This window comes from Gordonia westfalica (genome assembly GCF_900105725.1).
Classification (GTDB): Bacteria; Actinomycetota; Actinomycetes; order Mycobacteriales; family Mycobacteriaceae; genus Gordonia; species Gordonia westfalica.
Window position 1 is genome coordinate 171,781 of record NZ_FNLM01000036.1, and the last position, 57,671, is coordinate 229,451.

The 57,671-nt window shown below is 64.3% G+C and carries 51 protein-coding genes and 3 pseudogenes (2 of these 54 only partly in view); 34 read left to right on the top strand and 20 right to left on the bottom strand.

All coding sequences use genetic code 11. The features are described 5' to 3' along the window. From BLU62_RS27120 to BLU62_RS27180, 13 genes are all read left to right on the top strand, one after another. Nucleotides 1-256, top strand: partial view of an SDR family NAD(P)-dependent oxidoreductase gene (locus BLU62_RS27120; protein ID WP_074853459.1) — the final stretch only. 503 nt of this gene lie to the left of the window's left edge; 256 of the gene's 759 nt are visible here — the last part of the coding sequence; the start codon falls outside the window, past its left edge; it ends in the stop codon at nt 254-256. Continuing rightward, nucleotides 234-767: an FAS1-like dehydratase domain-containing protein gene (locus BLU62_RS27125; protein WP_084811948.1), complete on the top strand. Its 534-nt coding sequence runs from the start codon at nt 234-236 to the stop codon at nt 765-767. Before BLU62_RS27120 ends, BLU62_RS27125 begins: the two co-directional genes overlap by 23 nt. Beyond that, on the top strand, nt 768-1,190 hold the full coding sequence (locus BLU62_RS27130) for a MaoC family dehydratase (RefSeq protein ID WP_074853461.1): 423 nt from the start codon (nt 768-770) through the stop codon (nt 1,188-1,190). Nucleotides 1,191-1,268: 78 nt separating this feature from the next. Then, entirely contained in the window at nt 1,269-2,027 is a 759-nt protein-coding gene (locus BLU62_RS27135; protein ID WP_074853463.1) for an SDR family NAD(P)-dependent oxidoreductase, read from the top strand. Then, the gene (locus tag BLU62_RS27140) at nt 2,024-2,755 is read left to right on the top strand and encodes an SDR family NAD(P)-dependent oxidoreductase (RefSeq protein WP_074853465.1); all 732 of its coding nucleotides are present in this window, start codon (nt 2,024-2,026) and stop codon (nt 2,753-2,755) included. Before BLU62_RS27135 ends, BLU62_RS27140 begins: the two co-directional genes overlap by 4 nt. A 67-nt stretch (nt 2,756-2,822) precedes the next feature. Beyond that, complete coding sequence (locus BLU62_RS27145; protein WP_074853467.1) at nt 2,823-3,989, top strand: acyl-CoA dehydrogenase family protein; 1,167 nt, start codon at nt 2,823-2,825, stop codon at nt 3,987-3,989. A 201-nt stretch (nt 3,990-4,190) separates the two neighbouring features. Beyond that, on the top strand, nt 4,191-5,534 hold the full coding sequence (locus BLU62_RS27150) for an MFS transporter (RefSeq protein WP_074854275.1): 1,344 nt from the start codon (nt 4,191-4,193) through the stop codon (nt 5,532-5,534). A gap of 204 nt (nt 5,535-5,738) precedes the next feature. Then, entirely contained in the window at nt 5,739-6,338 is a 600-nt protein-coding gene (locus BLU62_RS27155; protein ID WP_074853469.1) for a TetR/AcrR family transcriptional regulator, read from the top strand. Nucleotides 6,339-7,086: 748 nt separating this feature from the next. Next, the gene (locus BLU62_RS27160; protein WP_244278446.1) at nt 7,087-8,298 is read left to right on the top strand and encodes a helix-turn-helix domain-containing protein; all 1,212 of its coding nucleotides are present in this window, start codon (nt 7,087-7,089) and stop codon (nt 8,296-8,298) included. Nucleotides 8,299-8,420: 122 nt separating this feature from the next. Continuing rightward, nucleotides 8,421-9,245: an enoyl-CoA hydratase/isomerase family protein gene (locus BLU62_RS27165; RefSeq protein ID WP_084811950.1), complete on the top strand. Its 825-nt coding sequence runs from the start codon at nt 8,421-8,423 to the stop codon at nt 9,243-9,245. 14 nt (nt 9,246-9,259) lie between these two features. Beyond that, complete coding sequence (locus tag BLU62_RS27170) at nt 9,260-10,381, top strand: acyl-CoA dehydrogenase family protein (RefSeq protein ID WP_244278417.1); 1,122 nt, start codon at nt 9,260-9,262, stop codon at nt 10,379-10,381. A gap of 73 nt (nt 10,382-10,454) precedes the next feature. Continuing rightward, entirely contained in the window at nt 10,455-10,970 is a 516-nt protein-coding gene (locus tag BLU62_RS27175; RefSeq protein WP_074853471.1) for a flavin reductase family protein, read from the top strand. A gap of 20 nt (nt 10,971-10,990) precedes the next feature. Then, complete coding sequence (locus BLU62_RS27180) at nt 10,991-12,091, top strand: 3,4-dihydroxy-2-butanone-4-phosphate synthase (protein ID WP_159441586.1); 1,101 nt, start codon at nt 10,991-10,993, stop codon at nt 12,089-12,091. A gap of 79 nt (nt 12,092-12,170) precedes the next feature. On the opposite strand, the gene BLU62_RS27185 is transcribed toward BLU62_RS27180, so the two are convergent. Next, the gene (locus tag BLU62_RS27185) at nt 12,171-13,679 is read right to left on the bottom strand and encodes an IS1634 family transposase (protein ID WP_074853474.1); all 1,509 of its coding nucleotides are present in this window, start codon (nt 13,677-13,679) and stop codon (nt 12,171-12,173) included. A 166-nt stretch (nt 13,680-13,845) separates the two neighbouring features. Beyond that, the gene (locus BLU62_RS27190; protein WP_074853476.1) at nt 13,846-14,178 is read right to left on the bottom strand and encodes a putative quinol monooxygenase; all 333 of its coding nucleotides are present in this window, start codon (nt 14,176-14,178) and stop codon (nt 13,846-13,848) included. 246 nt (nt 14,179-14,424) lie between these two features. Here BLU62_RS27190 and BLU62_RS27195 point away from each other — a divergent pair, with 246 nt between their 5' ends. The 3 genes from BLU62_RS27195 (at nt 14,425) to BLU62_RS27205 (ending at nt 17,264) form a co-directional block, all read left to right on the top strand. Next, nucleotides 14,425-15,945: a class I adenylate-forming enzyme family protein gene (locus tag BLU62_RS27195; protein WP_074853477.1), complete on the top strand. Its 1,521-nt coding sequence runs from the start codon at nt 14,425-14,427 to the stop codon at nt 15,943-15,945. 94 nt (nt 15,946-16,039) lie between these two features. Next, nucleotides 16,040-16,771 (top strand): SDR family NAD(P)-dependent oxidoreductase, encoded by a 732-nt coding sequence (locus BLU62_RS27200; RefSeq protein ID WP_074853479.1) that lies wholly within the window; start codon nt 16,040-16,042, stop codon nt 16,769-16,771. 37 nt (nt 16,772-16,808) lie between these two features. Beyond that, nucleotides 16,809-17,264 (top strand): MaoC family dehydratase, encoded by a 456-nt coding sequence (locus BLU62_RS27205; protein ID WP_074853481.1) that lies wholly within the window; start codon nt 16,809-16,811, stop codon nt 17,262-17,264. 164 nt (nt 17,265-17,428) lie between these two features. Here the strand turns inward: BLU62_RS27205 and BLU62_RS27210 are convergent, their stop codons facing one another. Both BLU62_RS27210 and BLU62_RS27215 read right to left on the bottom strand, forming a co-directional pair. Beyond that, complete coding sequence (locus BLU62_RS27210; protein ID WP_074853483.1) at nt 17,429-18,331, bottom strand: alpha/beta hydrolase; 903 nt, start codon at nt 18,329-18,331, stop codon at nt 17,429-17,431. Nucleotides 18,332-18,356: 25 nt separating this feature from the next. Beyond that, on the bottom strand, nt 18,357-19,424 hold the full coding sequence (locus tag BLU62_RS27215) for an LLM class flavin-dependent oxidoreductase (protein ID WP_074854278.1): 1,068 nt from the start codon (nt 19,422-19,424) through the stop codon (nt 18,357-18,359). A 301-nt stretch (nt 19,425-19,725) separates the two neighbouring features. Here BLU62_RS27215 and BLU62_RS27220 point away from each other — a divergent pair, with 301 nt between their 5' ends. Together BLU62_RS27220 and BLU62_RS33265 are read left to right on the top strand one after the other, a co-directional pair. Then, nucleotides 19,726-20,574, top strand: a complete 849-nt coding sequence (locus tag BLU62_RS27220; RefSeq protein ID WP_074853484.1) for a mycofactocin-coupled SDR family oxidoreductase — start codon at nt 19,726-19,728, stop codon at nt 20,572-20,574. 79 nt (nt 20,575-20,653) lie between these two features. Beyond that, entirely contained in the window at nt 20,654-20,863 is a 210-nt protein-coding gene (locus tag BLU62_RS33265; protein ID WP_074853486.1) for a dodecin, read from the top strand. Between the two features lie 82 nt (nt 20,864-20,945). Here BLU62_RS33265 and BLU62_RS27230 read toward each other — a convergent pair whose 3' ends face one another. After that, nucleotides 20,946-21,998, bottom strand: a complete 1,053-nt coding sequence (locus BLU62_RS27230; protein WP_074853488.1) for an NAD(P)-dependent alcohol dehydrogenase — start codon at nt 21,996-21,998, stop codon at nt 20,946-20,948. A 254-nt stretch (nt 21,999-22,252) separates the two neighbouring features. On the opposite strand from BLU62_RS27230, the gene BLU62_RS27235 reads away from it, so the two are divergent. The 3 genes from BLU62_RS27235 to BLU62_RS27245 all read left to right on the top strand — a co-directional run bounded on the left by BLU62_RS27235 (nt 22,253) and on the right by BLU62_RS27245 (nt 25,500). Further along, a complete protein-coding gene (locus BLU62_RS27235) occupies nt 22,253-23,203 on the top strand; it encodes an AAA family ATPase (protein WP_074853490.1) in 951 nt (316 codons plus the stop codon). 24 nt (nt 23,204-23,227) lie between these two features. After that, nucleotides 23,228-24,202, top strand: a complete 975-nt coding sequence (locus tag BLU62_RS27240) for a vWA domain-containing protein (protein ID WP_074853491.1) — start codon at nt 23,228-23,230, stop codon at nt 24,200-24,202. Nucleotides 24,203-24,303: 101 nt separating this feature from the next. Then, nucleotides 24,304-25,500: an epoxide hydrolase family protein gene (locus BLU62_RS27245; RefSeq protein WP_084811953.1), complete on the top strand. Its 1,197-nt coding sequence runs from the start codon at nt 24,304-24,306 to the stop codon at nt 25,498-25,500. A gap of 80 nt (nt 25,501-25,580) precedes the next feature. Here the strand turns inward: BLU62_RS27245 and BLU62_RS27250 are convergent, their stop codons facing one another. Next, a complete protein-coding gene (locus BLU62_RS27250) occupies nt 25,581-26,609 on the bottom strand; it encodes an ABC transporter ATP-binding protein (protein ID WP_074853493.1) in 1,029 nt (342 codons plus the stop codon). A 395-nt stretch (nt 26,610-27,004) separates the two neighbouring features. Here BLU62_RS27250 and BLU62_RS27255 point away from each other — a divergent pair, with 395 nt between their 5' ends. Beyond that, the gene (locus BLU62_RS27255; protein WP_074853495.1) at nt 27,005-28,240 is read left to right on the top strand and encodes an FAD-dependent oxidoreductase; all 1,236 of its coding nucleotides are present in this window, start codon (nt 27,005-27,007) and stop codon (nt 28,238-28,240) included. Nucleotides 28,241-28,261: 21 nt separating this feature from the next. On the opposite strand, the gene BLU62_RS27260 is transcribed toward BLU62_RS27255, so the two are convergent. Beyond that, nucleotides 28,262-29,341, bottom strand: a complete 1,080-nt coding sequence (locus BLU62_RS27260; protein WP_074853497.1) for a helix-turn-helix transcriptional regulator — start codon at nt 29,339-29,341, stop codon at nt 28,262-28,264. Continuing rightward, a complete protein-coding gene (locus BLU62_RS27265; protein WP_244278418.1) occupies nt 29,338-30,477 on the bottom strand; it encodes a helix-turn-helix transcriptional regulator in 1,140 nt (379 codons plus the stop codon). Before BLU62_RS27265 ends, BLU62_RS27260 begins: the two co-directional genes overlap by 4 nt. A 353-nt stretch (nt 30,478-30,830) precedes the next feature. Between BLU62_RS27265 and BLU62_RS27270 the strand changes: the two genes are divergently transcribed. Together BLU62_RS27270 and BLU62_RS27275 are read left to right on the top strand one after the other, a co-directional pair. Continuing rightward, nucleotides 30,831-32,282: an aldehyde dehydrogenase gene (locus BLU62_RS27270; protein WP_074853500.1), complete on the top strand. Its 1,452-nt coding sequence runs from the start codon at nt 30,831-30,833 to the stop codon at nt 32,280-32,282. 232 nt (nt 32,283-32,514) lie between these two features. Beyond that, the gene (locus BLU62_RS27275; RefSeq protein ID WP_074853501.1) at nt 32,515-33,843 is read left to right on the top strand and encodes a cytochrome P450; all 1,329 of its coding nucleotides are present in this window, start codon (nt 32,515-32,517) and stop codon (nt 33,841-33,843) included. Between the two features lie 523 nt (nt 33,844-34,366). Here BLU62_RS27275 and BLU62_RS27280 read toward each other — a convergent pair. The 10 genes and pseudogenes from BLU62_RS27280 to BLU62_RS27325 form a co-directional block, all read right to left on the bottom strand. Continuing rightward, a complete protein-coding gene (locus BLU62_RS27280) occupies nt 34,367-34,930 on the bottom strand; it encodes a hypothetical protein (protein WP_074853503.1) in 564 nt (187 codons plus the stop codon). Then, a complete protein-coding gene (locus BLU62_RS27285; protein WP_074853505.1) occupies nt 34,927-35,658 on the bottom strand; it encodes a hypothetical protein in 732 nt (243 codons plus the stop codon). Before BLU62_RS27285 ends, BLU62_RS27280 begins: the two co-directional genes overlap by 4 nt. After that, nucleotides 35,634-37,046, bottom strand: coding sequence for an MCE family protein (locus BLU62_RS27290; RefSeq protein ID WP_074853507.1), 1,413 nt, complete (start codon nt 37,044-37,046; stop codon nt 35,634-35,636). Before BLU62_RS27290 ends, BLU62_RS27285 begins: the two co-directional genes overlap by 25 nt. Before the next feature lie 247 nt (nt 37,047-37,293). Next, nucleotides 37,294-38,088: pseudogene (locus BLU62_RS27295) on the bottom strand (MCE family protein); the annotation flags it as partial. Between the two features lie 47 nt (nt 38,089-38,135). Beyond that, nucleotides 38,136-39,278, bottom strand: a complete 1,143-nt coding sequence (locus tag BLU62_RS27300) for an MCE family protein (RefSeq protein ID WP_074853509.1) — start codon at nt 39,276-39,278, stop codon at nt 38,136-38,138. Beyond that, nucleotides 39,275-40,282, bottom strand: coding sequence for an MCE family protein (locus tag BLU62_RS27305; RefSeq protein WP_084811980.1), 1,008 nt, complete (start codon nt 40,280-40,282; stop codon nt 39,275-39,277). Before BLU62_RS27305 ends, BLU62_RS27300 begins: the two co-directional genes overlap by 4 nt. Continuing rightward, nucleotides 40,279-41,292: an MCE family protein gene (locus BLU62_RS27310; RefSeq protein ID WP_074853511.1), complete on the bottom strand. Its 1,014-nt coding sequence runs from the start codon at nt 41,290-41,292 to the stop codon at nt 40,279-40,281. The genes BLU62_RS27305 and BLU62_RS27310 overlap by 4 nt, the downstream gene beginning before the upstream one ends. After that, complete coding sequence (locus BLU62_RS27315) at nt 41,289-42,455, bottom strand: MCE family protein (protein WP_074853513.1); 1,167 nt, start codon at nt 42,453-42,455, stop codon at nt 41,289-41,291. Before BLU62_RS27315 ends, BLU62_RS27310 begins: the two co-directional genes overlap by 4 nt. After that, nucleotides 42,455-43,234, bottom strand: coding sequence for an MlaE family ABC transporter permease (locus BLU62_RS27320; protein WP_074854281.1), 780 nt, complete (start codon nt 43,232-43,234; stop codon nt 42,455-42,457). The genes BLU62_RS27315 and BLU62_RS27320 overlap by 1 nt, the downstream gene beginning before the upstream one ends. 112 nt (nt 43,235-43,346) lie before the next feature. Next, entirely contained in the window at nt 43,347-44,108 is a 762-nt protein-coding gene (locus tag BLU62_RS27325) for an MlaE family ABC transporter permease (RefSeq protein WP_055474516.1), read from the bottom strand. Between the two features lie 437 nt (nt 44,109-44,545). On the opposite strand from BLU62_RS27325, the gene BLU62_RS27330 reads away from it, so the two are divergent. The 10 genes and pseudogenes from BLU62_RS27330 (at nt 44,546) to BLU62_RS27380 (ending at nt 55,647) form a co-directional block, all read left to right on the top strand. After that, on the top strand, nt 44,546-45,664 hold the full coding sequence (locus tag BLU62_RS27330) for an NDMA-dependent alcohol dehydrogenase (protein WP_074853515.1): 1,119 nt from the start codon (nt 44,546-44,548) through the stop codon (nt 45,662-45,664). Nucleotides 45,665-45,834: 170 nt separating this feature from the next. Continuing rightward, complete coding sequence (locus tag BLU62_RS27335) at nt 45,835-46,101, top strand: hypothetical protein (protein WP_074853516.1); 267 nt, start codon at nt 45,835-45,837, stop codon at nt 46,099-46,101. A gap of 380 nt (nt 46,102-46,481) precedes the next feature. After that, nucleotides 46,482-46,799 carry a 2Fe-2S iron-sulfur cluster-binding family protein gene (locus BLU62_RS27340; protein WP_074853518.1) on the top strand — a complete coding sequence of 106 codons (318 nt, stop codon included), beginning with the start codon at nt 46,482-46,484 and terminating at the stop codon, nt 46,797-46,799. Nucleotides 46,800-47,299: 500 nt separating this feature from the next. Then, nucleotides 47,300-47,725, top strand: a complete 426-nt coding sequence (locus tag BLU62_RS34580; protein WP_342028659.1) for a PaaI family thioesterase — start codon at nt 47,300-47,302, stop codon at nt 47,723-47,725. Beyond that, nucleotides 47,722-48,698, top strand: a pseudogene (locus BLU62_RS27350) (quinone oxidoreductase family protein). Before BLU62_RS34580 ends, BLU62_RS27350 begins: the two are co-directional and overlap by 4 nt. A gap of 268 nt (nt 48,699-48,966) precedes the next feature. Continuing rightward, the gene (locus tag BLU62_RS27355) at nt 48,967-50,121 is read left to right on the top strand and encodes an acyl-CoA dehydrogenase family protein (RefSeq protein WP_074853520.1); all 1,155 of its coding nucleotides are present in this window, start codon (nt 48,967-48,969) and stop codon (nt 50,119-50,121) included. Next, nucleotides 50,118-50,906, top strand: coding sequence for an SDR family NAD(P)-dependent oxidoreductase (locus BLU62_RS27360; protein ID WP_074853522.1), 789 nt, complete (start codon nt 50,118-50,120; stop codon nt 50,904-50,906). The genes BLU62_RS27355 and BLU62_RS27360 overlap by 4 nt, the downstream gene beginning before the upstream one ends. A 176-nt stretch (nt 50,907-51,082) precedes the next feature. Continuing rightward, nucleotides 51,083-52,735: an AMP-binding protein gene (locus BLU62_RS27365; RefSeq protein ID WP_074853524.1), complete on the top strand. Its 1,653-nt coding sequence runs from the start codon at nt 51,083-51,085 to the stop codon at nt 52,733-52,735. A 771-nt stretch (nt 52,736-53,506) separates the two neighbouring features. Further along, the gene (locus tag BLU62_RS27375) at nt 53,507-54,649 is read left to right on the top strand and encodes an LLM class flavin-dependent oxidoreductase (protein ID WP_074853526.1); all 1,143 of its coding nucleotides are present in this window, start codon (nt 53,507-53,509) and stop codon (nt 54,647-54,649) included. A gap of 153 nt (nt 54,650-54,802) precedes the next feature. Beyond that, a pseudogene (locus BLU62_RS27380) lies at nt 54,803-55,647 on the top strand (mycofactocin-coupled SDR family oxidoreductase). Nucleotides 55,648-55,797: 150 nt separating this feature from the next. Here the strand turns inward: BLU62_RS27380 and BLU62_RS27385 are convergent. Next, on the bottom strand, nt 55,798-56,631 hold the full coding sequence (locus BLU62_RS27385) for a mycofactocin-coupled SDR family oxidoreductase (RefSeq protein ID WP_074853528.1): 834 nt from the start codon (nt 56,629-56,631) through the stop codon (nt 55,798-55,800). Between the two features lie 160 nt (nt 56,632-56,791). After that, nucleotides 56,792-57,671 carry the 3' end of a sigma-54-dependent Fis family transcriptional regulator gene (locus BLU62_RS27390; RefSeq protein ID WP_074853531.1) on the bottom strand. 896 nt of this gene lie beyond the right edge of the window, so only the last 880 of its 1,776 coding nucleotides appear in the window; its start codon lies beyond the right edge, outside the window; the stop codon is at nt 56,792-56,794.

Consider the following 57,671-nt stretch of genomic DNA (forward strand, 5'->3'; position numbering starts at 1 on the left):
CCGGACACTTGCGGTCGAACTCGCACGACACCAGGTGCGTTGCAACATCCTCATCCCGGGATGGACCAAGACGGCGATGAACGAACACCTGCAGGCAGACGAAAGGTTCGTTCGCGCGACCAGCGGGCGCACACCGGTCCGGCGATGGGCCGAACCCGAAGAATTTCACGACATCGCGGCATTCCTGGCCGATCCCACCCTGACCTTCCACACCGGAAACGAGGTGATCGTCGATGGCGGTTACACCATCTACTGACGACGCGCGGGCGGCCGTTGCCGAGCTGAATCGGTCAGCCGCGTCGTCGACACCTGTCGAACTGCCCGACATCGCGAAACTCAAGCAGTCACTCGACGGCCGCGAACTCCCCGGCTCCACCATCACCATCGAGCCCTACCAGAGTGTGCTGGCCGATTACGCGCTGGAAGCCGGTACCGACGACTCGGGTGACGCTCACCCGCTGTGGGGGCTCGTTCTGTCGTTGCGGGGCATGGGCATCACCGTCGACGAACTCTGCGCCCTGGCCGCCCAGCGCCCCCAGGATGTGTTGCTGTTCGGCAACTGCGAGGTGGTCCAGCACCGGCCACTGCGCGTCGGGGCGACCATCGAGGTCACCGCAACTATCGAACCTGTCAGTCGTAAAGAGACCAGGCACGGTGGTCACCTGGACTTCGTGACTGTCCGGACGGCGTTCCACGACCGGGACGGCTCGTCCGCGGGACCCGTCGGCGAGGTCGTCAACGGCTTCATTTTCAAGCGAGGAAAGTAGATGGCACTCAGCACTGCGCCCCGCGTCGGCGACGATATCCCCACCTTCCAGGTGGATTCGGTGAACGCAGACAAGATCCGGATCATGGCCCTGATCTTCCAAGACCCCAATCCCATCCATTTCGACCTCGATGCGGTGCGCGAAGCAGGACTGGGTGACAAGTTCGTCAACCAGGGAGGTGTCACGATGGCCTACATCATCAACATGCTGACCGCGTGGACCGGGTCGCGGGCCTCGATCCGATCCCTCGCCACCCGATTCACCGCGAACGTCTTTGCCGGCGACGCAGTCGAGGCCGGCGGCAGAGTGACCGACGTGCGTCACCTCGACGGTCAGACCCTCGTCGACTGCGACGTCTGGGTCCGGCAAGTCAGCGCCGACGCCTCGCCCGTCGTCGCCGGAACAGCAACCGTCGCAATCTGACTCAGCATCGCCCCCATCGAGCACGACGCCGGAACGTCGATCAGGTGACGATCCGGCCACCCATCAAGGAGAATCACAGTGAAGATCAGCGGAACCTCCGCCCTGGTGACAGGCGGAGCTTCGGGACTGGGGCTCGCCACCGCCGAAAAGCTCAGCGCAGCTGGAGCGCAGGTCGTCATCGTCGACCTGCCCTCCTCGCCCGGCGCGGAGGTGGCCAACCGATCGGAAGCCATCACCTTCGTGCCCGCCGATGTGCGTGACAGTGAACAGATCTTGGCAGCCATCGAGACCGCGACGGCGCTGGCTCCACTGCGCATCGCCGTCAACTGTGCGGGTATCGGAGATCCCGCGAAGACACTCGGCCGTCGTGGGCCCCTTGCGCTCGACCGCTTCGAGCGCGTCATCTCGATCAACCTGCTCGGCACCTTCAACGTGATCCGACTCGCCGCCGAGGCGATGGCAGCAACCGAACCCGTCGACGGGGAGCGCGGCGTCGTCGTCAACACGGCGTCGGTGGCCGCTTTCGACGGCCAGGTCGGCCAAGCCTCCTACTCCGCATCCAAGGCCGCGATCGCAGGCATGACGCTGCCGGTGGCGAGGGATCTGGCCGACTCGTTGATCCGCGTCGTGACCATTGCTCCGGGAATGTTCGCCACTCCGATCCTGCAGGGACTGACCGACGACGCCCGTGCATCGCTGGAGGAGCAGATCCCGCATCCCTCCCGGCTGGGTCAGCCGACCGAGTACGCCGACCTCGTCGCCCATATCGTGGACAACCCCATGCTCAACGGCGAGACCATCCGACTCGACGGCGCCCTGCGGATGGCACCGCGATGACGCGCACGGCACTGGTGACCGGCGCATCACGGGGAATCGGTCTCGAGATCGCCCGCCGACTGGCAGCCGACGGATGGAACCTCACCATCAGCGCACGAACCGAGACCACTCTCTCCGAGGCTGCCGATACGCTGCGGGCAGGATCGCACGGGGAGATCTGCGAGGTGGTGGCGGACATGGCATCCGAAGAGGACGTCACTTCGCTGGCCGCCGCGCACCGAGAACGCTTCGGTCGTCTCGACGCACTGGTCCTCAACGCCGGCATGGGGTCCATAGGCTCGATCGAGGAGTTTCCAGTCCGGCGATTCGACAAACTGATCGCCGTCAACGTTCGATCGGCCTACCTGCTCATCCAGCAACTGTTGCCTACTCTCAGGGCGACCGCGGGCGCCACCGACTCGGCTCGCGTCATCGCCGTGTCGTCGTTGACAGGCACAGCCTCGGAACCGTTGAACTCCGCCTACGGCGCGAGCAAGGCTGCTCTGACCTCGCTGTGCGAGACGCTCAACACCGAGGAATCACTCGGCGGGGTCAGCGCGACGGCCCTGTGCCCTGGCTATGTGGCGACCGACATGACCGCACCGCTGACCGGTGACGTGCCGGCGAACACGATGATCGATCCAGGAGAGATCGCCGAAATCGCAGTGGGACTGACACGGCTGGGTCGCAGTGCGGTCATTCCCAACATTCCCATCTCGCGGCCGGGACCGCTTGTCTGGCGAGTCTGATCGAGCCCACCTGTAGGTGTCCCGGACCAGGGCGCCTACAGCGATTCCTACAACCGAAAGGTCGAGCATGCTGCTGGATTTGGACGATTCTCGGCGCGATTTCCGTGACTACGTGCGCAACTGGGTGGACAAGAACTTCCCTCCCGAGCGCGCGCTCGAGCTGGAGAAGCAGGAATATCAGTATCCATTCGAACTCTGGGATGCAATGGCCGAAGCGGGTTTTCATGCCATGGGTATCGACGAGACCTATGGTGGGCAGGGCGGCGACGCCGTCGACACCGCTGTCCTGGCCCGCGAGTTGGCGCGAAGCCTCGGTGGCCTGTCCTGGGTGTGGGGAATCCCGTCGTTCGCCGGCGCGAAAGCGCTGAGTCACGGCGGTACCGAGGAACAGAAGACAGAACTTCTCCCCGAACTGGCCGCCGGTCGCATCCGATTCTCGATCGCAGTCACCGAACCGGGCGGGGGCACCGATCTGCTCGGTGCGATGCGCACACGGGCGACCAAGGTGCCCGGTGGGTGGAAGGTCTCGGGACAGAAGATGTGGTCCACCGGGGCGAAGCAGGCCACGTACTTGCTGTTGCTGGCGCGCAGCGGCGACCCCGAAGGGCCCGGGAAACGTCCCCCGACAACGCTCCTTCTCGTGCCCACCGACTCGCCTGGAATCGAGATGCGGTACATCCCGAAGATGGGCATGCGTGCCATGGGATCGTGCGAGGTCTTCCTCGACGACGTGTTCGTCCCCGACTCGCAACTGCTGGGCGTCGAGAACCAGGGCTTCAAGGTCCTCGTCGCCTCCCTGAACAATGAGCGGGTGATGAGTGGTGCACTGGCGCTGGGCATGCTGGACGGCATCCTCGAGGAGTCGGTCGAATATGCATCGACCCGCACCGCTTTCGGGAAGGTGATCGGCGGACACCAGATCATCCAGCACTACATCGCCGACACTGCGCTGGCCCAGAAGCAGTGTGAACTGCTCACATTCGATGCCGCATGGAGGGAGGCCTCTGGAGTGAACTGTCACAAGGAGGCGAACATCGTCAAGGTCGTGACCTCCGAACTCGCCGTCGCCTCCGCGGATCGCGGCATCCAGGTCCTCGGCGGGATGGGCATCTCGTCGGAGACACACGCGCAGCGGTTCTGGCGGGACCTGCGTCAGTTCCGGATCGCGCCCATCAGCAACGAGATGGTGCGAAACAACCTCGCCGAAAGCTACGGCCTGCCGCGTTCGTACTGACGCGAACGTATCGACCTCCGGCCCGCATGGCAGCGTGATTCCGTGCGGGCCTCCTCTGACGCGACTGGGCAGTCGGGCCGATACTACTGCGGCGCATTATGGGACAACCAAAAGTGCTGCAGGACACATAAATTGCTCGGGTAAAGGAAACAGGTCGCGCGCCACAGGCTGTGGTGGGCAGCCGGCTACGGAGGAGTGATCATGACCCCGACCCGCGAGAACGTGGCGGATTCCCGACAACCGAGAAGCTTGCGAGCTGTCATCGTCGCAGCGCTCGGCGCGAGTACGCTCGAATGGTACGACTTCTACATCTATGGCACGGCCGCGGCGCTGGTCTTCAACAAGGTGTTCTTTCCCTCGGTCAATCCCGCTCTGGGCACCTTGGCGGCGTTCGCCACGTTCGGCGTCGGGTTCTTGTTCCGCCCGCTGGGGGGAATCATCTTCGGCCATTTCGGAGATACCCTCGGGCGGAAGAAGCTACTGGTCATCGCCATGATGATCATGGGGATCTCCACCTTCTTGATCGGCGTGCTGCCCACCTACTCGACGGTCGGCATTCTCGCACCGATCCTGCTGGTGGTTCTGCGCGCCGCGCAGGGCTTGGCGGTCGGCGGGCAGTACGGCGGAGCAATGCTCCTGGTCACCGAGAACGCGCCTGCGGAGAGGCGCGGATACTACGGCAGCTTCTCCCACATCGGGCCGTCGCTTGCAGTCATTCTGTCCAACGTCGTCTTCCTCGTGGTCGTCGCTGCGGTCAGCCCGGATGCGCTCGTCGAATGGGCTTGGCGCATACCGTTTCTCCTGTCGGTGGTCGTCGTCGCGGCCGGGATCTACATGCAGCTCAAGATCGAGGACACCGCGGAGTTCCGCGAACTGCAGGCGCGGCGTGCCGCCGAACAAGGCGAGGGGCAGGGGCAGGTCGCGCGCCGGTCGCCGATCATTGAAGCACTGCGGACGCACCCGAAGGAGATCTTGCAGGCCGGCGGGATGATTCTCATCGTCCAGGTGTACTACTACGTTCTCATCGTCTTCACCATCTCGTACGCAACCTCTCACGACATCAGCCGCACCACAGCCCTTGTCGCGGTGCTGCTGTCGAGTGTTGCCACCGTGGTGTCGATCCCGATCTTCGCGGCCATCTCGGACAGCGCGGGACGAAAGCCGGTGCTGATCTGGTCTGCGGTCGCGACCACGCTGACGGCATTCCCCTTCGTCCTGTTGTTGGGCACGGGCAGCGTCTGGCTCCTGGTGGTCGCCGTTGTCGTACCCGGCATCACGCTCGGTGCACTCTACGGCCCGATGGCCGCGTTCTACTACGAGATGTTCAGCGCGGAGGTGCGCTATTCCGGCGCATCGATCGGATATCAGTTGGGAGCAGTTCTGGGCGGCGGCTTCTCACCGCTCATCGCAACCAGTCTCCTCGAGGCGACCGGGTCGCTTCTGTCGGTGGGGGCGTTCATCACCGTCGCAGGACTACTCAGCATCTGGGCGATCGCGTCGGTGTCAACGTCGTCCAAGAGTGTGACACTGACAGATACCCACTGATCCAACAGGACCACGCTCGGTCCACTCTCGTCGAGGGGCGCACCCAGCGGGTGCCCCCTCGCGCTTTGAGATTCGAGTCGAGCTGGGCGTCTCATCACGATTCACGCGCAGGGGCCGGCGCGCATGGGAATCTCCTCATCACCGGTGCGCCCAACCCCGCAGCAGCGGAGCCCGGGTCGCTGACAGACGTACTACTGTCACCACATGACCACCACCAGTTCGACAGGTCGCACCCGGCTCACCTCCGGGGACCGCCGTGAGCAGATCCTGGAGGTAGCGCAGCGCCTCTTCGCCGAACGCGCATACGAGGACGTGTCGACTGCCGAGCTCGCCAACGCTGCAGGGACCACGCGGACCAACCTCCACCATCACTTCGGAACGAAACGAGCGCTGTACCTCGAGGTCGTTCGCCGGTTCGCCCGTCTGCCGGCGCCCCCAGCTGTCGCGACCAACACGATCGACGTGCCGGCAGCGGTCGCTCAGACCTTCGATCGGTGGCTTGATCTGGTCGAACACAACAAAGAGACCTACCTGAGCATGATCGGGGCGAGCTCTATGCGCCGCGACCCCGAAGTCGAGGCAGTCCTGCGCACCGGCATGAGGGTGTGGGAGGAACGTCTCCTTGAAGTCCTGCAGGCCCCCAGCACCGAGGTCAACCGCGCGCAAGTCCGCGCATTCCAAGCCCTGCTGAGCACAGCGACAGATGAATGGCTACGTAGGGGAACGCTCACCCGCAACGACGTTCACGCCCTCCTGAGCAGCAGCCTCCTGTCGCTTCCGACGCAGCGACACACACCTTCTTGACAGATTGTCAGTAGTGGGTCACTCTGGGCAGCACCTTGGCGTGGCAGATGCCCTGGCCACGCCCTTCGCCCGAAGTGCTGCTGATAGGGAGGTTTGAGCTGTGAGTACGGCTATGACGTCGCGACGGGATGACCAGTCCCATCTCCGTCCAGCGCCCACTGTTCGCTCACGTCCCCACGACGACACCTCGTCCCTACGGCGTGTCCGAGACAAGTTCTTCTCGACCGGATCCGCGGACCCACTCGACATCCGAGCGGCAGGGCTCGACGTTGCGCTGCTCGACTCCTGGCGCAGATCTCTCCGCTACGGTCTCGATGCACACCCTCAACACGAGGCGCGGTCAGGCAAGGTCGATGTTCAGAGTCCTCTGGTCAAGGTTGCCGACGCGGTCATCACCTCACGCGAGGCCGTTCTCGAACAGTCGATGTGCGGGCTGTCCCTGACCGACGCCGAGGGGCTGGTTCTCCGCCAATGGGTGCGAGATCCTGCACTGGGACGATGGTTCGAGCACCACGGCATCGTGCCCTCGGTGGCCGTCGATGAGACAGCGATCGGGACCTCGAGTGGGATCTGTCTGCTCACGGAGAAGCCGACCATGGTCCGAGGCCTCGAGCACTTCTACGAGGAGTACTCCGAGGTCACCTCTGCCGGTGTCCCCATCATCCATCCGGTCACCCGTCGAATCGTCGGATCACTGAACCTGACCAGCCGGTACCGCGACACCAGCCCGGTACTGCTGTCCTGGGTGATGGAGCTGGTCTCCGACATCCAGCACGCTTTCCAGGAGACCGCCACTCGTCGCGAGCGGACGCTACTCAACGCCTACCTGACAGAGAACCGCGACGCCCGGCATCCGTTGGTAGCCCTCAACGACCAGACGATCATCACAAATGCGACCGCCGCCCGCTTGATCTCCTCGGTCGACCAGGCGCTGCTGTGGGAGCACGCGTCACGTGCCATTCACGACGGCAGCTATGAGTCTCGGCAGCTGGTTCTCACCGACGGCACCGTTGTCTCCGTCCAATGTCGTGAGGTTGTGGACACCGCGGAGTCGGCGGGCGCCGTGATACGGATCCGACCGGTCGTAGAGTCGCGTTCTCGGGAGCGCGCAAGCAGCTCGGCGCCTGCCCTGCCGGGTCTGGTCGGGGATGGTGCGCGCTGGCGCGATCTGTGCCGCCAAGCGGCACTTGTTGGCAGTTCCGTACCCGCGCTCATCGTCGGAGAGCGCGGCACCGGAAAGATGTCGGTGGCACACGCGCTGGCGGGCGAGGCGGCCACCGTCATCGACGCTGCTGACGCAAACGTTGACGGCTGCAACGCTTTTCTCCGCCAACTGTCTGACCTTCTGAGCCACAGCGAGCCGTCCACAGTGATCATCCGCAGATGCGACGAACTGGACGAACCCACTGCAACAGCAGTGGCCAATCTCCTTCGGTCGCGGCGTGACGGACCGGTTCGGGTTCTCGCCACGACGACCAGGCAGGTCGAACACGGTCAGGTCGACTCGCTGTACGCTGAGTTCCCATCGGTGTTGCGGGTACCACCGCTGCGAGAGCGTATCGAAGACCTGCCCGCGTTGTTGGATTCTCTCTCGCGCGCGATCGAGACACGACTGGGACGCACGACTCACGTTCGGTGGATGCCCGATGCAGTCCAAGCGCTCTCGCGCCTGGAGTGGCGAGGCAATGTAGCGTCGCTCGAAACGATCGTGCTGCGGGTCCTGCAAAGCACCACCAATGGCTACGTCAACGCCGCCGACCTGCCCGCGGACGTGATCGCCAGCGCCTCCCGTCGCAGGTTGGCAGGTCTCGAACACGTAGAGGCGAACGCGATCACGGCCGCGCTACGCGAGGCCGGCGGCAACAAGAACAAAGCGGCAGACAGCCTGGGGATCGCCCGATCGACGTTGTACCGAAAAATCCGCACTCTGGGAATCGACCTCACCACCTCCGCGTTCTGACCCTCCGGACGTCTCGACGCCCGGCCCGCCGGGATGAGCGCAGCGTTCCAACTGTGCCACGATGGGACACCCACGCACCTTGTTCTCGCGGTACTTTCGTCGAACAAGGAGGTGGTGACCCAATGCCGACCGGAACTGCCAAATCGACTACAGCGCAGAATGAATCGTCGCTCACGGATGATGGCGAGATCACCTACGACGTCGCGGAAGCGATCGCCACCGTCACATTGAACCGCCCATCGGCTCACAACGCGCTCACGGTCCCGATGCTGCGGCAGTTGGCCGAGGCGATCGACGACGCGCGCACCGACAGCCAGGTCCGGGCCATAGTCCTCACGGGAGCCGGTAGACGCGCATTCAGCGCCGGAGGCGACCTCGGACAGCTCATTCCCCGGCTGACCGCCGGCGAATTGGAGATCTTGGTTCCGGATCCGGCAAAGAGATTCTTCTCCGACGTCTTCACACCCATCATCGCGGCCGTGAACGGCCTGTGCCTTGCCGGGGGCTTGGAGATGCTGCTCGGTACCGACATTCGTATTGCGTCAGATCGAGCGATATTCGGGCTGCCCGAGGTGCGCTGGGGCCTCGTTCCCGGCGGCGGAACACATGTCCGCCTCCCGCAGCAGGTACCGTGGGCGATCGCGATGCAACTGCTCCTCACCGGAGACCACATCGACGCAGCGCAAGCAGTTCGCGCAGGTCTGGTCAACGAAGTCGTCCCGGCGGGCACAGAGCTGGAGCGGTCTGTCGAAGTCGCCGGCGGTATCGCTCGAAACGCCCCCGTCGCAGTCCGAACCGCCAAAGAGATTGCGGTGCGAGCTCTCGGCAACGAGTCGCGCTTCGCACTGGAGGCATCACTGAACGAGCGGGTTCTGCGTAGCGCGGATGCGGTCGAAGGACCCCGCGCGTTCATCGAAAAACGCACCCCCCGTTTCACAGGACAATAAGAGGAGATCAGCCGATGTCCGTCGATACCGCCCCCACAGTGAACCCGGACAGCCGGGAGCTCGTCGCCTCGATCTTCGAAGCAGTCGACGGTATAGCAGCCGTCTTCCCCCGGTCGCTTTTTCTGCAGCGCGCTCGCGAAGGCGGACACGCCCGAGAACTCTGGGACGCGTTGGTCGCCGCGGACCTGCTGGCCATCGGCATCCCGGAAGAGCTCGGTGGAGCCGGCGGAGGTCTCACCGGCACCACTGCGGTCATGGAAGCTCTGGCACGTCAGGGGATTCCGCCCCTGCAGTACAGCCTCACGACGTTCTCCCGTGAGGCGATTCTGCGCCACGGTTCCGAACAACAGATCAGAGATCATGTCATCGCGACGATCACCGGTAAACGCAAGATCTGCCTCGGGGTGACCGAGCCCGAAGCGGGCACGAACTCCTTCGCCGCACGGACGTATGCCCGAAAGAGCCCCGACGGCACGTATCGCATCACAGGTCAGAAAGTGTTCATCTCCGGTGCGGACGAATCAGACCACATCCTCCTGCTGGCGCGAACCGCGCCGGCAGGGGAACCTCTGAGCCGGCGGAGCGGATTCGGCCTCTTCATCGTGGACATGTCGCTGCCGGGAATCGACTTGCGCCGCCTCGACATCGAGTGGCACGCACCGGAGAACCAGTACGAGGTGTTCTTCGACGACGTAGAAGTGCCCGCCGATGCATTGATCGGTACCGACGGGCTGGGGTTCGATCACATCCTGTCGTGTCTCAACCAGGAGCGAGTGACCGTGGCTGCTTGGGCGCTCGGGCTCGGAGAGTACGCGCTGGGCAAGGCAGTTGACTACGCAAAGGTGCGGGCACCGTTCGGGACGCCCATCGGATCGCACCAGGCAGTTGCTCATCCGCTGGCGCTGGCCCGAGCCGAGATGGAAGCCGCGCGACAGGTGATGTACTCCGCAGCAGCGTCGTACGACAACGGAATCGACGCGGGAGACCAGGCGAACATGGCCAAACTACTCGGCAGCCGCGCGGCCCTGTCCGCGGTCGACAGCGCGATCCAGACCCATGGCGGATCGGCCTTTGTCTACGAGAGTGATGTCGTCACGATCTGGCCCATGGTCCGGGTGCTGCAGATCGCCCCCTGAACAACGAATCGATCCTGAACTACATCAGCGAACGCGTCCTCGGACTACCGCGTAGCTGAGATCGGAGCAAGACGTGATTGACGTGGATCTGAACGAGGACAAAGCGACCCTCCTGCGACGCGCATTCGGTTGTTTTCCGACCGGTGTCGCGGCTGTGTGCGCCGTAGCCGAGACCGGCCCCGTCGGCATGGCGGTGAGCTCGTTCACCTCGGTGTCGCTCGAACCCCCGCTGTTGTCGGTCTGCATGCAGAACTCGTCGACGACCTGGCCGACCCTACGTCGGCAGGCCCGCCTGGGACTCAGCGTGCTCGCCGAAGGCCAAGCGGGTGCAGGCAAACGTCTCTCGTTGAAGAACGGCGATCGCTTCGCCGACACCGCGTGGCAGACTACTGACGACGGCGCCCTCTTTGTTCTCGGGTCCTCGGCATGGTTCGACTGCTCTGTTCACGCCGAGATACCCGCGGGCGATCACACCGTTGTCCTGTTACGGATTCACAGCCTGCAAATGCAGACCGAACTCGCGCCGCTCATCTTTCACGGTAGTCGCTTCCGCCGGTTGCATGACATGGAGTTGGTGGTCGAGTCATGAAGCCCCACTTCGATTCTCCGATGACCCCTCACCGTCGACTGCGTGTACGCAGAGCCGTCGAAGCACTGGCAGCCGGCGACTCCATAGTGGTCATCGACGACCGGGACGCGGCGCGCACACACGGGTATCTGGTCGTCGCAGCAGAGCGTGCAAGCGCAGAGAACGTCGCGTTCATGGTTCGCCACACCTCTGGGTTCTTGTGCGTCGCACTCCCGGGAGGTGAGTGTGACCGTCTCGATCTGCCTCCGATGCAAGGAGTCGATGATTCAGTACCGACCGAACTCTCTGCCTGTGTGACCGTCGACGCCATCGACGGTGTGACGACCGGCATCTCCGCCAATGATCGTGCCCGGACCGCGAGGCTGCTTGCCGACGGTGACAGCACACCGACGGACTTCACCCGACCGGGCCACGTCGTTCCGGTACGGTGCGCCAGTGGCGGATTCGTCGAACGGGACAGCGTCACGGAAGCCGTGGCACATCTCGTGGGGACCGCCGGACACCGGAGAGCTGCGCTGTTCGCGACGCTCGTAGGCGATGGGGTTCGCGGGTCGGACCTCCCTCACCGCGCTGAGCTGGAGGCCTTTGCCACCGCCCATAGCCTTCGATCGGTGTCCATCAGTGACGTCCGTGACCTGTACTTCAGCACCGGAACGCTAGTCGAGCGGACGACGAGTGCGCATCTGGCCTCGAATCTGATCGCGAACTACCGCCAGACTGGTTCGTCGGCAACGTATCTCGCGGTTGTGACCGGGTCGGTTGCATCGGCTCCGGGCGTGTTGGTACATGTGCACCGTGACGGGACCGACAGTCATTCCAGCTCGCCGAGTGACGCGCAAGAGCGGCTGGCGCTTGCCGAATCGGCGATCGCGGCTGCGGGCTGCGGTGTCATCATCTATGGCCGAGCCATCGATGACACGACCGGCAGCGCGTCGGCCGCTCCGGCGATCGTTGCGGCCATCGCGCAGGACGTCGGGCTGACATCAGTGCGTCTTGTGGACCGAGACAACGAAATCGAGCGTGCATTGCGATCGCGCGGCATCCCCGTCGAGTTCTCGGAACTGTCCAGTCCGAATGGTTCGAGTGGCCGATGGGAAGAGCACCTCGACATAGGTGCTTGAGCAGCGCAGGAATCTTCATGCGGAGAGTCCCCGCCTGATTCGTCAGGCGGGGACTCAGCGAACTGAAACCTGACTTTTATCAATTAGTGCGCAGGTTGCTGATGGCTTGGAGTGCTTCGTTGAGGTCGTCGGGGATGGGGTCGGCGGCGGTGATGGTCTGTTCGCCGGCTTGGATGGTGACGGTGCGGTAGCGCCGGGCGGTGGTGACGAATTTCTTGATCGACCAGCCGGTGCGGGCCTCGATGACCCGGGTGACGGCGAGGGCGGCGAACACGACGGTGAGGTGGGCGCGGATCGAGTCCTCGGTGCGATGGTAGATCGGCCGCGCTGCAAGGTCTGATTTGGACATGCGGAAACTTTTCTCGATCCGCCACAGCTCGTGGTAGGTGCTGATCACGAAATCGCTTGTCGGAGCGTCGATATTGGTGGCGTACGCTTTCCATCCGGCCAGTGTCCGGGCTTTGGTTTCCAAGCTGCGGTTCACGCTCGATTTCTTGTCTTTGAGGGTGACGAATCGGTTGCGTTTGATCGGGATCTTGCCCTCGACGGCCTTCTCGGCCTTGGCGATCTGCTCGTTGATACCGCGCACCGATCGGCGTGCCCGATCCGCCTTGTACTGGTAGTAGACGACTTGGTGGCGGCGATGGCGTGTCTTGCTGTTCGCCGGCCACGGCTGGGTCAGGACCAGGCCGTCGGGGATCTCACGGCCGGGATTATCGTTGTGCCACTTACTGATCACGTACGGGATGGTGGGGATCTTCTCGCCGAGGATGAACGAGAGCCCGGCAGCCTCGATCGCTGCTTTGTTGTCCGCGGAGATCATGCCGGCATCAGCGACGACGGTGACGTTGGTGAGGTGATGGGCAGTCATGAACGCGCGCAATGTCGGCATCAGCGTGAGGGTTTCGGCTTTGTTGCCCTCGAAGGCCTCCACCATCAGCGGAAACCCCGACGCGTCGGTCAACAAGCCAACGGTGATATGCGGTTCCAAGCGGCGTTCCTTGGAGAATCCGGGCTCCCGGAATCCGTCGGCCTTGTCGGTCTCGAAGTAAAGCGTCGTCACGTCGTACAGCACGAGCGTCGCCGATCCCAGCCCTGCGTAGGCGGCGCACGCGGCGGCGAGTTTCTGCCGCCAGAGTGGATCAGCGAATTTCGGGAGCCGCCGATTGAGCGTCGGATACGACATCGGCGCCAACCCCGCTTCCTCGAGGACGCGCAGCGAGTCCAGTTTGCTGGTCGGTTCCAGGATGCGGGCGATCACCAACTCCTCGAACACCTGGTCATCGCCGGTGGCACGGGCGAATCCGAGTTCGCGGTACACCCCCGAGAGCGCATCGCACAGGTGCGCCATCTTCGAGGCGGTGATCAGCAGCGGCCCACCGGGAACCGTGGTCGTGCCGATCCCCAGATCCAACTCGACCTGATCCCCAGCGATCCGCTGGGCGGCAACAGCTTTCAGCGCCGCGACAGCAGCAGCATCATGGGCTGAACCCAAATGCTCGATATCGCGCGACCCGCGCCTTGAGGAATGCACGATCTGGACCGCCGTCGCTCCCGACGCGGTCTTCACGGTCCGCACATACGCCACACCTTGTAGCCTACGAACCCCGGATTAGTGCGCAAATCCACGCCCGCCACGACCCATCACCGCAGGTCACGGCATCGCCGTGAGCCAATGTCCGATTCGGTGATAAAAGTCAGGTCCCCGCCTGATTCGTCAGGCGGGGACTCAGCGAACTGAAACGCCTAGGTGATCAAAGCTCGCCCAATTTCGAGTCGCCGGCGGGTAGCGGCTGCAGAATGGTCACATCCAGCGGCTCGGCGAGAATGTCACCGACGGCGGCGCTCAGCGCAGCGAACGCCTCCCCACCGCCGTGTGTCTGAAGGTTGTCGGCCGACGCCCACTTTTCGATGATGACGAAGCCTTCGCGGCCACGGACACTCCGGTGCGCCGCATACAGCTCGCAACCACGATCGTTGGCATGCGTTGCCGAAACCGCTTCACGGATGGCCGCTTCGACTTCGTCGTTCTTATCGGGCTTCGGGACAAACACGGCGACAACCACCACAGGTTGGGAATCGGACACGGCAGGCTCCTTCTGGCATTCGTTGATGGACCAGTCGAGCGTAGGAACGGGGCGAGGCGTCGGCGTGTTTCAAAACGCTTCACGACATCGCGCCGGGCGAGCGTCGAGGAACGTGAACCCGAACCCCCGAACTCGTCACGTCGTCCCGATATGCGACATCCACGCGAAGCCGGCCAGACCTAGTCTCACGGAAAGTCGACACGACGAACGTCGGTGCGGGTCGAGATCCGAGGAAGGTTTCGCAAAATGAACATCGTTAATGTCATCAGGCGGTCCGCGCGACGCAACCCCGGCAAGGTCGCGATCAACCATGGCGATGTCCAGGTGACGTACGGACAGTTGGTCGATCGATCCGCTCGCTTTGCCACATATCTCGTCGAACAGGGTGTTCGGCCAGGTGACCGAGTGGGCGTGTTGATGCACAACCAGCCGGAATGGATCATCGCGATGATGGGCGTCTGGCAAGCAGGCGCAACGTTGGTGCCGTACAACTACCTGTTCCATCCGTCCGCACTTCGACATGCGACGCAGGACGCGGAAGTGCAGCTAGTGGTCACTCCCGCGGGCGACGTGGAGCGACTCGCCGACGCTCTGCGTGGCCTGCCGATTGCCGGGCGGATCGTCTCGGTCGGTGAACATCACGACGCAATGATCAGTTGGGACCAGGCGTTGCAGTCACCACCGGCGCACACCGTGGTCCCGCGTTTCGACACCGATGACGCGGTGCTGATGTACACCAGTGGGTCGACCGGACAACCCAAAGGCGTGCGGCAGCCGCACCGCAGTATCGGTGCGGTATGCGAAGCTGAGTGCGAGGTGTGGTCCATCGACGAGAACGATCATGCGCTGGTGTGCACCCCGTTGTTCCATGTGGGCGGGCTGCAACTGATAACGCTCCCGTTGTTGTTCGCCGGCGGCACGGTCACACTCCGACGGTGGAACACTCGCGAGTGGCTGGCCGACGCCGTCCGGCACCAGCCGACGGTGGTCGCGCTGGTCCCGGCAATGATGATCGACATTCTCAACGAGCTGCGTGGAGAGACCCATCCACTGCCGTCGGTGCGAGTGTGCGCGGTGGGCGGCTCGGCACTGCCGCTGAGCCGCCTACGACAGCTCACCGAAGCCACGGGAATCGTAGCGGCGAACATCTACGGTCAGACCGAACAGATGGGCCTGTCGATCACGGAGCCGCTGGACCAAGATCGCCGCGAAGGCAGCCTCGGAAAACCGCTCGAACAGATCGTCGAGGTCCGGATTGTGTCCACCGACGACGACGACCTCGGTCGCGACGTCGAAATCGGGGAGACAGGTGAGTTGTGGGTTCGCGGCGACGCCGTGACCCCGGGATACTGGCGCCTCGACGAGGTCAACGACGCAAAGTTCGTCGACGGATGGTTCCGCACCAGCGACCTCGTTCGGGCAGACCGTGACGGCTACCTGTACTACGTCGACCGGGCGGACGACATGATCATCAGCGGAGGGGAGAACGTCTACCCCCAGATGGTCGAGGGGCATCTGGCAGCGTGCCCGCTCATCGCCGAGGTCGCAGTCATCGGCACGTCGCATGAGCGTCTGTCCCAACAGGTCACAGCCATCGTGGTGCCCACGAAACCCGGCGTCACGGCCGAAGACATCGCAGCCTACTGCGAATCGAATCCCAACCTGCGTGGACTTCAGCGACCCCGACGCATCGAGGTCGTCGACACCATTCCGCGGACAGCGACAAACAAGGTCGACCGGCCCTCTCTCAAGCGTTCATTCCGCTGACCAATCGCAACCGCAGTGCCCGCCGCGCAGAGCCGGGATGGTCCTCTCCGTCCCAGCGCGACACAGGCCTGCACGTACCGAGGGGAACCCCCACATGAACCTGGACCTGACGGGCAAAGTCGCGCTGATCACCGGTGGCGGATCAGGAATCGGAGCGGCCTGCGCACACCAGCTGGCGCAGCTCGGGGCACACGTCGTCGTCGCTGATATCCGACAACCCGACCCTGTCACGTTGGGTGTTGCGGATGCCCTGAGCCTCGGCGTGGACGTCACCGACCCTGAGCAGGTCGACTCGATGGTCACCCGGGTCCTCGATCGCCATGGCGCCCTCGACGTCGCCATCAACTGCGCCGGTGTAGGGATGCCGGTGAAGGCGCCTGTGGCGGAGACCGAGTACACGGAATGGCGCCGGCTGCTGTCGGTGAATCTCGACGGCACGTTCCTCTGTATGCGTTCCGAACTGGGCGTGATGAAGTCCGGGGCGAGCATCGTCAACGTGGCCTCGGTGACGGGCCTGGTGAGCGTCCAGGGTGCGAGTCCCTACGCCTCGTCGAAACACGGCCTGATCGGACTCACGAAAACCGCTGCGCTGGACTACGCCGCCGCGGGCATCCGGGTGAACGCCGTGGCGCCAGGTTTCATCGACACACCGCTACTGCGCGGACCCGATGCTGAGACCCGGAGTCGCCTGTCTGCCGCTCACCCTCTCGGACGGCTCGGCACCGCGGAGGAGGTCGCATCTGCGATCTGCTTCCTCGCGGCCCCCGCCGCCTCGTTCATCACCGGCTCTGTGCTGGTGGTCGACGGCGGATACCTCGCGCGCTGAACGACGCACGCACCACACCTCACAGGAGACCAACGTTATGAGTGCAGCTGTCGACACGCCGGCAGATCTTGTCGATCTGGTCGGCAAACCGCTGGGAGAAACGCCGTGGCGCGAAGTGTCGCAACCACAGGTGAACACTTTCGGCACAGTGACCGGTGACGAGCAGTGGATACACGTCGACGTCGAGCGCGCCAAAGCCGGCCCATTCGGCGGCCCCATCGCCCACGGCTATCTGACGCTTTCCTTGGTCGGCCCACTTTTCGCCGAACTGCTTGTCGTGCGCCGAGCGCGAATGGTCGTCAACTACGGACTCGACCGCGTCCGGTTTCCCGCACCGGTGCCGGTCGGGGGTCGAGTGCGCCTGTCCGCCACGGTTGCAGAAGTGACCGAGGTCAGCGGTGGCCTGCAATTGATCGCCGACGCCGTCATCGAGGTCCAGGGCTCGCCGAAGCCCGCGTGTGTCGCGCGGCCGGTCTACCGCTACTTCGTCTGAGTTCCCGGCCTGCTTCCTGGTCTGTGCACATGGCCGTCGAGTCTCGGCGGCGATCGTCGGTGCCGGACCCGGGCCTCGTGTTACGACGATCATGAACGCGTGAACGAGAGGCGCCGGCCTCCCCCAGGGAGTCCGGCGCCTCTCGGTTCGGTGGGAGTACCGTGTCAGACCTGACTAGGTGTCCCGGAATGCTGCTGGAGGAACCGGCCGATACGTTCGGTCGCTTCCCGGGCCTGTGGCAGGAAGTTGAACACCGGCCAGATATGCACCATGTCCTCGCCGATCTCCACATCGACTTCACCGCCGGCAGCTCGCACCTTCTCGGCCAGACGAATGGCGTCGTCATGTAGCCCCTCGTCGGTGCCGACCAGTACGCGCAGTGGAGGCAGTCCGCTGAGGTCGGCATACAACGGCGACGCCAGAGGTGTGGACTTGGGCTCCTGGCCCCCCAGGTACGCACCACCCATTGCTCCCACCAGAGCTGATGCCGGCAACGGGTCCAGGTGAGCACGCGTGGTGAGTGAATCTCCCTCTCCGGCAAGGTCGACGAGGGGTGAACAGACGACCGCGGCCTCCGGGCTGGTGTCGCTGCCGTCCCGAAGCTTGACCAGCGCCCCCATGACGAGCCCACCACCCGCCGAGTCCCCGACCAGGGAGACACCGCGGACACCGTCCTGCCGGCGGGCCCACCGATAGGCGGTGACGACATCGTCGAGTGGAGCCGGGAACGGATGCTCGGGTGCCAGTCGGTAGTCGACGACCAGGGCCCGGGCCCCCGAGGCCGCGGAGAGCCGATAACCGAACTCGCGGTAGCCGTGGGCGTTGCCCATGCAGAAACCGCCACCGTGGACGACGACGACCACCTGGTCGTGTGCGGCCCCGGGCGCGCTGACCCAGATCGCCGGGACACCGTCGGCGTCGACGCTGTCGATCTCGGCGTCGGCGGGTACCTCGAAATTCGCCAAGACCTCGTCGTACAGTCTTCGGTAGTCGTCCATCGTGGCCTCGGGTTCGGACACGAGATGACCCAGAAGATCTCTGGCTCTTGTCAATTCAGGACTGGTCATTACTTTTCTCCTTCGAAAGCGGTGCTCAGAGCTTTTCCAGCTTCGGCTTGACCTCGCGGGTGAAGAGTTCGTACCCCTTCGCTGCGGTCTCACCCTTGATGCCGCCGTACTGGAACACGGAGATCACTTCGTAGTCGCCCACGAGTGCGCGCCGTTCCTCGTGTTTGGCGATCTGCTCCTCCGGTGTTCCCCAGATCTGTGCGTTCGCGTAGACGTCACACACTGCTTCGATACCCATCGCGTCGATGGCCTCCTTGGCGGCGGCGTAAGAGGCATAACCCTTGGTGTTCTCGAAATGGCGGCCACCGAACTCGTAGTGCTCGACGCAGGTGAGGTAGTAGTTGGTGCAGGCCTCGTAAGCGACGCGCCGGGCTTCTTCAGAGTCGTTGTGGCAGTAGGTCAGGTCGATCATCATGGGCGGCGGAGCGTCCTCGCCATGGGTGTCCTTGAAGGTCTTTCGGTAGTCGTCGATCATCGGCATGTGCATGGTCTCCATCGGCCCCTGGATGAACGCCATCATCGGGACACCGAGCTTGCCGGCCACGATTGCGGAGTCGGGGCTCATCGCGACCATCGTGGTGCGTCCCCTGAAAGTTCCCAACGGCTTGGGATGGACGGGCACTCGCTTCTGCTTGTAGAACTTCCCGTCGTTCTCCACGAAGCCCTCCTCGAGGCCTCGCATGACCATTTCGGCGGCCTCGTCGAATCGCTCACGGGATTCGTTCATGTCGAGGTTGAAGCCTTCGTACTCACGACGGGCGAGTCCGCGACCCATGCCGAACATGGCGCGGCCGTCAGAGAGATTGTCGAGTAGAGCAATCTTCTCGACGACGCGCATCGGATCATTCCACGGCAGGATCACCGCGGTGGTGTGCAGCTTGGCGTTCGTGGTCCGGCCGGCGAGGTAGGACAGGAACTGCGTGTTGTCCGGGCACATCGAGTAACCGGGATCGAAGTGGTGCTCGACGCAGCCGATGCTCTCGTAGCCGTCGGCATCGGCTCGGACGGACAGCTCGATCTGATCCTTGAAGATCTCGTAGTCCGTGGACGCATTGTTGTAGTTCTGGATGAGGTTGGTCATATGGACCTTCACGTTCACTCCTTGTCCTGATGCGGGTTGGTTCACCGCGTTACATGAAGACCGTTGGCGCCCCGCGGGTCACGGTGTGTGCGGCGCTTCGATGTGGCGTGGCTTGTGATCGCTGTCACCAGCCGCACTGGGAAGAGAGTCGCAGCTCGCAAGAGGGAGGGGTTGTCTCATCGCGCTACAGTTGGAGCCCCCCAGATGGACCGTAGCGTTTTGGGACAGTGTCAGTGATGGCAGTCACTCTAGCGTCACTCAGCGACATGGATCGCATCGCCGTGTCAGCGGCACTCGACGAGAAGAGGCTCACATGGGACGTCTGGACAACAAGGTGGCACTGGTCACTGGCGCGGCGCGCGGGCAAGGTCGCGCCCACGCTCTGCGGCTCGCGGAGGAGGGCGCTGACATCATCGCGGTGGACATATGTGCGCCGATATCGACCGCGCCCTACCCCCTGGGTGAGCCCGGCGACCTGGAGGAGACGGCAAAGCTGGTCGAGCAGTTGGATCGCCGAATTCTGTTCCGCCAGGGCGATACCCGGGACCTCGAGGGCCTGCAGAGCCTTGTCTCCGACGGAATCGCGGAGTTCGGCGGAATCGACATCGTCGTAGCCAACGCCGGCGTGGCGAGCTATGGACCGGCGTGGGAGATCACTGAAGAGCAGTGGCAGGACGTTCTCGACGTCAATCTGACCGGGGTGTGGAAAACCGCCAAAGCCGCCATACCGTCCATGATCGAACGGGGGCAGGGCGGATCGATCATCCTGACGAGCTCGGTGGCCGGTCTGATCGCATATGCAAATCTCGGGCACTACACCGCCGCCAAGCATGGAGTCACGGGCCTCATGCGGGTCCTGTCCGTGGAGCTCGCTCCGCACAACATCAGGGTGAACTCCGTGCATCCGACGACGGTGAACACCAAGATGATCAACAACGAGGCGATCTACAACCTGTTCTTCCCGGGTGCGACAGACATGACGCAGGAGCAGGCCGCCGAGGGATTCGTCCACATGAACGGACTGAAGATTCCCTGGCTGGAACCCGTCGACGTCAGCAATGCTGTTCTGTTCCTGGCGTCTGATGAGTCGCGGTACGTCACCGGCACGACCCAGGTCATCGACGCGGGCGGCACCGCGCCCTACAAGATCCCACACGGCTGACAAGCACAACGACGCACCACCGGAGATCCCGATTCGGTGCGGGTTTCTCATCAAGACACTCAGTCGAAAGGGCAATACATTGAGCGACAACGTTTATCGGGTGACAGAGATCGTCGGGACCTCGACAAACGGCATAGACGACGCCATCTCGGTGGCGATCCAGCGCGCGTGCACGACGATCGATCATCTCGACTGGTTCGAAGTGACCGAGACCCGTGGCCACATCGAGAACGGCACGGTGGCGCACTTCCAGGTCACCTTGAAGGTGGGATTCCGGATCACGGACTGACCTGGCTGGTCATCGGTCGCAGAAGTGAAAAGTGGATCGGGACGGGAAGTCGACACCGTCCCGATCCACCGTCTGTGTCGCCCTAGGTCTGTGCGGTTGTTTCTCGGGGCACCACGACCGCCCGGCCGAGGACTTCGCCCCTGGCCAGGCGCTCGTAGGCGGACGGCGCTTCGTCGAGCGTGTGAGTCTCGACGGTGACGCGCACCCGACCGGCGCGGGCGAGGGCGATGACCTCCCACAGCTCGGACCGACTTCCCCAGAACGTGCTGCGTACCGAAACCTCGAAGGCCTGACGTCGATACCCCACTGGAAGGGCGCCGTGGCCGACGCCGACTACCGCGATGTCCGCATAGGTGGCCGCCACTTCGCCCGCCAGGCGCACGGTCTGCTCCGAACCGACGAAATCGAAGACGGCGTCCGCGCCCGCGCCGGCGGTCACCCGACCGAGTTCGTCAGCAGCCGCGTCGCCGTTGACGACGCAGTGGTGCGCGCCGACCGCCCGCGCGAGTTCCAACTTGTCGGACGCGACGTCCACAGCAATCACGGTCGCCGCTGTCATCGCTCGCAGAATCTGAACCGCGACGTGGCCGAGTCCACCCGCGCCGATCACCACCGCATGCGTGCCCGCGCCCAGGTGATGCATCGACCGTTTGATGGCGTGAAAGGCGGTGAGCCCCGCGTCGGTCAACGCGACAGCCTGGACCGGATCGAGATCGCCCAGCGGAACGAGGTGGCGTTCGGCGTCGACGAGCAGGTACTCGGCCATGGCACCGTCAACAGCTATGCCCGGAGGTTGCACTCCCCGCGCGTCCGTGCAGTAATTCTCCTCTCCGCGTGAACAGCTGGCGCAGATGCCACATCCCCATGGGCCGTACACCAATACCGCTGTGCCCGGCGCGAAGTGGTCCGCCCCGGCGCCGGTGGAGACCACGATTCCGGCGGCTTCGTGGCCGAGGGTCAAAGGCAATGGTTTGTAACGATATTCGGACGGGGACGCCGACATGATGTGAAGATCCGAGTGACACACGCCGGCCGCGGTGACTGCGAGCAGAACCTGACCCGGACCCGGGGTGGGGCGGGGGACCTCGACCACCGTCGGCGCGTCCCCGAAAGCCCGGTACTGCAGTGCTTTCACGTCTTCTCCTCGGTTCGCGGCTCGTTGCGTGCCCGTCACGCCGGTTGGACCCACGCTACGAATCCGCCCGTTCGTTCCGGTGTCCCAAGTTGAGACAGCCCACCCGATTCCGCGGACGCTGTGCCGCGCTGGTGTGCCGACGGCGTCCCATACTGCGACAACGCGAGGTGACGCCGGTCACCTACGGTGTTGGTGCTCGCGGCTCACGAGTTGTGATCCTCGCGCATCCCGTCTGTCGAAGGAGCTGACACGCATTGAGTTTCGCAGTCTCGTCGAACGCCGACTCGGTCGGCGATGTTCGATCCCGAATCGAAGAACGGGTGCTCGGTCGCGAACGGGAGCTCAAGCTCGTACTCGCAGCGGTCGCCTCCGGGCGCGACCTGTTGCTCGAGGGTCCACCCGGCACATCGAAATCAACTCTCCTGCGGGCGATTACCGCGGAGTGGGGAATCCCGCTGGTCTTTGTGGAAGGAAATGCCGACCTGACACCGACCAGGCTCGTCGGGCATCACAATCCTGCTCGCGTCCTCGCTGAGGACTACAGCGCGGGCAACTTCGTCGAGGGGCCGCTCCTGGAAGCGATGCGGACAGGCGGATTCCTCTACATCGAGGAATTCAACCGAGCACCCGACGATACTCTCAACACGCTGTTGACAGCGATGGCAGAGAGGGTGATCACCGTGCCCCGGGTGGGCAGCGTAACCGCGCTTCCGACGTTCCGGGTGGTCGCGTCGATGAATCCCTATGACAACGTCGGCACCACGCGTCTGTCGACCTCGGTTCACGATCGCATGTGCCGCCTGGTGACGACGTATCAGGACTCGGCAGCCGAACGAGAGATCGTGTCGCGGCGTACCGGGGTCGTCTCGGCCCGTCTCCTCGCCGACGCGGTCGCCTTGACGCGAATGACCCGCGAGCGTGCCGACATCCAGCAGGGGAGCAGTGTGCGCGGAGCGATCGATCTCGCCGTTATCGCCGAACAACTCTGCGCCCTCGACCAGGTCGTCGTCCCGGCAGTCGAGGCCGTGGCTCCTCCCCGTGGTCTGCCCGAGACCTATACCGCGGTGATACTCGACGCGATGCTGCTGGCGCTGTCTGGTCGAATCCACCTCGACGACGCGACGTTCAACATCCCCGAGGCCGTATTGCGGGAGATCTGGCAGGACTACTTCCTACTTCTGCCGGCTGCGGCCGATCCCGGTTGAAGAGCCCTTCCCGCCACCGACGCGATGACGCGCAAGCGTCCACCCCTACACGCCGGCCCTGTCACCAAGAAGCTGAAGCCGCTTCGGCGAAAGCCGAAGCAGCTCGACGAGGAACCCCAGTTGCGCACCTTCGGCGGAAGTGGCAGTCGAGCAGTCTCGATGTCTGCGGGCCGCGGTGGGCCCGGTCGCCCTGCCACTCCCGTACCGGGTGGCTCGGCGCCCGGTCTGACCGACGAGAACGGTGACGTGGTGAGCCCGAACCGAGGCCGTTCGGTAGACGAGGGCGCGCGACAACGGGCACAGGCCATCGCGCGCAGACTCGCACGGGCCGACCCGACTCGGCGTCGTCGTGGCCGTCGCGCGTCCGGAGGAACGCTCACATCGCTGCGATACCGCGGGGCGTCGGACGAGATCGACCTCGATGCCACGTTGTCGGCAGTCGCCGGGAACCCCCTCCCCACTGACGACGACATCATCGTGCGCGAGCGGGTACGCCGGCGACGCTCGATAGTGCTCGTCGTCGACGTCTCGGGATCGGCGAAAGGTGAGCAGATCCGAACCGCAGCCGCCACCGTCGGCGCGATGGTGGGGCAGTTGAGCCGCGACGACGTCGCAGTCGTCGCGTTCTGGTCGGATGCCGCGCTCATCTCTACACGCACACAACGGAAATCGCCGAATCAGGTGTTGGACGAGATTCTCGAGCTGCCCACCCGGGGGCTGACCAATGTCGCCTTCGCGCTCGAAGTGGCCGAACAGCAACTGGCCGGCGTCCCGGTCGCGGACGCTCGCGTCGTGTTGCTCAGTGACTGCGTCCACAATGCCGGCCCGGACCCGCGAATCATTGCGTCCAGGCTGCCACGACTCGACGTCCTGCTGGACACATCGGGGGAGAACGACATGGTGCTCGGTCGAGAAATGGCAGGCCTCGGCCGAGGGCGGTGCCGGCCGGTGAATGGCCACCGTGACGTGGCCCCCGCCCTCGCCTCGATCTTCACCTGACTCTGGCCCTCGATGGAACCGTGTACCGATATGGGACGTCTGAGATGACCGCGCCGAGAGTTGAATCAGTATGTGGTGGAGTGGACCGAAGGGTGAGGCTCATGGATGACAGCGATCGTGTGCCGCCTGCCGAGTCCGCCACGGAGCGCACCCGGTTCGGTGGGCATCGTGCGCGCGACTCAGTGGCGTGGGATTGGAAACCGGTAGACGACATCGACATCGAGGATCTCAGAGAGCGAGTCGCGCGGTACCGACCCCCGGTCCTCTCCCGAGCTTCCGGATGGGGTCGGGGCGTACCCACGGACTACCTCGGCGCGCTGACGGAGCACTGGGCAGGCTCATTCGATTGGCGTGTCCCCGAAGTGCGTATTCGTTCGTACCCGTGGACCCGTGTACACATCGACGGCGAACCGGTCACCGCGATACACCAGCGCTCGATCGATCCCGACGCGCCGGTGGTGGTCTTGCTTCACGGATGGCCAGACTCCTTCCTTCGGTTCGAACGCGTGCTTCCGCTGCTCTCGGACGTCCACGTCGTCGTTCCTTGCCTCACTGGGTACCCGGGTGCGGTGACAGCGGGGATACAACCAGCCACTCCGAGGGTGATGGCCCGCCAGGTGGCCGGACTGATCGAAGCACTGGGGTATGAGCGGTACGTGGTCTCGGGTGGTGACGTCGGTAGCGTTGTGGCTACCCATATGGCGAGAGCACATGGTGATTCGGTTTCTGCTCTGCACCTGACCGACCTGCCGGCATTACGGGTTTCCCCGGATCTGCGAGGGGATCTCACCGAACGCGAGCAGCGGTACTATCGCGATGCTCGTCGGTGGCGCGCAACGGAAGGTGGCTACCGTCTCCTGCAGGCGACGAAGCCCCACACCCTCGCGCGGGCACTGTCGGACTCGCCGGTGGGCCTGGCCGCCTGGATGATCGAGAAGCTGATCGGTTGGTCAGATTCTCGAGGTGAGAACGGGTTTGCGTTCGACCGCGACGACCTGCTCACGTGGGTGAGTCTGTACTGGTACACCGGTGCGATAGGAACGTCGTTCGATCCGTACTCCGCCGCGCCCCTGGATGTCGGCTTCGTCGACACCCCCACCGCCGTCAGCATGTTCCGTCATGAAATTCTTCCGCCGGGCCCAGACCTCTTCCGGCGCTTCTACGATGTGCGATCCTGGACCGAGTACGACGTCGGTGGTCACTTCGCGGCCTGGGAGCGGCCGGCAGAGTTTGTCGTGGGACTACGCAACGCCTTGGTCCTCGCTGAGGGCGTCAGGCGTGGAACGACGGACACTTGATCTCGAGGAGTTCACCTGACCGGCGGCCACTGAAACACCGCCGGCGCCCGGTGGGCCCACCACGACGGGCTTCGATGCGATCACGCCATCACAACGGCTGCCGCGTCCCGGTGCGATCGGAGCCGGTCGTCCTGTTCCTGGCTGCGGCGGATCGCCTGCTGGGCGTTCTGGGGCAGGTCGGGCAACATCGCGTGCACGCGCTCACGGTGCCGGGCGATCGCCTTGCGTTCGGGCATACCGGGATTGGGCTGCACCTGCGGGATGATCTCGGTGAAGTCCTCCTTGGTACCACCACCGGAAATACCCGCCGCCGCCATCGCCGCCTCCTGGGCGACAAGGGCCTCGTCCTTCTCCTCGGACATACCGATCGGACCGAACCGATCACCGGAGAGGAACTGCTTGACCACCGGCTGCTCCGAGGTCAACAACTGCTCCCGCGGACCGAACATCACCAACTCCTTGCGGAACAACATGCCGATGTTGTCCGGAATCGTCCGCGCGATGTTGATGTTGTGCGTCACGATCAGGATCGTCGCATCGATCTGGGCATTGATGTCGATCAACAACTGCGAGATATAGGCGGTACGCACCGGATCCAGACCCGAGTCCGGCTCGTCACACAGAATGATCTGCGGATCCAAAATCAGCGCACGCGCCAGACCGGCACGCTTGCGCATACCACCGGAGATCTCACCCGGGAGTTTGTCCTCGGCACCGGTCAGACCGACGAGGTCGATCTTCTCCATCACGATGTCGCGGACCTCGTTCTCCTTCTTCTTCGTGTGCTCACGAAGCGGGAACGCGATGTTGTCGAACAAACTCATCGACCCGAACAACGCACCATCCTGGAACAACACACCGAACAGCTTGCGGATCTCGTAGAGCTCCTTGGCCGAACACTGCGTGATGTCGGTGCCATCGATGATCACCGACCCCTGCTCCGGATGCAGCAGACCGATCAAGGTCTTCAAGAACACCGACTTACCGGTACCCGACGGCCCCAGCAGCGCCGACACCTCACCCGCCGGCAGGGTCAGAGAGACATCACGCCAAATGTTCTGCGAACCAAACGACTTCGTCAGATTCTCAACACTGACCTCGACACCCATGATTGAACCTCCGTCGATCGGGAGTACGGTAGCCGCAGCGCGATGAGCGTACAAAGACGCCGGCGCGCAACAATGCGTCCGGACGAAAGTAGCAGCTGCTGGGGCGGCCCGGAAGAGGCGTCACTCGGCGCCCAGGCATCCCGGTGATCGGCGAATATGCTGTTCACACTCCATATCTGCAGTTTCTCGCAGCAAATGCGTGTCGCTATCTGCCTCCGGCTCGGGGGCCAGAATCACCCGCCGTGGTGACGCGCGGAGACCTCGGTCGGACGAGACTCATCACGGGATCTCGATCTCCACGGAGTGGTCGCCACACGCGGCGCCGCCGGCGCTGGGGATCGAGATCGTGTCGGCCTGTACCAGCGAACGGAGTGTCCGTGATGCAGAATTCACCAATGGCGTCGGAGCGCCCGCTCGTCGTCGTCGGAGCCGGGCACGGAGGTGCCAATCTGGTTGCGCTGCTCAGGCAGGACGGGTTCGCAGGCGAGATCGTGATGTTCGGGGATGAGGAGCACACGCCCTACCACCGGCCGCCGCTGTCCAAGAAGTTCATGGACGACGACTCACTGCAGCAACACCTGCGTCCGCCGGACTTCTACCGGGAGAACGCAATCGCCCTTCGGCTCGGTTCAGTCGTGTCGTCGATCGACCCTGCGGGGAGAACGGTCACCACCTCAGCCGGCGAACGCGTCGCTTACGAGTATCTCGTGCTCGCCACCGGTTCGCGCCCTCGTTCGTTGACGATACCCGGGACCGATGGGTCGGGAGTCCTGTCGCTGCGTACCCTTGACGACGCGGGTCACCTGCGTCGAGCCATAGAGCGTGGTGGCCGGTTGGTCATCGTTGGCGGCGGGTACATCGGCCTTGAGGTCGCCGCACACGCACGCACCCACGGGATCGAGGTGACGATCCTCGAGCGAGAAGCCCGCGTGCTCGCTCGTGTTGCCAGCCCCGGCTTTTCCGATTTCCTGACCGGCCGCCACCGGGCTCAGGGCATCGACATCCGTACCGCGGTTGACGTCGTCGAGTTCGTGGAGAAGTCCGGCTCGGTTGTCGGGGTCGACCTGGCCGGCGGTGAGCGCATCGAGTGCGACTCGGTGCTCGTCGGGGTGGGGGCGGTTGCGAACGACGACATTGCCCGCGAAGCCGGAATCGCCTGCCAGGGAGGTATTCTGGTGGACGACCGCGGCCGCACGAACCGGCCCGGCATTTATGCGATCGGTGATGTCACCTGCCGACCACTCGGGGATGGGTTCTTTCGGTTCGAGAGCATTCCGAGTGCTCTGGAGCAGGCGAAGAACGTTGCCGCGCACATCGTCGGATCGCCCGCGCCGCGCCAGGAGGTCCCGTGGTTCTGGTCGGATCAGTTCGATTTGAAACTGAAGATCGCCGGCCACGTCCACCAGGGGATTCACGCAGTTCGGCGCGGTGACGAGGCCGACGGGAAGGTCGGGATCTTTCACCTCGATGCCGCCGACCGGGTGGCCGCCGCCGAGACGGCCAATGCCCCGGCACTTTTCATGGCAGCGAAGAAGTTCATCGCCAGCAGTGCAGTGCTGAACCCGCAGCGATTGGCCGATACCGGGTACGATCTGCGGGACTGTGTGGTTCACGGGAACAGGCGGGAGTGACCCCTGGAGACCCTGTGTCGTTCAACCCTTGTCGAGGTAGAGCGAAATCGCCTCGGATCGGTTGACGGCGCCGATCTTTCGCAACACCTTCTTCACGTGTGACTTGACCGTCTCGATCCCGATGAAGAGGCGGTCGGCGATCTCTGCATTGGACAACCCCTGCGCGATGAGGCGCATGACCTCGGTCTCCCGGCTCGTGAGGCAGTTCTCGATCTGGAGGTTGACGGCCGGGACGGCCAGCGGCGGTGGATGTACCTCCGACGGGACTTCGGCACCGATGTCGAAGTCGTCGGCGGTGACCCGGCTGGCGTCCTCGACGATGGTCTCGGCGGCTCGTCGAACCGCGGCATGGTGAGCGATGGCGATATCGGACCAGACATCGCGCGAGAATGCGGCACTCGCGGCACCCTGGTAAGCCCCCAGGCATCGTAGATCGTCGTCATCGATCGCAAGAGGTGCCGCCGGAACGACGTGGACGACGGCAGACACCGACGACGACATCAGGACCGGCGCGACCGCGTATGCCCTGGTGGCGAGCAGCTCTGCCATCCTCGGATCGGCGTCAGCACTCTCGACTCGCCGGGGCCCGCCGGCTGTCGTGATACACGTCTGTTCGGCTGAGTCCTCCGCGACCTCGACCCGCAGGTCCCCGGCGAACTCGATGGATTCGACTCCGTCGCCGGTGGCCGTCGCCTGGTGCGTTGGCCGGAGCGCGCCGTCGCACACCCCGGAGAACACCGCACGCCCGAACCCCGCGGTCGAGACCAGCTCCTCGCACAGCACCCGTGTCATCGTCCGATCGTCCACTCCGCTGAGCCGGCGGAGCGAGGACGGCAGCGCCTGCATCGTGGCGGTGCGTCGTTCGACGAAGAACTTGTGCAGCGTCAGTTGCAGCGACAGTGATCGCGAGATCAGGGTGGCATCGACAACGGCGGTTCGCGAATCCACCCGTACGGCAAACTCGGTCGTGTGCCGGGCGTCGCGCAGCACCGACTGCAGAGACATCGGCTCGGACGCCGGTGGCAGATCCAGCAATGCGCGGAGCTGCCGGTCGAGATCAGATAACGCGTGACCGGCCCGACCGGCGCTCGCGGAATTCATGCCCCGTGGATGGACGACTGGTGGGTGAGTTGCGCGAAGCGTGCGACGGCCGCTGACCGCGTCGTGGTGCCCAGCTTCTTCGAGATCTGCTTCAGGTGGGACTTCACGGTTTCCTCGGAGATCACCAGGGCCCGGGCGATCTGAGCATTTGTTGCGCCGGTGCTGATGTGGGCCAGAACCTCTCGCTCGCGAGGCGTCAAAAACGCAGGTGCGCCGGCCGCCTTGTCCGGCAGTGCGCCGAGGTCCGGCACAGACCTCTCCGCCGTGGCAGGCCGCCGGTGGGGGAACGTCGCTGCCTCGCCCAGGTGCGAGACTATGTCCCCGAACACACGGTCGACGTGTGCGGCGCTGATCTCGAGTCGCTCCTGGAGCTTGGCGCGCTCGAGGACCGAGGAGAGGCATTCGCCCAGGGCGCTGACGACGGTGAGATCTCCCGCGCACACTTCCGAGCGGCCCTGTGGACGATCGGCGTGCAGGATGCCGATCGTGCGACCCCGCGAGACGATCGGTGCGGCGACGTACCCGTCCGAGCGGGACACCGCGACGAGTTCTTTGAAGGTCCGTCTGTCGTTCGTCGCGCGTTCGGTCATCGTCGACGTGCGGGTTCTGACGATCTCGGTCTCGAGCGGCGCGTGAGACAACGGGATGTGTGCGCCGTGGACGTAGTCCAGAAAGGTGTTGTTCTCCGGGCTGTCATCACTCTCGATGTGCAGATGACGAGGGACCCACACGGCGGACCGGATGGAGGAGATCATCGCCCGGCCGAAGGACAGATCGCGACACATCCGCACCGGGATGTCGGCAACGATCTGATCGGTAGCCGAGTCGAGCAGGTCTTCGATGACCTTACGAACATGGCCGAGGGCGTGTGCGGTCCGTTGCGATTCGCGCGCGAGGAGCGCGGACTGGTCGTTGTGGACGTCGAACAGCAGCCGACATGCATCGACGCGTCGTCCGTCAGCTATCTCCGGTCGGGTCACGAACCGTTCCAGACCGGTGCGGACGGCGTTCAGCATCTCCGCCAGATCGGATGTCGGTTCCGGCGGTGGCGGACCGAGGAAGTCCAACCCGTCGTGCACGTGGTCCCAAGCGCGATCGATCAGCCAGGTGTCACTCCGAACCCCGGAACCGGCCACATCAGACGTTGTCTGATTCGGAGCCGAGCAGTCGCCCATGGCCCCCCTTCCCTCTGAGATGTACGTCACTCCGAAGAACCATGGTGCCCTACGACTCACTTTCGGGTCAAATGGTTAGACCAACGAAGGGGTGGCGACTCACCCTGGCTCGGGGGTGATCGGGGGGTGTTGGAGGGAATCGTCCCGAGAATCCTCGTCACCGCCAGGCTGGGGTTCCTAGTGTCGGACGGTGTCGGCGAGTCCAGGAGGACGCTGAGCTGCAGGGACCGCGCCGACTCCACAGGCGTAATCGGCGGGTGTACTCCCGCCCGCCCTGCCGGCAGATCGTCGGACCGAGGACTAAAGGATCACGCATGACTAATGCAACAGAACACGACAGCTTGTTCGTGGGCGGGGAATGGCGGTCACCGGCGGGTACCGGTCGAATCACGGTGGTGTCGCCGAACACCGAGGAGGGGTTGGGCTCGGTGCCCGAGGGCACCGAGCCCGACATCGACGCCGCGGTCTCCGCGGCACGTGCCGCATTCGCCGATCCGAACGGCTGGGGCGGATGGAGTGCCGGGGCACGCGCCGACGCGATGGAGCGACTCGCCGACGAGTTGGACAAGCGATCCGAGGACATCGCGCGGGCGGTCAGCAGCCAGAACGGGATGCCGATCGCGGTCGCGCAGCAGTTGGAGGCGGTGTTCCCGCAACTGTTGCTGCGTTACTACGCCGGCCTGGCCCGCGAGTACCCGTTCGAGGAGACCCGGCCCGGTTTGCTGGGCGGGTCGACGCTGGTGACCTCGGAACCGATCGGCGTCGTCGGTGCGATCGTGCCGTGGAACTTCCCGCAGGCCCTGGCCGCTTTCAAGTACGCGCCCGGACTCGCGGCAGGTGCGACCTTCGTCATGAAGCCGTCCCCGGAGACAGTCTTCGACAGCTTCATCCTCGCCGACGCCGTTGCCGCTGCCGGCATTCCTGAGGGCGTCATCAACATCGTCCCGGGAGGTCGGGAACTCGGTGCCTACCTGGTGTCGCACCCGGGGATCGACAAGGTGGCGTTCACCGGGTCGACCGCTGCGGGTCGGAGTATTGCGGAAACTTGTGGTCGGCTGCTGCGTCCGGTCACTCTCGAGCTCGGCGGGAAGTCGGCGGCCATCATCCTCGACGACGCTGATCTCGACCTGAGCAAGATCGGTGAGCAGCTCTTTGGTTCCACTCTGCTCAACAACGGGCAGACATGCTTCCTGGGAACGCGAATCCTTGCGCCCAGCAACCGATATGACGAGGTTGTCGAGACGCTCACCGGATTGGCCGCCTCGCTACAGGTGGGCGATGCCCTCGACCCGACCACTCAGATCGGGCCGATGGCGACGTCGCGTCAACGCGACCGGGTCGAGTCCTACATCGCCAAGGGCAAGGGCGACGGAGCGCGACTGACCACCGGTGGCGGACGTCCCGAGGCCGCCGATCGCGGGTGGTTCGTCGAACCGACGGTCTTCGCCGACGTCGACAACAATCACGCCATCGCCCAGGAGGAGATCTTCGGTCCGGTGCTCTCGGTCATCTCCTACGACGGCGACGACGAGGCGGTGGCGATCGCGAACGCCAGCGACTACGGACTCGGCGGCTCGGTGTGGACCTCCGATCACGACCGCGGTGTTGCCCTCGCGCGCCGGATCGCTTCGGGCACATTGGGAATCAACAGCTACCTCCCGGACCCCACGGCGCCGTTCGGCGGAATCAAGGCGTCGGGGCTGGGGCGTGAACTCGGGCCGGAAGGACTCGCTGCCTACTTGGTGCCCAAGTCGATCTATCTGTGACACGTCTGACTCCCAGCCGTGTCCGAAACCCAGCGGTCGGCGCATCGTCTCGACGATGCGCCGACCGTCGGCATTGTGCACTCATCCGACGACCGCGCTGCGGTGGTCACCGGTCCCTCTCCGAGGGACCCCAAAGTACCCAGCAGGGGTGATGTGTACCAGTCCCGTTCTGGCCAGACTGGTGTCAGGGACTCCTGCCCCTGAATCTTTCGACAGCTCAAGAGGAGTAGGCATGACTTCAACGACGAGTGCAGCACGCGCGACCACGGTGCCGAAGGAGATCGCGGAGCAGATCATTCTGCCCGAGGGTCATCGCGACGAGGTGGCGCTGTTCAACGCATACCGGTGGTTGCGGGACAACAATCCCTTGGGCGTCGGTGAGGTCGAGGGCTACCAGCCGATCCATCTGGTCAGCAAGCACGCCGACATCATGGAGATCGAACGTCAGCCGCACATCTTCACCAGCGGTGGTGGCGAGAACAAGGGATCGGAGAATCCGATCCTGACCAACATCGCCGGTGACGAGTTCACCAAATCGATCAACAACGGGAGCCTGCGCATCCTGGAGACGCTGACCTATCTCGACCCGCCCGAGCATACCGTCATCAAAGACATTGCGGCCGACTGGTTTCGGCCTAACAAGCTCAAGCAGTGGGAGGACACCATCCGTGGCCTCGCCCAGGAGTCGGTGTCCAAGCTCGTCGCAGGCAACGGACGACTCGACTTCGTCAAGGACTTCGCCATCTCCTTTCCGCTGCACGTCATCATGAGCCTGTTCGGTGTGCCGGAGTCCGACGAGCCGCGGATGATGTCACTGACCCAGGACTTCTTCGGCACCGCCGATCCCGACGCCGTCCGGGAGGACGTGACGCCCATGTCGCCGGAGGCCGCAGCCCAGCAGTGGGCGGCGACCATCGCTGACTTCTTCGCCTACTTCGAAGTCCTGCTGCAGGATCGGCGCGCGAACCCTCGCGACGACCTGGCCACCCTGATCGCCACCGCGCGCAACGAGGACGGCGAATACTTTCCGCCACAGGTCGCCTACGGCTACTTCATCGCGATCGCGACCGCCGGTCACGACACCACGTCGTCGACCCTGGCAGGCGGCGTGCACGCACTCTCGCAGGACCCGGCACTGCTTGCCCGGGTAAAGGGCGATCTGTCCCTGGTTCCCAACCTCGTCAACGAGTCGCTGCGGTGGGCGTCGCCGGTCAAGCACTTCATGCGGACCGCGTTGGAGCCCTACGAACTCCGTGGCCGCTTGGTCGAACCGGGAGACCGGTTCATGCTTCTGTACCAGTCGGGTAACCGCGACAGTGACGTCTTCGTCGATCCCGATGTGTTCAACATCGACCGTCGCCCCAACAAGCACATCGCCTTCGGCTACGGCCCCCACATGTGCATCGGCCAGCACCTGGCAAGGATCGAACTGCGTATCATGTTCGAGGAACTGCTCCCGAAGATCGAAGCCATCGAGGTGACGGAAGACACCAAGGTCATCCAGACCAACTTCGTCGGCGGCTTGAAGAACATGCCCGTCGCGATCGACTTCGTTTCGTAGGGACCGTCTCGCCTGAGACCAGCGGCGGCCGGTCGGTTCTCCCGACCGGCCGCCGCTCAACACCTTTTCGCACGTCCAGGTACACGAGACAACAGCATCGGCTGTCCCCATCGCGCCTCTGTGATGGCGACCCGAAGTGGGGTCTTGTCACGTCCTTCGGGGCTCAACGCTGGCGAGAAGACCCGGACTGGTTGTAACGGACGGACATTCGATCCGGGTGAGTCCGCCGATGCCGGTGCCCGCTGCCTGTGCAGATGCCGCCGAGCTCCTCGAGGCCGATGTGGATCAGGTCGCCGGGAGCGTCGTGTCAATGGCGGCGGTGTGATCTGTCATGTCGGCGCCGGTCGGCCTCGCCGCAGCGGCCACCGATCTCCGACGACGAATGGTGCCGGTGCGAGACGGCCACGTTCGGTGAGAAGACAGTGCCGGTGAGGCTCGGTGACACGAACAGCATTGGCCGACCACCCCTCGTGGTCGGCCAATGCTGTTCGTTCACCGGCAGTTTCGGATCGTCTGCATCGGGTCACACCGGCTGGAGGCCGCCGATCTTCCACTGATCACCCGATCGGACCGCGGTGACCTTGACGCGGCTACCGTCGAGCTGTGGAGCGGGCTCCTCTGAGCTCGTCGTGGTCTGGTTTATGAACATCAGAACACTGACGGAGTCGTCGGCGACCGAGATGACACCGGATTCGGCGATCTTTGCGTTCGTGACGATGCGGTGCGCGGCGGCGGCCGGAATGATCGAGGACTTGGTGAGAGTGGTGAAGTCTTCCCGGAACTTGCCGGTCAGCAGGTCGTACTTGGCGGCAAACTCCTGGTTCAGATCGTTGTTGCCGTCGTAGGACAAGAGTTTCGGGACGTTGCTTTGCATTGCAGCAAGGGCTTGGGCACGGTCGTCGCGTTGATTGTCCTGAAGACGGACCTGGTAGGTGAGGTACCCGGTTGCCGCGATGGCCACCACGCCGAGCAGACAGATGGCGGCGAAGACGATCCGGGCTCGACGGGCCGGTACCCGGTTGACCCGGTGAATAAGCCTGGAACCGATGCGACGGAGAGGCGAGAGGGACTTGCTGAGCGTGTTCATGAGACGAACTCCACATCGGAAACGAGCCAGCGGCCGCCGACATGGGCGAGCTGTAATTTCATCCGGTATACCCGAGGCTGGCCTTCAGGCGCCTCGGAGTTCTTGACCTGTGAGGTCACCGCAGCGATCGCGGTGGCGGTCTCGTCGTTCGACGACAGTATCGCGACCTCGTCGGCCTCGCCGATCGAGTCGACCTGCCCCTGCTTGAGTACAGCGGCAAACCCCCCGGTGGTGTCACCGATCTGGTTCAGGAACTCGCCGGTCGCCCCGTCCCGGATGCGTTGCACGTCGGCATCTGCCGAGCCGTGACGCAGGGTCACGAGGTTGGCCACCACCTGCCGGGCAACGGTGGTGATGTCGCTGTCGCGTGCGAGCGTCGCGTCATTGGTCGTATAGGTCCGGCCGAGAACGAGTGCGGCGACGATAGCGGCCATAACCACGGTGACGCTCGCCGCGAGATAGATGGTCCGGCGGACTCCGAGCGCCTCGGCGCCGCTCTGGGCGACCGTACCGCTGGCTCCGGAATCCGCACCTTCGGAGTCGTCATCGGTCGGGTCGTCGGTGTCCGTGGAGCCAGCGTCGGGGGCGCCGGTATCGAGGGCGTGTCCGGCGAGCTGCTCACTCTCCACAACCTGCTCCGTCGGTGCGGTGGATTCCTCGGGCGGGTCATCGTGCACGGACTCGGCGGTGCCGGGATCGGCGGCTACCGCGGGAAGAGTTGCTGCCATTGGGTTTTCACTCCTTTGTCATTCGGTGCCATGATCAGGTTTCCGATCTGGAACGTGGTGCCGTCCGGGGTGTGAAACCGTCCGGTCTGCGGGTCATAGGGAACCGCGACTGTCGAGGAGTTCCGCTGCCGGCCGCGTGTCCCGGGGTCTTCACCGGACGGAGCGACGCCCCCGGTGGGCCGGGCCAGCATCTGCCGCCAGGTAGACGGCAGGCCGCCGGGGCACTGACGCAGATCGGCGGTGCGCACACTCGGATCGCTGGCACACGGTGCATTACGGACACCGCGAGCCACTCGCGGATCATCTTTCGGCAGGGTGCAGTATGCGGTGGGGGAAGGATTCACCGGACTCAGGTCGCTCGGATCGCGGCGACGGGTCTCCTGATAGCCCTGCGTACAGGATGGGGGATTGCTGCTGTTGCCGAGCTTCACGTCGAGGTTGCCCTGCCCGGACAACAGGTCGTCGGGGCGCTGCACGCCACGGTGCATCGCGTTGATCGCCGTCGCGACGGCAGGATAGACCACCAGGACATGTCGCAGGCCAGGGACGTTGACCCGCAACACTTCTCCGGTCGACTGCAGATTTGCGAGCAGGATCGGCAGGGACGGCGTCAGATCGCGGAGCGTGCCACCGAAGGCGTCGAAGAACGGTGCGCCGGTGCGCAACACCTGGGCAATGGAGTCATCGCTGAGCGTGAGCTGACGAGTAAAACTGTTCAGGTTGGTGGCAATCGACGAGATCTGTGGCCCGGCGGCGTCGAGCCTGCCGAGCACGGGGTTGAGATCGGTGACGAGACGCGTCGTCGCACCCAGATTTCGATGCGCCTGGCCGATCAGCTGGCTCGCTGCGATCAACGCCCTGTTCAGCTCGGGACCGACGCCGTTCAAGCCGGCCGACGCCTCGTCGACGACGGTTCGCAGTGACTCCTTGGGTACTGCTTCGAGTAGGCCGTAGACCTTCCGGATGACCTCCGTCGCCGGTATCGGGATGTTGGTGTTGCTCTGTTCGATCCGTGAACCGTCAACCAGATCCGGTCCGCCTGGACCCGTGGGGACCACGTCGATGAACTGCTCACCGGCGACCGAGACACTGCGCACGTAGGCCTTGCTGTTGGCCGGGATGTGATTGCCGGACTTGATCTGCAACCGGGCCGACGCGCCGTTGATCCCGGCATCGAGGGCGGTGACCACGCCGACGTCCACCCCGCGGTACGTGACCAGGGCATTCGGGTACAGCCCGCCGGCGTCGGACAGGTCGGCGGTGACGGTGTAGGTACCGATTCCGGTGTAGCGCTGGAATCCGCCGTAGGCGTAGCCGGTGTAACCGACGGCGCAGATGGAGATAATCGCGAAGACGGCGAGCTGGACCTGAACCAGACGGGATCTCATCGGTGGGAATCCTTCTGTATGCGCAGCGGGGCACGTAACGGATCGGTGTTCCCCGCGCCGGCGCCTGGTTGGGCGCGCGGGTGATGCTCGGGATGACGGTCTTCGCGAGCTTGTCCGCGCTGATGTCCAGAGTGAGGAACAGGTTCATGTAGTCCCCGCGCAATCCCTTGTGCGCCGTGCTGACCGGGAACGGGATGGTCAGCGCGATCTTCAGCGCCTCGGTGAGGTTGCTGCCGGAGTTCGCCAGCTGCCCGAGGATCGGTGGCAGCGCCGAGATGTCACCCGCCAGGTCGTCGCGACTGCGGTTGAGTATCCCGGTTGCGGCGTCACCGAATTGACCGAGCGAACCCAGCATCTGCACGAGCTGGCCCTCCTGTTCGTTGAGGATGTCCAGCGCGGGCTGGATGGAGTCGATACCGGCCGAGATGGTCTGCTTCTGGTTCTGGAGTTCGTCGGTGAGTCGTGCGAGGGAATCGAGGGCGCGTTGAATGTCCCGGCGCTGATCGGACAGGCCCGACACAAAGGTGTTCAAGCGGGTCACCAGACTTCGGGTGGTGTCCTCCCGGCCGTTGACTACGCGGTCGAGCTGACCGGTGATGGTACGTAGCTGCTGGAGGCCGGAACCGTTGAGAACCAACGACAGCGAAGACAAGACCTCCTCCACGGCGGGGTACTCGGACGTGTCCTCGAGAGGGATGGACATGCCGTCGCGCAACTGCCCACGGGCTGGTTGGTGGCCTGGCACGACCAGTTCGATGTATTGCGAGCCGAACAGGCTGGTCTGGGCCAGGCTCGCGCCGACGTTGGCCGGTACCTGCGAGTTGCCGTCGATCTCCAGGACAGCTTTCGCGATCCAGCCGTCGCGGGTGATCGAGCGGATGTTGCCCACGGTGACGTTCTCGAACTTCACCGGGGAGTTGCCGACGAGGTTCTGCACATCGGCGAACTGAACACTGACTTCGTAGGTGTCCGACGTGGAGGTGTTGCCGGGCAGTGCCCATGAGTTGACGCCATCGAAAGAGCAGGCACCACAGGAGGTCATGACGAGGAGTGCGCACGCAGCCGTGCGGAGTCGGTGCACTGTCGGTCTCACCTGTGTCCACCTCCCTGGATGCCGGTGCGAGTCGTGGCGGCCGCGGCGTTGCGATGCAGTTGGGTGATGGCGGTGCGGCACTGGTCGGCCGGCGCATTCACCGTGGTGAGCAGTGCACAGATCAACGAACGCGGATCCGGGATGTCGGGTATGCCCAGCGCACCCGTCAGCGAGTTCGCCTTAGGGTCATAGATGTTGTAGAAGTCCGACAACGCGGTGGGCAGCCCGTGCAGAATCTCGGCCAGAGTGTCCATGCGCTTGACGAGCAGACCGGAGATGGTGTTGGCCTTGCCGACGTCACGCAGTAGCGCGGCCCGGTTGGTGTCGAGAAATGTCTTCACTCTGTCGAACGTGCCGTTCAGGCTGGCCAGCAGGGAGGCCAGTTCGGTGCGATTGTCGGCGAGAACGGTGGAGAAGCCGGCGAGCTGGTTGGTGAAAGCTGATATCTGCTGGTCGGATTCGGACAGCGAAGAGGTGACCGTGGACAGGTTGCGCACGGTGGCGAAGAGGTCGTTCCCACCGTCGTTGAGGGTGGTGGTCGCTTTCGACAGCTGAGTCAAGGCATCGCGGAGCAGTGAGCCGTTCCCTTTCAGCGTGGATGCGCTGGCATCAAGGAACCTGTTGAGTGAGCCCTGCTGATCGGTGGTGGACGGACCGAGGTCGTCGGACAACTGCACCAGTTGTTGCTTGATCTCGTCGAACTCGACTGGTGTGGCGGTGTTCCGGACCGAGATCGACGAATCATCAGCCATCTGTGGCCCGCCGGTGTAGGCCGGGGCCAGCTGAACATACCGTCCCGACACCAGGGTCGGTGCGATGATCGCGGCCCGGGCATCGGCTGGGACCGGGTGGCCGTCCTCGACGGTGACATCGACTTTCACGCCGTCGGGCCGGGGTTCGATGGCATCGACGGTTCCCACCGGAACCCCGAGGATCATCACTCGGTCGCCGACGTAGAGGCCCGCCGAATTGCGGAAAGTGATCGACAGGCTGGTGGAGCCCGAGCGCACGTTGTACATCGCCGTGACAACGGCCACGATGGCGATCGCCACCAGCACGACCAGCACCTTGCCCGGTAGGGAGCCGGCCGCCGAGGTGGCCGATCGTTTCTGTTGGCCTGCCTTGTGTCGTCGGATCATCGCGGGGCTCCTGGGCTCAAGGGTGTCTGCCCGCTGAGGGTGGCGGGCACGATGTTCTGGAGGAGGACGTTGAAGAAGGGGCCGGTGCCCACCGCCTCACCCAACTGGAAGGTGAAGGTCTTCAGGCCGGAGATCGACCGGTCGATGTTCTGGTAGTTGCGATTGAGCAGATCGAGAACCGAATTGAGTTGGTCCAGGGTCGGCTTCATCGACAGCCGGACATCGGCGGAGAGGCCGTCGAGGGCGTCGGAGATCTGCTGGGCCTGCACGATGACACGGTGAATGGTGTTGGCGCGCTGGTTGAGCGCCGTGAAGAGGGCTGCACCCTGACCCATCATCGCCGAGATCTGGGTATTTCGGTCAGCGAGGACGGAGGTGGTCTGGGCGGAGTTCTCGAGTAGGCTGCGCAACTCCTGGTCGCGGGACGCGATGGTGGTGGACAGCCGGGTGACACCCTGCAGCGAACTGCGAAGGTCGTCGGGCAGCGCGTTCTGGATGCCGCTGAGCTGATCGAGGGCGACCGACAACGTCTCCTTGTCGGTGCGTGACACCCGCTGGGTGAGTTCCTGCAGACTGGTGGTGATGTCATAGCCGGAGGCGGTGCGGGTCAGGGGAATGACCGCACCATCCGCCAGCGACCCCGAGCCGGCTGGGGTGAGATCGACATATCTCTGACCGAGCGCGGTTTTCACTCGGATGGCTGCTGAGGTCTCGGTGCCGAGCCGCTGCTGGCGGGTGTCGACGTCCATCGTCACCGCCACCTTGTTGCCGCTGAGTCCGATCTTGCTGACCGTGCCGACCTCGACTCCGGCAATCATCACCGGGTCCCCGGTCATCAGGCCGCTCGCGTCACCGAACTCGCCGACAATGGTGTCGTGAGAGTTGACGACCGGCAGGGACCGGAAGTTGAAGGAGAGAACCAGAATCACGATGATCGCGAGCGTTCCGACCACACCGAGCGTGACAGGGTTGCGCTCGGTCATGGACTTGTGGATGTCGATCACGGGTGGCACCTCGTGGCGGGAGCGGTGAACATCGGGGTCTGGTCGGCACTGCCCGGTCCGTACTTGATGGCCAGACCGCAGACGAAGAAGTTGACGAAGCTGCCATAGGACGATGCCCGCGCAGTCAGGCGGTAGGTCTCGGGAAGAGAACCGAGGATCATCGACAGCGTGTCGGCGCTGGTGTTGAGGTTGCCGGACAGCCGGCCGAGATCGCCCACACCGGCCGCCAGGTCCGGTCGGACCGAGCTGACGATGTCGCCGAGCGCGGCGGTGAGACCGTCGATCTTCACCAGCGATCCGCTGATCGATCCGCGGTCCCGGGACAGATCACGAACCAGCATGGCCAGTCCGTCGATCAGGTTGTCGAACTTCTGGTGACGACTGTTGATGGTCGAGAGCACCTCGTTGAAGTTGGTGATGATCCGGCCGATCGCCTCATTGCGGTCGGCCAAGGAGGTGGTCAGGACCGTGAGCTGGTCGACGAGGGTCGAGACGGCCGTCTCCTGTCCGTTGAGGACGGCGATCAGCGAGGTCGCCAGGCTGTTCGCCTGGTTCGGATCCAGTCCCTGCAGAAGGGGTTTGAATCCGTTGACCACCTGGTCGATATCGAGGGCCGGGGTGGTATTTGCCAGCGGGATGGCCTCGCCGCGATCAAGCCAGACCATCTCGCCGCTGCCCTGGCGCAGTTCGAGGAAGCGGTCACCGATCAGGTTCTTGTAGCGGATCAGCGCCTGGGTGCCGCGGGTCAGGCGGATGTCCTCGTCGACGTCGAAGGTGACGACGGCATTACCGGACCCGTCGAGTTCGACACCGTCGACCGTTCCGACCGGTACACCGGCGATCCGGACCTCCGAACCACCGGAGACACCCGACGCCGTGCTGAACACGGCGCGGTAGGTCTCCGTCGGTCCGAACCGCAGGTTGCCGGCCAGGACCGCCACGAAGGCCCCCGAGATCAGGGTGACGACGAGGAACGCGGACAACTTGAGGAGGATGGCGGTGAGTTTCATCGGTCGACTCCGTACAGCATTGTGGCCAGGGGATTCCCGATCAGGTCGTCGGGACTGTCGATGGGCCGGTAGGCGTCGCTGCCGTCGTCGAAGGCGATGTGCGGGGTCGGCGAGGACGAACTGGCGTAGCAACTCGGCGAGGTGCCGGACAATCCGACCTTCGGGAGGTTCTCCGGGTAGGTGTAAGGCGGGTTACCCATCAACAGGGTGCTGGCGACGTTCAGGCCCGGTCGGGCGCTGCCGCCGACGGTCCGTTCGAGAAAGCGGTTGGTCTGGGCCAGGTTGGACAGGAAGCATGGGTAGATCGGACTGAACTCGGACAGCAGGTTCAGCGGCGCGTTGAGTGAACGCGCGGCTCTCTGCAGTGGAACTCCGCCGCGGACGAACAGGTCCCGGCCCGCCTGACCGAAGTCGCTGAAGCTCAGTACGAAGGCGGCGAACTGCGCCTGATTGTCTGTCAGAGTCCGTGCGGTGACCGACGCCTGACGCACCGTGGACATCAATTCCGGCGCCGCCGAGGCCAACCGGTCGACGACGCCGGCGCCGAGCCGCAGGTCGTCTCGTAGCTGCGGGAGGTAGGGGTTGAAGTCGCGTAGATAGCTGTCGAGCTGATCGACGAGAGTGCCGACCTGGTCGCCGGTACCTGCCAAGGCTGTCGAGAGGTTGGCCGTGGTGGTGGAGACCTTCTCCGGGTTGATCTCCTGCAGCACACTGACGAGCGAGGTGAGCAGATCGTTGACCTCGGTGGTGACGGTCGTCGTGCGGATCACCTCCCCACCGGTGAGATGGGTACTGGCCTCGTTCGGCGGGGGTACCAAGGTGACGAACTTGCGGCCGAGCAGCGTCGTCGGGTCGATGGCGGCAGTGATGTTGGACGGAATACGCAGGGCCTGGCCGGTTTCCATGGCCAACTTCATGTGGACCTGGTTGTCCCGTAGCGAAATGTGTTGGACCCGGCCGACCACGACGCCGTGCAGTTTCACGTCGCTACCTTCTTCGAGCATCAGGCCCGACCGGTCGGTGACGAGCGTGATGCCGGTGGTCTTGTTGAATGCACCCCGGTAAAGGCTGATCGACAGCGTGACCGCACCGATGATCGCGACGATCAGCAACACGCCGAGCGCCACATTGGCGCGTCGACTCAGTTCTGCGAAGTGATTCATCAGCCGGACACCTTTACCGCACCGGAGGGGCCGCCGTAGACGGCTAGACCGACCAGGAGGTCGATGAGCATGACGGCGATGAGAGAGGTGCGCACCGCCCGCCCGACCGCGACCCCCACGCCGGCGGGACCGCCACGAGCGTTGTACCCGTGATAACAGTGCACGCACATCACCACGACCGCCATGATCAGTACCTTGACCGCCGACCACAGCACATCTTTGGGGATCAGGAACACACTGAAGTAGTGCGCATACGTGCCACTGGCTTGCCCGTACAGAACCACGGTGACGAATTGTGTTGCGGCGTAACCCACGATGAGTGAAACGGCATAGAGCGGAATGACGGCGATCGTGCCGGCTATCAGCCGGGTGGTGACGAGGAAGGGCAACGACGGGATGGACATGGTCTCGAGAGCGTCGATCTCCTCGCTGACCCGCATCGCGCCGAGTTGTGCGGTGAAACCGGCACCGACGGTGGCGGTCAAAGCGATACCCGCGATCGCAGGGATCGCTTCACGCGTATTGAAGAAGGCAGAGATGAACCCGGCGAACGCGCCGAGGCCGATCCGTCCAAGTGAGGACGCGCCCTGCTGGCCGACCTCGTAACCCACGGCGACCGACAGCATCGCCACGATCACCACGGTGCCGCCGATCACCGCCAATGCGCCGCTGCCCATGGACACTTCAGCGAGAAGCCGGAGCACCTCGAGGCGATAGCGATTGATGGTTCGAGGGATCGCGGCAACGCTCTGGCCGTAGAACGAGAGCTGCTTGCCCATGCCGTCGAGCACCCCGACGGGGACCTCGGCGGCACGTTGTGTCACCCGACGATCCGGCCTCGGGTGGGACGGCTCTGTGTCGTAGTCATGTGAGTTCCTTCGGTCGGTTCGGTCAGTGCAGGGCGATCGTCGTGATGACCGAATTCGCAAGGAAGAGCAAAAGGAAGGAGAAAACGACCGTCTGGTTCACGGCATCTCCGACGCCTTTGGGGCCGCCTTTCACGTTGAGGCCCAGATGGCAGGCCACCAGTCCGGCAAGGAGGCCGAACACCCCGGCCTTGATCTCACTGACGAAGAAATCGGGCAGACCGGTGATGACGGAGATGCTGGTGATGTACTGGCCGGGGGACGCGCCCTGCAGGTAGACGGTGGAGATGTACCCGCCGACGATTCCGACCGCCGACACGAGTCCGTTCAGCAGAATCGCGACCAGCGTGGAAGCGACAACCCTTGGGACGCAGAGACGTTGGATCGGGTCGATGCCGAGGACTCGCATCGCGTCGATCTCCTCGCGGATAGTGCGGGAGCCCAGGTCCGCGCAGATCGCCGTCGATCCTGCCCCGGCGACCACGAGAACCGTGATCACCGGCCCGATTTCACGGATGATTGCGACGCCGGCCCCGGCTCCGCTGAGGTCCACCGCACCTACCTCGGCGAGCAGGATGTTGATCTCATAGACGAACATCATGCAGAACGGGATCGACATCGCCAGCGCCGGAAAGATCGATATCGAGGCGATGAACCAAGCCTGCGCGAGGAACTCCCGCGTCTGGAATCGCGACGTCACCAAATAGCGCAGCGTCTCCAATGAGGTGGCATAGAAGCCGCCCACCGCCTTGGGCAAGACGGTACTTCCCGTTCGAAGCGCACGCATTCTTCGAGACCCAACATCGACGACGGTCACACCACACCTCTTCTATGAATGCTCCGGCACCCGGGGCCGGGCGGTACATCCCCGTTGGGCTGAGCGACGCGACTACGCGTCGGCGGGAGATGTGCGCCGGTTCACAAATGGTCCCGGCTGTGATGTCACGCTAGCCAGCACCGCACTGATGCGGGAACCCCCGCGCTGGGGATATCGGCGCTCCCCCTGCCGAGGGAGCGGGGTGATGTCGGTGTACCGCCGCGACGCGTGGTGGTCGGCCCACTCACTCGGTGGGGGAGGAAGGAACCCCCACTGGGGTGATGTGCGTCACCCCTGGGGTTGCCATCCTGATCGTAGGCAGTGGGTGGGTTCGCGTTCTCCGCTGTCGCGTCCGCACAGCCGGCGGGTATCGGCGTGGACGAGTTCACAACACAAGGAGTTCCTCTATGAAGACGCGCGGAGCGGTGCTACGTCAGGCGCCCGGAAAATTCGAGATCACCGACCTGGTCCTCGACGACCCACGGCAGAACGAGATTCGGGTGAAGATGGTCGCGTCGGGCCTCTGCCACTCCGACGACCATATGGCCACCGGAGACCTGCCGGTTGCGGTCTACCCGGTGTGCGGTGGTCACGAGGGGGCGGGGATCGTCGAATCCGTGGGCCCCAACACCCCTGGGTTCGAACCGGGTGACAAGGTCATCTTCTCGTTTCTGCCGGCCTGCGGTAAGTGCCGGTGGTGTTCGTCGGGGCATCAGAATCTCTGCGACCTGGGCGCGAACGTACTCGTCGGCTCGAGGTGGGAAGACCCCACCAGCTTCCGTCTGCAGCTCGAGGACGGGACACCGGTCGGTCAGGCCCTGGGCATCTCGACCTTCTCCGAATACACCACGGTGGCCGTTGATTCAGCCGTCAAGGTGCCCGACGACACGCCGCTGGAGAAGGCCTGCCTATTGGGCTGCGCCATCGGTACCGGCTGGGGCTCGGCGGTGCGGACCGGTGAGGTCAGTGCAGGCGACACCGTGCTGGTCTTCGGTGCGGGCGGCATCGGATCGGCCGCTGTACAGGGTGCCGCCCACGCCGGTGCCGCACGCGTCATCGTCGTCGAGCCGGTCGCATTCAAGCGGGACCAGTCGCTGACCTTCGGCGCGACCCACGCTGTCGCCACGGCCGAGGAAGGCATCGAGCTGGCCCAGTCGTTCACCAACGGACAGGGCGCCGACGTCGCCATAGTGACTGTCGGTGTGATCACCGGCGAGCATGTGGCACAGGCATTCTCGGGAATCCGGAAGCAGGGGAGCGTGGTGGTGACCGCGCTCGGTGACGCGACAGCGGTCGGACTGCCGATCTCGATCCTCGAACTGACTCTGTACGAGAAGAAGATCAAGGGCTCGCTGTTCGGGTCGTCGAACCCCCGGGCAGACATCCCCAAGCTGCTCGATCTGTACAGCGCCGGCTATCTCAAGCTCGACGAGATGATCACCACCGAGTACTCGCTCGACGACATCAACCAGGGTTACGAGGACATGCACGCGGGGACCAACATTCGCGGCGTGATCCGGTTCTGATCAGAGATCCGACGATGGTCGTCAGCCGCGAGCCCGGCCGAGGACCGGCGAGCGGTCGCCCAAGCGTGATGAGAGAAGCCTGACGATGTCAGGTCTCCTGCGCGTGCTTCTGCACAAGGCGGGCGGGCTTCGTCCCGAACGCCGTCCGTTGACGAATTGAGGAGGTTCATGTGTCTGCATCGGAGTCGTTCAGTGCTGCCAAGCCCTCGGAGCTCGTCCGATTCGCCCTGGCCTGGGCGCCTTTCGAGGACCCCGTCGAGGAGATCTTTGTGACCTTCGGCATCAGCTCGTCCGTCTTCTACGAGCGGGTCCTCGAGGTACTGACCGCAGGTGGGGTGCAACTGGATGTCGGACGGAGCGCAGCCCTCGTCCAGCATTGTCGGGACCGCTTGCGGCGGAAAGTGTTCGATGACGGTCGGGCGCGGTCGGTCGCGTAGGGATTCCTGGACAGCAGTGGTGCCCCCGGCCGTCGCGGTCGGGGCACCACTGGTTGTCCGAGCAGGCGACGTCACGCGAGGAAGACCGATGTCCGACCACTCCGACGAACTCGCCCGGCCGGATGGCGGCGGCCCGTACATCGGGTGTGGCGAAGGCTCGCGGCGACGATCTCGACGAGAACAGACACCCCTTGTGAAGCTCGTGGGGCACCTCCGGCACGGAATCACCCCGATGAGGTCCGGGTTGTACCCCGTTCTGGTGATGACGAAGAGCATCGAGGTCCGCACACTTATGTATCAGGCGCGGTTTCTGCTGCGCATCAACCCATTCTCGTGAGGTCGGTGGATTCCGATACCTCACCCCGAGACCAGGAGGCCCAATGGCACATGTCGTCTACCACCTGCCTGACGGCACTGTCAGCGCGGTGAACGTTCCCACCGGACAAAGCGTGATGGACGGGTCGGTGCGCAACAACTTGCCCGGCATCGTCGCCGAGTGCGGCGGGTGCTGCTCGTGCGCCACTTGTCACGTGCTGCTGCCCGAATCCAGTGCGGGGTTGTTCCCGGAGCCCACCGACGAAGAGGCCGAACTCGTCGAGTTCCTCGACGGTGCGCAACCCAACTCGCGTCTGTCGTGCCAGTTGATCATCGAAGACCAGGATGAGGTGCACGTCGAGGTCGTGGACTCGAACCTGTGACCGGCGCCGAGTGGGACCGCTCCCGCCTTGCTTTTTAGGTCAGACCTTTTTATCGTGGGCGAGCACGGGCACGCGGACAGGAGGCTGACGCAATGGCGAGTGGACGAGACCTCGGTCCGTACTCGACGTGACCGCGACACAGTCGTCTCCCGAGTTCGTTCTCGCCGGGGCCGAAGCCCTGCTGCGCGTCAGTGCGGTGAGGCTTTCAGCACAGCGAGCCGAGCTGTCCGTCCCTGCCGGGGGTGGTTCGCGGACCCGATCGCCGGGCGCTGCCGATCGGCACTCGGTGTTCCGCTCGACGATGTCACCGGCTATGTGGTCGCGTCCGGAGCACCGCCCGGTCGGTGGCCGGTGAGTCTCGGAATCCGGCTGGATTTCCTCACCGACCCGCCGGTCGATGGACCACCGATGTCGGTGACGGGTGAACTCATCGCACGTGACCACGCGAGCGGGACCACCCGCGGCAGTGTCGTCGGGGGCACGGTGAACTCATCGCGCTGGTGACCCAGCGTTCGCATCTCGTGAGCGTCACCGCAACTCCGGCCAATGTCGCCACCACGTTCGACGTGCCGACCGCCGACGTGCCGGTCTCCGAGGCCCTTGGACTGCGTGATCGCGCGGCGGGACACGTCGAGATGCCGCCGAATGAGCTGGCCGCCAACGCAATGGGCAACGTGCATGGTGGTGTGCTCCTGATCGGGTCGGAAGTCGCCGCGATGTCGGCGCTCGAGGCGTCAGGTGAATTCCGAACCACCAGCATCGACATCGCGTACGTCCGCCCGGGTGACGGCCGAAATACGGTCACCTTTGGCGCCGAGGTCCTGCACCGAGGCCGTTCGGTGGCAGTCATCGCAGTGACGGCGTTCAACTCTTCAGGCAAACCATGCTCGAACGCCACCGTCGTCGTACAACGGAGGAGACCATGAAGTCCATTGTCATGTCGCGGTTCGGTGGGGCGGAAGAGCTGGTGGCTGCCAACGCACCCGACCCCGTTGCGCGCGATGGATGGGTTGTGGTGAAAGTTGCTGCCGCCGCGCTGAATTGGCACGACATCTTGGTTCGACGTGGACAGTACCGTTCACCGCTGCCGCACACGCCGGGCGCCGATGGTGCGGGTGTGCGTACCGATACCGGCGAAGAGGTCGTGATCCTACCGTCGCTGTTCTGGGGTGAGCGGACCGCCGCACCGGGGCCCGACTTCGAGATCCTCGGCGACTCCACGCCGGGTACCTACGCCGAGTACGTCAGCGTTCCCGAGGAGTGTCTGGCGTCCAAACCCGCCGGTTACTCCTGGGAGCAGGCGGCCGCGCTCGGTCTGGTCGGGGTCACCGCCTTCCGTGCCCTGTTCACCCGCGCGGGACTCGCGGCGGGGGAGTCGTTACTCATCATCGGAGCCGGCGGCGGTGTGTCGACGATGGCGCAGGCACTGTCGAACGCCGCGGGCGCCACCACCTTCGTGACCGCATCGTCGCCGGCAAAGCTCGAACGCGCACAGGTAGGCGGCGCCGAGGGGGTGTCCTGCACACCGACGACGACTGGCCGCAGCGAGCCAGGAAGGCATCCCCGGGCGGTCAGGGGTTCGACGTGATTCTCGACCCGGTGGGTCTCTGGGACCGGTCGCTGGGCGCCCTGCGATCCGGGGGCCGACTGGTGGTCCTGGGCGCCAATGTCGCCGAGCAGGCAACCCTGCCGGTGCGACCCTACTTCTTCGGTCAGTACAGCCTGCTCGGGACGACGATGGGAAGTCCAGCGGACTTCAGTGGACTGCTCGACCTCGTGGCGGCCGGAAAGGTTGCGCCGCCCCCGATCTCGCGCACATTCCCCCTCGCCGACGCCGCCGAGGCGCATCGTCGGCTCGAGGCCGGCGGCGAGTTCGGCAAGGTCGTCCTGCTCCCATAGGGCAGACCGGCGGCCCACGGGGTTTTCGGTCTCACCCATGCGGTGTCGGCCTGACGAGGTGGGGTCTGCACTCATGCCCGCGTATCGCGGGCGTTGCTTTTGCGCGCAGTAGCAATCGCGGGCCTGCCATGTCCTCGTCGGGAGAGAAGCCTATCGAGTTTTGGTCAGACCCTTGATCCTTATGTAATGAACGACCTATAGTTGTGGGACACAGTAGATGGTGTCCTCCCGATGGGACGACACACGGATGAGGATGTAGAGCAGCCTGATGGTCTCGTTCGAGTTTTCCCCTGAGCATTCCGCCTTCGCGGACACACTCAACACATTCGCCACGCGGGAACTGCTGCCGCAGTACCGTGATCGCAGCGCGTCCACCGAGTTCCCGTTCGAGGCGTTCAAACAGCTCGGCGATCTCGGCGTACTCGGCATCGGCCTGCCCGACGAGTACGGCGGGACTGGCGAGGAGGACCCGGTTCTGCTCGGCCTCGCCACCGAGGTCCTCGCGGCCGGTGACGTCAACATCGCGTCCGCACCGGTGCAGATAGGCTTGGTCGGTTCACAGTTCCTGCACTGTGATCGGGCCGTGCAGGAGCGATATCTGCCACCACTGATCCGCGGTGAGGAAACCGTGGCCATCGCGCTCACCGAACCCGGCTCGGGGTCGGATGCGAGTGCGCTGCGGACCACGGCCCGGAAGGTCGACGGTGGTTGGCGCCTGAGCGGTGAGAAGACGGCGATCAGTTGGGCGATGAACGCGACCGCCACCCTGGTCTATGCCCGCACCCCCGGCACCACCCGGTCGCAGGGCATAAGTTGCTTCGTGGTTCCCATGGACAGCGAGGGCGTCACCGTCCATCACATGCTCGGAATGGGCTGTCTCCCATTGGGTTGGGGCTCGGTCCATCTCGACGACGTCTTCATTCCCGAGGACCACCTCGTGGGCGAGGAGGGTCGCGGATTCCACACCGTGATGAACCACTTCGACTTCAGTCGTGCGGCACTGGGCCTGCTGTGCCTCGGCGCCGCCCAACAGAGTCTCAACGAAGCGGTGCAGTACGCCAAGGACCGGCACACCTTCGGCAAACCGCTCAGCGACTACCAGGGGGTGTCGTTCCTGATCGCCGAGCACACGACGATGCTCGAGGCGGCCCGTTGGATCTGCTACAAGGCACTGTGGCTGCGGGCTACGGGTCAGCCGCACACCGCGCTCGCGTCGATGGGCAAATGGTGGCCCCCGCAGGTGGCCAAGAACGCCATCGAAGCCGCCATGCGCATTCACGGAAATCTCGGCTATGCTGCGGAATTTCCTCTGCAGCAACGGTATCGCGATGTCACGGCCTATCTGATCGCCGACGGTACGGCCGAGATCCAGAAACGCATCATCGCCGGCGATGTGTTCCGCCGAGGGACGGTGACGTTGTGAGCGGGCTGCCCATCGTCGTGAAGGAGACCGAGGACAGTGCCGCCCTGATCGTGGGCGGTACGGCCGGAATCGGTCTGCACAGCGCCATCGCGATGGCCGATGCCGGTGTCCGCCGGATCGCCCTCGTCGGGCGCACGGTGTCGCGCGGCGAGGACGCACGTGACCAGCTGGCCGCCCGGGGTGTTGACGCCCACTACCTGCCCGGCGACGCGCGGTCGGCGGAGGCGGCTGACGATATCGTGGCGCGGGCGCGTGAGGCGCTGGGCGGCCTCGACATCATGATGTGTACGACCGCCGCAGACACGCGTCCGGAACTGTTCAAAGACATTCCCGCGGAGACAATCCCGTCGATCCTCAATGATCTGGCGCTCCCGGCGATGTTCATGGCGGCAGCCGCGCTGCCGGGTATGCGCGAACAGCGAGGCGGGGTGATCATCAATGTCGCCTCCGACGCGGCGAAGACGGCCACCCCCGGCGAATCGGTCATCGGTGCCGCCAAAGCAGCCCTGGTGATGTTCACCCGCGTGCTCGCGATCGAGGAGAAGCGGCATGGCATCCGGGCCAACGTCCTGACACCGTCGCTGGTCCGCGGCACCGCATCCACGGAGCGGATCACCGAAGGCGGGTTCAGCGGAAAACTGTTCGCACGGGCTGCCGAGCAGGCCCATCTGGGTGTGGCCACCGCCGACGACATCGGCGCACTCGCGGGTTTCCTGGTCACCCCGGCGGCAGCGAAGCTCACCGGGCAGGCGATCAGCGTGAACGGTGGCATCTCCGCGGCGTGAGCTCGCCGGTCACCCGTCCGAGGGAGACACCGGGGGATATCAGGGGGGTGTGGCACAGAAAACGCCATGGCCGGATGGCAGCGGGATTAGCCTGCCCGGCAAGGACACGACGTCGGACGCCGAACCGGCACGTTGGAGACCGGTTGAGATCGATCACATCACGCGAGGAGCCCAGAATGGCCATCACCAAGAAAGCGGCAGACATTCGGCCGGAGGATCGTTACACCGCAGAACAGCTTACGACCTTCCGAACGCGCGGAGACTGGCGCGACGAGAACCTGGCTCAATGGGTTGACCACTGGGCTTCGACCCAACCCGATGTCATCGCGTTCTCCGACGGCGATGTCGAGATCACCTGGGCGCAACTCCGCCACCAAGGATATCGCCTGGGCGCCGAGCTGCGACGGCGTGGCATCGCGGCCGGCGACCGTATTCAGGTTCAACTCCCCAACTGGATCGAGTTCGCGGTCGCCTACGTAGGGATCTCTCGCATCGGTGCCGTACTGGTCCCGACGATGCCGATCTACCGGCACGACGAGGTCGAGTACATCGTCAATCATGCAAACGCCCGCATTGCGTTCGTAGCACATACATTTCGTGGTTTCGACTACACCGCCATGCACGCCGGCATCGCGGACCGGTGCCCGGGCCTGGAGGCAGTGGTGGCCGTGCGAGCCGATGACTCGTTCATCGGAACCCGCTGGGAGGACCTCATCGGCGACGGGCCCACGCCTGGTGACGACGAACTCGGCCCGCCGCCCACCGGAGACGACACCCACGCCATCATCTACACCTCAGGGACCGAATCACGCCCCAAGGGCTGTCAGCACACCTTCAACACCATCTCGTTCAGCCTGTACAACCTGTGCCGCGACATCATGGCGATGGGGCCCGGAGAGGTCATGTTTCAGCCGTCGCCGGTCACCCATGCCACCGGTTTGATGACCGGGGTATGCGGGCCCATCGTCCTCGGCGCGTCGGCGCATCTGATGCCCGCATGGGAGCCGGTCGACGGCCTGCGTCGTATCGAGAAGTTCGGATGCACGATGAGCATGACCGCGACACCGTTCGTGCGGATGTCACTCGACGCACTGGCACAGCACGACATCGACGTTACGTCGTTGCGAACCTGGGTCTGTGCCGGGGCGCCGATTCCCGAGTCTCTGCTGCGCGAGTGGCAGCAGACGATGCCGACCACCTCGCTGCTGCCGCTGTACGGCTGCAGCGAGGGCTTCATCATCACAGCGTGCAGCCCGACCGATCCCGGCGAGAAGATCGTTGGATCAGACGGCAAGGCATCGCCGGGTGTGTGGATCGAACTGCGTGACTCCGACGGCAAACCGGTCCCCGCGGGCACCGACGGCGAGATCTGTCACGGTGGGCCCGGCTTGATGCTGAGCTATTGGGACAATCCTGAACTCACTGCGCGCGATATCGATGCGCGTGGGATGAAGCGCTCCGGCGACATAGGCCGCATGGATGCCGACGGCTACCTACGTGTCACCGGACGCATCAAGGACCTGATCATCCGGGGCGGCACCAACATCTCCGCCCGTGAGATCGAGGACCACCTGGTCGCGCATCCGAGCGTCAGCGCGGCGGCGCTCGTCGGGTATCCCGACGAACGGCTCGGCGAACGGGCGTGTGCCTTCGTGGTGACCGTCGACGGTGCGTCGATCGATCTCGAAGAAGTCAGCCGCTACCTGCGGGATGAACGCATGATCGCGGTGCAGAAACTTCCGGAACGTCTCGTCGTCGTGGACGCACTGCCGATGACCGCTACCGGCAAGATCCAGAAGTTCGTCCTGCGCGACAAGCTCGCGGGTTGAACGTGGATGAGAATCTGCTGGCAAATGGGTTCGGGCCGAGCGGCTTCGAGACGGCGTCGTCGATGAGGTCCGCAAGATGCCGCTCGACCAAGATCCTTCGGCGAGTGAGCGCGCGGAACTGACCAGGCTGCGTGCCGACCTCGCCGGGAAAGCCCGTGATATCGCGTTCCTGAAGAGAGTATCGGCGTACTCTGCGGCAGCATCATCGGTGAGTCGTCTCGAACTCATCGCCGCGGAGTGCGCCAACGATGATGTCACGAAAATCGTTGCACTTCGCGGTGTTTCGCGGCCCGGATACTATGCATGGGCACATCGGCAACGACGCCGTGCCGAATCGACGCCGCGACAGCTGCGGCGCCGCGATCTGGAAGTGAAGATTCTGGCGCACGGGCAGGCCCCGCGACGCATCTACGGTTCCCCGCGCGTCACCGCCGATCTGCACGCCGAGGGAGTTGCGGTCCCGGAGAACACCGTCGCCAAGATCATTCAAGCCAACTGTGTCCACCTTTTCAGGGAACCTCAGTCGGCATGGACGAGCCCCGATCCGTGCCCGCAGTCGTCGCGACTGGGACTTGATCCCGGAACCGACCGGAAGCGGTCGACCCCATTGCTCGGTAGGTCTGTGATTCCGGTACCAGGGGCTGCGTTGCGCCTCGAACGGCTCTGGTCATCAGTGTCCCAATGAGCTACATCCCCTGATCGGTTTGCGGCCCAATCTGGAGTGTGCGGCATCACCGTCCGCTACATGGACAACCAATCAGGAGTCACACCATGGAATTCGGAGCGTTCCTCGCACCCTGGCACAAGGTAGGAACCGACGCCAACACCGCTATCCATCAAGACCTGCAGCTCGTGGAGCACATGGACCGTCTCGGGTTCGCAGAATTCTGGATCGGCGAGCACCACTCTGGCGGAGTGGAAATCGTGGCGTCACCGGAAATGTTCTTGGCGGCAGCCGCTCAGCGGACCGCACGGATAAAGCTGGGCCTGGGTGTGGTCTCGCTGCCTTACCACAATCCCTACATGGTCGCCGACCGGATCGTACTCCTGGACCATCTCAGCCGCGGCCGAGCGATTTTCGGTGCCGGCCCCGGACAGCTCGCCGACGATGCGCACATGATCGGCATCGATCCGGTGCAGAACCGGCGAAAGATGGAGGAGGCCTTCGACGTCATCCACCGTCTGTTGGCGGGTGAGACCGTCACGGAGCAGACCGACTGGTACACCCTGAAAGATGCGTACCTGCACGTCGCTCCGTACTCGGACATCCAGAAAGCGGTCACCGCGACCGTATCCCCCACCGGACCGAAGCTGGCCGGCAAGTACGGTGCCGGCATTCTGTCGCTGGCCGCCACAAACCCGGTCGGAGTCGAGCTACTCGCCGAACACTGGGGCATCGTCGAGCAGCTCGCATCCGAGAACGGTCGGGAGATTTCACGTGACCAATGGCGGTTGACCGGCCTCATGCATGTCGCCGAAACCGAGCAGCAGGCTCGCGACGACTGCCGGCACGGGCTGCTCGAATTGATGAACTACTTGTCCCACGTCACACCAGGGTTCGAGCAAGCCCCTGATGTCGACACGCTCATCGATGTGGTCAACGAGAGCGGCCTTGCGGTCATCGGGACGCCCGACATGGCGATCGCACAGGTCGAGCGACTCCAAGAGAAGTCCGGCGGGTTCGGGAAATTCCTCGTACTGCACGGAGAATGGGCACCTCAACCCGCCGCGCTGCGGAGCTTTGAGCTCATCGCCGAGCGAGTGTTCCCAGCCTTCAACGGATCACATGCTTCCCGCCAGCGTGGATTCGATCAGGTTGTCAACAGCAACCGCGCCGGCGCGGAGGCGACCGCAGCGGGCCAGGAAGAAGCCCGCAAGCGGTACGAGTCCGAGCGAAGTGTCGCAGTGTCGTAATAGTTGTCGCACTGAAGCAGCGGGGACCGAGCATGCTCGGCCCCCGCTGCTGTTGGTTCTGTCGGGCGACGATGTGTAGCAAACTCACACATGATGTGACCCTCGGCACATCTAGTTTTGGTGAGTCATGGGAGATCGTCGAAAGGAATACGTATGGGAACCCTCGATGGAAAAGTCGCACTCGTCACCGGCGGAGCTCGCGGGCAGGGTCTGTCGCACGCGCATGCATTGGCGAAGGAAGGTGCCGACGTCGTACTGCTTGACATCTGCGACCAGATCGCGTCGGTTCAGTACGGTCTGGCAACGGAAGAGGATCTCACGTTGGCGGCCAAATCAGTTGGCGCACTGGGTACTCAGGTTGCCGAGCATCGGGCCGACACGCGATCATCGGCATCGCTCGACGCCGCGATCAGCGAAACCGTGGACGCCTTCGGGCACATCGACATTGTTGTGATCAATCACGGCATCTGGACTCGGGGGCCCTGTGGGATCTCACCGAGGACGAATGGCTCGACACCATCGACGTCAACCTGAATGGTGTCTGGCGAACTCTGAAATCCGTGGCGCCGCAACTGATCAAGCAGCGATCTGGTTCCGTTGTCATCACCTCATCGGTGAACGGCGTGGAAGCGCAGGCTGGCGCGGCTCACTACACCGCAGCAAAGCACGGCGCGCTGGGGCTCATGAAGTCAGCCGCACTGGAGTTCGCTCCCTACAACGTCCGCGTCAACGCCATCCTCCCGGGATTCGTCGATACGGCGATGACGAATTGGCAGGGCTGCTATGACATGACGGGCGGGAAGCCGGGATCCACTCGCGCCGATCACGAGATCGCTGCCCGCCACTGGCACGCCTTCGGGGGATTGATCGAACCCGATGAGATCAGTGGGGCCGTAATCTTCCTCGCCTCAGATGCGGCGCGGCGGATCACGGGCGTAGAGCTGCCGGTCGACAGCGGCCACCTTGTCCTGTCGACCTTCAATCCCAATCCAGCCTGAACCACTGAGCCACCGGTAGACGTCGGATCGATAAAGAGACGGTCGGGGTCGCGGTGCACTCACCGCGACCCCGACCATCGATCGATCTGCGACCCGAAGGCGCCGGACTTCTCTCCGTACGAATCTCTTTCGCTGAACCGTCGGTATGGACTACTTGATCAAGCACCCGGCATCGACAGGGAGGGTGGCACCTGTGATGTAGCGCGCTTCGTCAGAGGCCAAGAACAACAGCGCATTACTCACATCGACGGGGTCGACCCACGGCACAGGAAGCGCATTTGTCGCCGCTGAGGCCGGCTCGAAGTCTTCACGGGAAGGGTTCTCGAGATCGGGCCGGAAGATACGGTAGGTGCCCTCGTTCTGGATCATCGGGGTGTCGACCTGGGTCGGATGGATGGAGTTCACCCTGATCCTGTGCGGCGCAAGCTCATTGGCCAGGCTGCGCATGAGGCCGACCACACCGTGCTTGGCTGCGACATAGTGCGCGATGTGTGCATAACCCTTTAGGCCTGCCGCCGAGCTGGTGAGGACGATGGCACCGCCGCGGCCTCCTTCGATGAGATGAGGGATTCCGGCCTTGACCGTGTGCCACACCCCGGTCAGGTTGATGTCGAGCATCTGCTGCCATGTATGGGCTGGAATCTCGTGCGCCAGGTGGGGGTTGCTGGCGATTCCGGCGTTGGCCGAGATGATGTCGAGCCTTCCGAGCTCCTGGACGGCGTCGTCGACGCCCTGCTTCACTGCGTCAGCGTCTCGCACGTCCGCTTGGATGGTGACGATCCTGCGGTCGAGCTCCTCGACCGCTCGGGCCGTCTCGAGCAATTCCTCCGTGGTGCCAGATGGGTAACTCACATCAATGATGTCGCCCGGTATGTCGAGCGCGATGATATCTGCGCCCTCCTCCGCCAGACGAATGGCATGGGCACGGCCTTGGCCACGCGCTGCCCCGGTGATCAGGGCGACCTTGCCCTCGACACGACTCATAGTTTGTGCTCCTCGATGGTGCGATTGTGTGTTCTAGAGCACAGTGTTGCGAATCTGAGAGGACGGGGATGTCGCGATGTGCGACACCACGGCGCTGGCAGTCGAGGCCGGCGGGTGTTGTGCCGCCCGGCCTCAAGCCACTTGTACTGGTCTCTCGAGCTCAGAAGTTCGTTGACTCGATGTTGATACCCAACGATCGAACTTTGCGATAGAGCGTTGATCGCGCGATTCCCAGCTGGTCTGCGGCCGCCCGCTTGTTGCCGCCGGCGTCGCGGAGAGCACTCATAATGGCTTTCGCTTCGATCTGTTCGAGGCCCTGGAGTTGTCGCCGCGTCGCCTGCACGCGATAGTTGATCGGGAGATCCTGCGCGTTAACGTATTGCCGATTGCCCGCGGCAACAAGCTCTCGGACAAGGGATTCCAGTTCACCGACATTGCGTTCCCAGCGCACTCGATCCAACGCCTGGATCGCGTCTGGCATCCAGTGCACACGCATGCCCCGCGGTGTGCACGCATTGCTGACGGCTTCCAGGAGCAAGGGGAGATCACCTTGTCGGTCGGCGACCGAAGGAACTTCGACGATGCGGTCGAACCATTCAACGATCTGGGAAAGCCGAGTGGGGGAGGCGCTCGTAGTTGCCACGACACGCACTCCGGCAGATCTCGCGGCAGCGACAGCGCTCGCGGTGGCCCTGAGGCCGTCAAAACCCAACTCGTCGATGTGACGGACGATCAGCAGCTCAGGCTCGGCATCGATCGCCTCGTTGAGGATTTGCGCCCACTCCGTGCCGGAAGTTCGTCTGGCGACAGCATCTACGACGACCGTCTGCGAGGCATCTGCCAGGGTGCTGGCCACCGCGAACTTGCCGACACCCGGCTCTCCGGTCAGCAGGAGGGCCCGGCTCGAGTTGTCGGTCACCGCCCGACACATGGCCCGCCATGCCGGCGACACGCCCACCAGGTTGCCGAGAGGAGTGGACGGTCCGGTCGCCGTTTCACCACGCGACGAGTGCGTGGCCATCTTGAGCCGCACCAGGGCC

Excerpts from the sequence above, each read along its gene's own strand:
- BLU62_RS27315 (WP_074853513.1), bottom strand. The coding sequence starts at position 42,455 with ATGAATCACTTCGCAGAACTGAGTCGACGCGCCAATGTGGCGCTCGGC.
- BLU62_RS27160 (WP_244278446.1), top strand. The coding sequence starts at position 7,087 with ATGGAGCTGGTCTCCGACATCCAGCACGCTTTCCAGGAGACCGCCACT.
- BLU62_RS27280 (WP_074853503.1), bottom strand. The coding sequence starts at position 34,930 with ATGAACACGCTCAGCAAGTCCCTCTCGCCTCTCCGTCGCATCGGTTCC.
- BLU62_RS27320 (WP_074854281.1), bottom strand. The coding sequence starts at position 43,234 with ATGGGCAAGCAGCTCTCGTTCTACGGCCAGAGCGTTGCCGCGATCCCT.
- BLU62_RS27245 (WP_084811953.1), top strand. The coding sequence starts at position 24,304 with ATGGATGACAGCGATCGTGTGCCGCCTGCCGAGTCCGCCACGGAGCGC.
- BLU62_RS27255 (WP_074853495.1), top strand. The coding sequence starts at position 27,005 with ATGGCGTCGGAGCGCCCGCTCGTCGTCGTCGGAGCCGGGCACGGAGGT.
- BLU62_RS27155 (WP_074853469.1), top strand. The coding sequence starts at position 5,739 with ATGACCACCACCAGTTCGACAGGTCGCACCCGGCTCACCTCCGGGGAC.
- BLU62_RS27340 (WP_074853518.1), top strand. The coding sequence starts at position 46,482 with ATGGCACATGTCGTCTACCACCTGCCTGACGGCACTGTCAGCGCGGTG.
- BLU62_RS27125 (WP_084811948.1), top strand. The coding sequence starts at position 234 with ATGGCGGTTACACCATCTACTGACGACGCGCGGGCGGCCGTTGCCGAG.
- BLU62_RS27325 (WP_055474516.1), bottom strand. The coding sequence starts at position 44,108 with ATGCGTGCGCTTCGAACGGGAAGTACCGTCTTGCCCAAGGCGGTGGGC.
- BLU62_RS27180 (WP_159441586.1), top strand. The coding sequence starts at position 10,991 with ATGACCCCTCACCGTCGACTGCGTGTACGCAGAGCCGTCGAAGCACTG.
- BLU62_RS27300 (WP_074853509.1), bottom strand. The coding sequence starts at position 39,278 with ATGATCCGACGACACAAGGCAGGCCAACAGAAACGATCGGCCACCTCG.
- BLU62_RS27240 (WP_074853491.1), top strand. The coding sequence starts at position 23,228 with ATGACGCGCAAGCGTCCACCCCTACACGCCGGCCCTGTCACCAAGAAG.
- BLU62_RS27170 (WP_244278417.1), top strand. The coding sequence starts at position 9,260 with ATGTCCGTCGATACCGCCCCCACAGTGAACCCGGACAGCCGGGAGCTC.
- BLU62_RS27260 (WP_074853497.1), bottom strand. The coding sequence starts at position 29,341 with ATGAATTCCGCGAGCGCCGGTCGGGCCGGTCACGCGTTATCTGATCTC.
- BLU62_RS27310 (WP_074853511.1), bottom strand. The coding sequence starts at position 41,292 with ATGAAACTCACCGCCATCCTCCTCAAGTTGTCCGCGTTCCTCGTCGTC.
- BLU62_RS27285 (WP_074853505.1), bottom strand. The coding sequence starts at position 35,658 with ATGGCAGCAACTCTTCCCGCGGTAGCCGCCGATCCCGGCACCGCCGAG.
- BLU62_RS27200 (WP_074853479.1), top strand. The coding sequence starts at position 16,040 with ATGAACCTGGACCTGACGGGCAAAGTCGCGCTGATCACCGGTGGCGGA.
- BLU62_RS27290 (WP_074853507.1), bottom strand. The coding sequence starts at position 37,046 with ATGAGATCCCGTCTGGTTCAGGTCCAGCTCGCCGTCTTCGCGATTATC.
- BLU62_RS27250 (WP_074853493.1), bottom strand. The coding sequence starts at position 26,609 with ATGGGTGTCGAGGTCAGTGTTGAGAATCTGACGAAGTCGTTTGGTTCG.
- BLU62_RS27220 (WP_074853484.1), top strand. The coding sequence starts at position 19,726 with ATGGGACGTCTGGACAACAAGGTGGCACTGGTCACTGGCGCGGCGCGC.
- BLU62_RS27195 (WP_074853477.1), top strand. The coding sequence starts at position 14,425 with ATGAACATCGTTAATGTCATCAGGCGGTCCGCGCGACGCAACCCCGGC.
- BLU62_RS27140 (WP_074853465.1), top strand. The coding sequence starts at position 2,024 with ATGACGCGCACGGCACTGGTGACCGGCGCATCACGGGGAATCGGTCTC.
- BLU62_RS27210 (WP_074853483.1), bottom strand. The coding sequence starts at position 18,331 with ATGACCAGTCCTGAATTGACAAGAGCCAGAGATCTTCTGGGTCATCTC.
- BLU62_RS27365 (WP_074853524.1), top strand. The coding sequence starts at position 51,083 with ATGGCCATCACCAAGAAAGCGGCAGACATTCGGCCGGAGGATCGTTAC.
- BLU62_RS27385 (WP_074853528.1), bottom strand. The coding sequence starts at position 56,631 with ATGAGTCGTGTCGAGGGCAAGGTCGCCCTGATCACCGGGGCAGCGCGT.
- BLU62_RS27145 (WP_074853467.1), top strand. The coding sequence starts at position 2,823 with ATGCTGCTGGATTTGGACGATTCTCGGCGCGATTTCCGTGACTACGTG.
- BLU62_RS27130 (WP_074853461.1), top strand. The coding sequence starts at position 768 with ATGGCACTCAGCACTGCGCCCCGCGTCGGCGACGATATCCCCACCTTC.
- BLU62_RS27270 (WP_074853500.1), top strand. The coding sequence starts at position 30,831 with ATGACTAATGCAACAGAACACGACAGCTTGTTCGTGGGCGGGGAATGG.
- BLU62_RS27275 (WP_074853501.1), top strand. The coding sequence starts at position 32,515 with ATGACTTCAACGACGAGTGCAGCACGCGCGACCACGGTGCCGAAGGAG.
- BLU62_RS27205 (WP_074853481.1), top strand. The coding sequence starts at position 16,809 with ATGAGTGCAGCTGTCGACACGCCGGCAGATCTTGTCGATCTGGTCGGC.
- BLU62_RS27375 (WP_074853526.1), top strand. The coding sequence starts at position 53,507 with ATGGAATTCGGAGCGTTCCTCGCACCCTGGCACAAGGTAGGAACCGAC.
- BLU62_RS27330 (WP_074853515.1), top strand. The coding sequence starts at position 44,546 with ATGAAGACGCGCGGAGCGGTGCTACGTCAGGCGCCCGGAAAATTCGAG.
- BLU62_RS27165 (WP_084811950.1), top strand. The coding sequence starts at position 8,421 with ATGCCGACCGGAACTGCCAAATCGACTACAGCGCAGAATGAATCGTCG.
- BLU62_RS27150 (WP_074854275.1), top strand. The coding sequence starts at position 4,191 with ATGACCCCGACCCGCGAGAACGTGGCGGATTCCCGACAACCGAGAAGC.
- BLU62_RS27355 (WP_074853520.1), top strand. The coding sequence starts at position 48,967 with ATGGTCTCGTTCGAGTTTTCCCCTGAGCATTCCGCCTTCGCGGACACA.